A 57,671-nucleotide genomic window follows, 5' to 3' on the forward strand; every position below is an offset into this window, starting at 1 on the left:
AGATTGGCGAAATTCGCCAGCAGGTGCCCGCGATGGAAATCGAAATCTTCGTGCATGGCGCGCTGTGCATGGCCTATTCCGGCCGCTGCCTGCTCTCCGGTTATCTGAACAAACGCGACCCGAATCAGGGGACCTGCACCAATGCCTGTCGCTGGGAGTACAAGGTGGAGGAAGGTCAGCAGGATGACGTGGGCAATATCGTCGGTTTCCATCAGCCGGTGGTGGTGCAGGATAGCGCGCCAACGCTGGGACTCGGCACCCCAACCGACCGCGTCTTCCTGCTGGAAGAGAAGATGAAACCGGGCGAAACCATGAGCGCCTTCGAGGATGAACACGGCACCTACATTATGAACTCGAAAGATCTGCGCGCCGTGGCGCACGTTGAACGTTTAAGTCAGATGGGTGTGCATTCGCTGAAGATCGAAGGTCGTACCAAATCATTTTATTACTGCGCCCGTACCGCGCAGGTCTATCGTCGCGCTATCGATGATGCCGCCGCCGGTAAACCTTTTGATCCGGCACTGCTGGAAACGCTCGAAGGTCTGGCGCACCGCGGCTATACCGAAGGCTTTTTGCGTCGTCATACCCATGACAGCTACCAGAATTATCAGCAGGGCTACTCGGTATCGGAGCGCCAGCAGTTCGTCGGCGAATTTACCGGTGAACGCCGTGGCGACTGGGCGCAGGTGGCGGTGAAAAATAAGTTTATGCGCGGCGATCAGCTGGAGATTATGACGCCCAACGGCAATCTCAACTGCACGCTGGACGCCATGCAGAATGACAAAGGGGTGGCGGTAGAAGTCGCGCCGGGCGATGGTCATCGCGTCTGGCTGCCGGTGCCGCAACATGTCGACCTGACATTTGGTCTGCTGCTGCGTAATTTTACCGATGGCAACAGCACGCGCGACCCACACGCCAAAGACCGCACATAATGAAAAGAAATGGGTGAAGTTAGAACAGGATCACAGACCGCCGTTTCACCCTGGCTTAAACTCCCGCCTGCTGCTAACGAGTAAGAACAAACAGCAGGTAGTACCAGGAACCACCTCATTCACCCGCCCGGCTCCCCCGTGCGGGTTTTCTTTTTTTCGTCGCCCGCCGATAAAGTTCCCACCCCAGCTATGCTATAACCAGTTTTCTGTCTGAAGCCTCAAGGAATGGATTATGCAAAACCAAGCGCTTACGTTATTGATCCTCAATGGCAAAGGGGCCGGGAATGAGGATTTACGCGCCGCCGTGGAGAAACTGCGTGACGAAGGCGTGAATCTGGCGGTTCGCGTGACCTGGGAAAAAGGCGACGGCGACCGTTATGTGCAGGAGGCCGTCAGGTTGCAGGCGGAGACGGTGGTAGCTGGCGGTGGTGACGGCACCATCAACGAGATCGCCACGGCGCTTGCTGCGCTACCCGAGGCACAGCGACCCGCGCTGGGCATTTTACCGCTCGGCACCGCCAATGATTTTGCCACCAGCGTGGGCATTCCTGTGGAGATGGAACCGGCGTTGCGTCTGGCGGTACTGGGTAAAGCCACCGCTATCGATCTGGCGCGGGTGAATGGCGATCGCTACTTTATCAACATGGCGACCGGCGGTTTTGGTACGCGCATCACTACCGAGACGCCGGAAAAGCTGAAATCGGCGCTGGGCGGGGTTTCTTATTTTATTCATGGCCTGATGCGGGTTGATGCGCTGAAGCCAGACCGCTGCGAAATCAATGGGCCTGGCTTTGACTGGCAGGGCGATGCGCTGGTGATTGGCATCGGCAACGGGCGTCAGGCGGGCGGCGGTCAGAAATTGTGCCCGGATGCGCTGATCAACGATGGGCAGCTTAATCTGAGCATCGTAACCGCTCAGGAGTTGTTACCCACGCTGCTGCATTCGCTGACGCGCGATGATGAGAATCCGAATATCGTTTCGGCGCAGTTGCAGTCGCTAAGCATTCATTCTCCCCATCAGATGACGTTTAACCTCGATGGCGAACCCCTTACCGGCAGTGAGTTTCGCATCGAGGTAATGCCCGGCGCGCTGAGTTGTCGCCTGCCGCCGCAGTGCCCGCTGCTGGCATAGTGCCTGCCAGGTCGGCATTAATGCCGACCCTACAACCTAGGGTGCGCATTGATGCGCACCTGGATACCGTCATCAATCCCGCCCCCACAACGTAGGGTGCGCATTTATGCGCACCTGAATACGTCATCAATCCTGCGCCCTGGATAAATGCCCGCCAAATCGCATCACCGCGTGTGACCCTCTTCACAACTCCGCAACGCGGACTTGTATGGTAGTATTAGTGCGCGTATTTTTTCATCATTGATTTCCCGTTAATGCCTGCCACCCCGCACAGGATGGCGTCGGGCAAGGAGCAAATGATGAAAAGTGTCGTGATTGAGCAACCAGGTGAACTGGTACTGGCGGACCGTCCGCTGCCGCAACCCGCTGCCGGTGAAGTCCGCGTTAAAGTGCAGTTCGCCAGCATCTGTGGTTCCGATGTGCATATCTGGCACGGCCACAACCCCTTCGCCAAATATCCACGCGTCATCGGTCATGAATTCTTTGGCCTGATTGATGCCGTCGGCGCGGGCGTCGATACCCGTCGTATCGGCGAGCGCGTGGCGGTCGATCCGGTGGTCAGCTGCGGTCACTGCTATCCCTGCTCCATCGGGCGTCCCAACGTCTGCAAAGAATTGCAGGTGATTGGTGTGCACCGCGATGGTGGCTTCAGCGAGTTTGCGGTAGCACCGGCTAAAAACGCTTTCCGTCTGCCGGAAACCATTCCCGATAAACTGGCCAGCATGGTGGAACCCTTCACCATCGCCGCCAATATCACCGCCTTCCTCAAACCTCAGCCGCAGGATGTGGCGCTGATTTACGGCGCCGGCCCAATGGGGTTGACCGCGATTCAGGTGCTGAAAGGCGTGTACGGCGTTGAGCAGGTACTGGTGGTGGACCGCCTGCCAGAACGCCTGGCGCTGGCGCAACAAAACGGTGCTGACCGCGTATTTAATAACAGCGAAATCCCGCTGGCCGCGCAGCTGGAAGGCGTGCAGCCAACGCTGATTATCGATGCCGCCTGTCATCCCACCATTCTGGCGGAAGCCGCTGCCCTCGCCTCCCCGGCGGGTCGAATTGGCCTGCTTGGCTTCTCCGGCGAACCCTGCAGCATCACGCAGCAGAGCCTGACCAGCAAAGAGCTGTCGCTATTCACTTCCCGCCTCAACAGCAACCGTTTCCCGCAGGTGATTGAGTGGATGGAAAAAGGCCAAATCCAGCCGGAGAAACTGGTGACGCACTACTTCCCGCTGGCGGAGATTGAGCGCGCAATGACGCTGTTCGAAAAAGACCCGCGTACCTGCTGCAAAGTGATTCTGCACATGGGTTGAGTTAATCTTCACACCAGGTGTCCTTCTGCCGGTACGTACCCACCGGCAGCAATACAATAAATAAGATGTCGGAGTTCCTATGATTAAGAACCTGCGCTGGACCCTCGTACTGCTGTTGTTTCTGGTTTATATGATCAATTACCTCGATCGTGTTGCCCTGTCCCTGACCGTACCGCTGGTGGAAAAAGATTTGATGATCAACGCCGAGCAGTTCGGCATGATTTTCGGCAGTTTCTTCTTCGGCTATGCGTTGTTTAACTTTATCGGCGGCCTCGCCACCGACAAATTCGGCCCGACCATTGTACTCGGTACGGCGGTGGGCATGTGGTCGCTGTTCTGCGGCATGACCGCGCTGGCGACCGGCTTCTGGTCGATGATGATCCTGCGCGTGCTGTTCGGCATGGCGGAAGGCCCGATCTGCGCCTCGGCCAACAAGGCCATCAACGGCTGGTTCCCGAAGAAACAGGCAGCTACCGCTATGGGTCTGCTGAGTGCCGGTTCCCCACTGGGCGGCGCGGTCGCCGGACCGATTATCGGTTATCTGGCGCTGTCATTCGGCTGGCGTCCGGCGTTCGTCGCTATCTGCCTCATCGGCCTGGTATGGATGGCGATCTGGTTCTTTATCGCGGCGGATAACCCGGCCAAAAGCAAACGCGTGACGCCGGAAGAACACGCGCTGGTGGATCAACTGAAAGCCGAACAGCCGGGCGAAGAAGCCGATCTGGCCGGTGCCGCGCATGGCATGGGTTACTATCTGCGTCAGCCGATTATCCTGGTCACCGCCTTCGCCTTCTTCTGCTACAACTACATTTTGTTCTTCTTCCTGAGCTGGTTCCCGGCATATCTGGTGCAGGCGCATGGTCTGGATATCAAAGCCATGAGTATCACCACCATGATCCCGTGGATTGTCGGTTTCGTTGGCCTGGCGCTCGGCGGCTGGATCTCCGATAAAATCTTCAACATCACCGGTAAGTTACTGTTGTCGCGTAAAATTGTGCTGGTGGTCTCACTGCTGGCCGCGGCAATTTGTGTCGCGCTGGCAGGTACGATAAAAGAGGTCAACTCGGCGGTGATCATGATGTCGATCTCCATCTTCTTCCTCTACATCACTGGCGCCATTTACTGGGCAATCATTCAGGACGTGGTGCACAAAAGCCGTGTCGGCAGCATCAGCGGCTTTATTCATCTGGTGGGCAGCCTGTCAGGCATCATTGGTCCGATTGTCACTGGCTTTATCGTGCAGCACACCGGCAAGTTCGATAGCGCCTTTGTGCTGGCGGGTGTGGTAGCCGGGGTTGGCGCGCTGCTGGTGCTGTTTGTTATCCGCAGCCCGAAAGCCAATAGCAAACCGGTTTCTGCGTAAAAGATTGACCATTACGGGGCGCTTAGCGCCCCGTTTGCTAAAAGGAATGACTATGTTAGAGATTGACCGCCTTCCCGCCGACGTACAGCGTCCCCGGTACGATCGCAGCAGGCTAAAAACCCGTATGGTACACATCGGGTTTGGTGCGTTTCACCGCGCCCATCAGGCGCTGGCAACGGACAAACTGGCCGCCGACGGCAGCGACTGGGGTTACTGCGAAGTGAACCTGAATAGCGGCGCACTGATCGACGCATTACGTCAGCAGGATTTACTCTACACCCTGACCGAAATGGCCGATGACAGCCTGCATACGCGGGTGATTGGCGTAGTCACTGCCGCGCTGCACGGCAAAAGCGATGGTATTGAGGCGGTGATTGAGGCGATGAGCCAGCCGGACGTGGCGATTGTATCGATGACCGTCACCGAAAAAGGCTACTGCCACCTGCCCGCCAGCGGCAATCTCAATACGGATCATCCCGATATCGTGCACGATCTGGCGCAGCCGCAGGCACCGCGCTCACTGCCGGGGCTGATTCTGGCGGCGATTATCCGTCGTCGTGAACGTGATCTGCCGCCGTTTAGCGTGATGTCTTGCGACAATATGCCGGAGAACGGTCACGTCACGCGTAACGTGATTGTCCAGCTGGCGGAGCGTCATGGCAGCGAGCTGGCGGCCTGGATCAAAACCCATGTAACCTTCCCCTCAACCATGGTGGATCGCATCGTACCGGCAATGACCGATGCGGCGTTCGCTACCCTCGCCGCGCGCCTTGGCAGCCGCGATCCGGTGGCGGTCGAGGCGGAACCCTTTTTCCAGTGGGTGATTGAAGACAACTTTGTCCGTGGTCGTCCGGCCTGGGAAAACGCCGGGGCCGAACTGGTCAGCGACGTGCTGCCGTTCGAAGAGATGAAGCTGCGTATGCTGAATGGCAGTCACTCGTTCCTGGCGTATCTGGGCTTTTTGGCCGGATACGAACATATCAGCGATTGCATGGCCGATCGCCATTTCCGCAGCGCCGCCCGCGCGCTAATGATGACCGATCAGGCGCCAACATTGCGCACCCAGGGCGTTGATCTGGCGGCCTATGCCGACTCCCTGATCGCCCGTTACGAAAACCGCGCCATCAGGCATCGCACCTATCAGATCGCCACTGACGGCACGCAAAAGCTGCCGCAGCGTTGGCTTGACAGCGTGCGCTGGCACCTGCGCAATGGGTCATCCTGCGATTTCCTGTTGCTGGGCGTGGCGGGTTGGATGCGTTATGTCAGCGGCGTCGATGAACACGGCCAGCCGATTGAGATTCGCGATCCGTTAAAAGATCAACTGGCGCAGATTGTGGCGAACAGCGAAGAGGGTGCGCCGCGTGTGCGGGCGTTGCTGGGGCTGAAAACGGTGTTCGGCGACGATCTACTGCAAAATGCTGACTTCGTGGCACGCGTCACCACCTTCTATCAGCAGCTGTGTGACGAAGGCGCGCGCGCCACGGTGCACGCCCTCGCCCGTCAGGGCTGATGGCCTGCAACAAACTTGTAGCGCAGATGCAGCGTGCTGATTAGACTGAACCTTTATACCCTGACGCATTCGGGTTGTAGCATGGCGCGCCGCCAGCGCAGCTGCAATCTGAAGCCATGAAGGGGATTCCATCGCGCTGGCGAATGCCAGCCGTAATACGGATATTGCTGCATGTCGATTGCCTATACCATTACCACCAGCGAACCCGTAAATCAGCAGATTTACCGCTACCTGCGCCGGGATATTGTTACCTGCGCCATTCATCCTGGCTCGCTGCTGTCGGAAAAAGAGGTTTCTGCACGCTTTAACGTCTCACGTCAGCCGGTGCGCGAAGCCTTTATTAAGCTGGCGGAAGCCGGGCTGGTACAGGTATTGCCGCAACGCGGCACTTTTGTGCGCAAGATCTCCGCCCAGCGCGTTGCCGATGGTCGTTTTATCCGTGAAGCGGTGGAAATTGCCGTCGTACGCCGTGCGGCGCAGGAGATCACCCCGGTTGGGCTGATGGCGCTGGAGCATAATTTGCAGCTGCAACGCTTAGCGGCCGAGCGTCATGACAGCCAGGCATTTCTGGCACTCGACGACGAATTCCACCGTCTGATTGCGGAAAGCATTAACTGCCTGCTGGCGTGGGAAACGGTGGAGAACATCAAGGCCACTATGGACCGCGTACGTTTTCTCACCCTGAGCGAAGTCTCCCCACCTGAGAATCTGATTCAGCAGCATGAAGAGATTTATCACGCATTGAAAGTGCATGACGTCGAGGCTGCGGAATCGGCGATGCGGCGCCATTTGCAGGAAATGATCCTGACTATAACGCCGATCGCAGAGCGGAATAGCGAATGGTTTGAGACGCCCTGACGTCGGGGGCGTACTGATGCCCTCACCCGGCCCTCTCCCGCAAGACGGGAGAGGGTTAGGGGGAATTACGCTATCGTCACATCTTTCGCCAGATAGACATCCTGCACCGCATTAATCAGCGCCACGCCCTCTTTCAGCGACTTCTTAAACGCCTTACGGCCCAGAATCAGCCCCATGCCGCCTGCGCGCTTGTTAATTACCGCCGTACGCACCGATTCAGCCACATCTGTCGCGCCTGCTGACGCACCGCCGGAGTTAATCAACCCGGCGCGCCCCATATAGCAATTCGCCAGTTGATAACGCACCAGGTCAATCGGATTTTCCGTGGTCAGCTTGCTGTAGACGCGTTCATCGGTATGACCGAAATTCACTGCGGTGTAGCCGCCGTTATTCTCCGCCATCTTCTGCTTAACGATATCCGCACCAATGGTGGCGGCGAGGTGGTTCGCCTGGCCGGTCAAATCGGCGCTGGCGTGGTAATCCACCCCGTCTTTCTTAAAGTCATTGTTGCGCAGGTAGGCCCACAGCACCGTCACCATACCCAGCTCATGGGCGCGTTCAAACGCGGCGGAGATCTCCTCAATCTGGCGACGTGACTGCTCTGAACCGAAATAGATGGTGGCACCGACCGCAATCGCGCCCATATTGAACGCCTGTTCAACGCTGGCGTAGAGCGTCTGGTCGTACTGCGTGGGATAGCTCAGCGTCTCGTTATGGTTCAGTTTCACCATAAACGGAATTTTGTGTGCGTAGCGGCGCGCCACCGAAGCCAGTACGCCGTAGGTTGAGGCCACGCAGTTGCAGCCCGCTTCAATCGCCAGCTCAACAATGTTTTTCGGATCGAAGTAGTGTGGGTTGGCCGCAAAGGAAGCGCCCGCTGAGTGCTCCACGCCCTGATCGACCGGCAGAATCGACAAATAACCGGTCCCTGCCAGCCGGCCGGTGTTGTAGAGGGTTTGCATATTACGTAAAACCACAGGAGAACGATTGTTGTCGGTCATTACGCGATCAACATAATCCGCGCCCGGTAAATAAAGGCTTTCCGCTGGAATGGTCATGCAGCGATGTTGAAGAAGGCTGTCCGCCTCTTTGCCCAATAACTGAACGATGTCCGTCATGTTAACTCCTGATTAATGGCTGGATTGGAGCCGACACCTGTCGACTCACCCCCAACAGCCTGGACCGAAACCCGCCAGGCTGGCAAATTGCTGACTCCATTTTTCAGACGGATTCGCAGGAAAAAATTGGCAATCCGCGGCGTCCTACCACCAGCGATGAAAATGGTGCACCGGGCCGATGCCTTTCCCTACCTCAAGAGAATCGGCGTGCAGCAACGCCTGTTGCAGCCAGGCTTTGGCCTCCGCCACCGTTGCTGCCCAGTCCTCGTGGCGCGGACGCAGCGCGGCCAGCGCCGCCGAGAGCGTACAACCGGTGCCGTGGGTATGACGGGTGTTTACGCGCGCCGCGGTAAAACGCTGACGTCCGCTGCGGGTGATCAGCCAGTCCGGGCTTTCCGCATCACTCAGATGTCCTCCCTTCATTAGTACCGCTTCACAGCCGAGGTCCAGCAGCGCATCGCCCTGCATCAACATGGTTTTCTCATCCTGCGCCATGCTGCGGCCTAACAACGCGGCAGCCTCCGGCAGATTCGGCGTGATCAGTGAAACCTGGGGCAACAGCAACTCACGAATGCTGGCGACCGCATCCGGCGACAGCAGCGGATCGCCGCTTTTGGCGAGCATCACCGTGTCCAGCACCACGAACGGCAGGCTGGCACGCTTCAGCTTATCGGCCACCACCTCCACCACGGCGGTTTCCGCCAGCATCCCGATTTTGGCACTGTCGATGCGCACATCGTCCAGCACCGAATCCAGTTGCGCGCCAACAAAATCCGGTTCGATGCGATAGACCGACTGCACGCCGCAGGTATTCTGCGCCACCAGCGCGGTGATCACGCTGGTGCCGTAGGCGCTGAGCGCTGAAAACGTTTTGAGGTCGGCCTGAATACCCGCGCCGCCGCTGGGGTCGGTACCGGCAATGGTGAGTGCGTTGATACGTTTCATAGCGCCTCCTCCAGTGTCCAAAGCCCATCAAGGAAAGCGGCGACAAAGCTGCCCGGCCCCTGCGCCTGCTGCGCGGCGCGTTCACCCGCCAGCGACATCACGCGGCAGGCAGCGGCCACATGTTGCAGGCGGTCGCCCGGCAGGCTGGTAAACGCCGCTACCACCGCAGACAGCGCACAGCCGGTACCCACAACCCGTGTCATCAGCGGGCTGCCTCCGGGGATCGCGAAGGTGCGCGAGCCGTCGGTGACGTAATCCACCTCGCCGGTCACCGCCACGATGCTGTGATAGTCACGCGCCAGCTGCTGCGCCGCGCTGAGCGCCGCATCCGCCTGATGCAGGCTGTCGACGCCGCGCCCGCCCGCGGCCTGGTTCGCCAGCGCAAGAATTTCCGAGGCGTTGCCGCGAATGGCTGCGGGTTGCTGACTCAGCAGATGCTGACAGAATTCGGTGCGCAGCGTGAGTGCGCCCACCGCCACCGGATCGAGCGTCCAGGGCGTAGCGGCGTTATTGGCGGCCAGCACGGCAGCCTGCATCGCGTCCCGGCGATCGCGGGTCAGCGTCCCTACGTTGATCAAAAGAGCATCGGCAAAGCCACTGAACTGCGCGGCTTCGTCAGCGTCGATGACCATCGCCGGTGAGGCGCGCAGCGCCAGCAGCACATTGGCGGTAAAGGTTTGCACGACGTCATTGGTCATGCAGTGGACCAGCGGTGCGTCCTGACGGAGTCGTTGCAGAGAGTGCGCGAGCTGCGCGGGGGGAAGAAGGTCAGGCTGTTTCATAAGGCTCCCAACCGGCGATCAAGAAGGCGAATGCGGTCAGGCATCTGACTTCCCTACGCTGGCATTATCCAGTTCAGGTCAACGGGTGTATCTCAGCCTTTTCCTTGCGGAAAGCGGCACCCCGAGTCGTGAGTAACGTTCATTACATCCCGCCAGCATACGGGAAGTCGCGCCAGCCAGGCAATAAAAAAACCCCGTAAAACGGGGTTAGTTAGGTGTGTCTTACCTGAAAGTCATTTGCGCAGATATTGCTTAACTTTTTCCGTGCCATTCCCTACGTTTGCCACTGCGGTGCGAAGTTCTGATGCGGTTACTTCCAGGGTCTTAGTCCAGTATTCGACCTCCCAGGTTTCACTAAGACTAATAAAGCGCGTGTCTTCCGGTTGTCTTCTCTTTAAATCATCAGCCATTTTGCAGCTCCTGAGGTTAATGTTGAAAACATGACGATCGCCAACTTACCTGCTCGCTTTAGCAAAGGAAGTTAGCGGTTTGTTCCTGCATTACGTCCCCCCCTTCAGACCTGGAGCCAGCATCGCGCTGGCTCCAGGCAAAAATCCTAGACAATATACGCACCCAGATCAAGGTGCAGTCATTGAACTTAAGTATAGTAATCGAGCATTTTGACTCTTCTGTGCTGGCCTGATCACCGCCACCTTTGTCTGAATGATACGCGTAAACCTATGCCTTCCCACAAACTGGTTACAAACTCAACATTCACGTAACTATATGATGAAGAAAGATTAAAATCCTTATTTTGCGTGTCGTGTCATAAATTGTAATAAACGTCATTGATAATTCGCGCCGCGAAAAATAGCATCACGCCACTGGTTACATTAAGTAACAGTTACGGAAAATAATCGTCACTAAGGGAATTATCACGGAGGATTCACCATGCGCAGGATTATTCGCACGCCGCTCTCTGCGGCCATTGCCACCACCCTCTTCGCCACAACCTTCATCCCCGCTACGCCAGCTCTGGCACAAGGTTTCATTGATGACTCCTCGCTTAACGGCGCACTCTATTACTGGCAACGCCAGCGCGATCGCAAAGAGATGGACCCGCAGGAAGGTAAGTACGGCCAGTACGACGCCAACCTGCACCACGCCTCTGCCAATGCCAGCCTCGATTTTTCGTCTGGCTATCTGGCGAATTTCATCGGTCTCGATCTCGCCGCTTATGGAGCCCTGGAGCTGACCAACGGTGGCCCGGCGGCACCGAACGAAATTGGCTTCAGCAATGCACGCACCCGCTGGGATGAGCAGTGGACTGGCGATAAAAATGGCGCCAGCCTGTATAAAGCCGCACTAAAAACCCAATGGCAGGACTACTGGTTGCGCGCAGGTTATCTGCAACCGACCGGCCAGACGCTACTGGCATCGCACTGGGGCTTCCTGCCGGGCACCTATCGTGGCGTGGAAACCGGTGCCGCCTTTGATTTTAACGATGCCGGCGCCCTCTCCTTCTCATGGATGTGGACGGATCAGTACAAAGCGCCCTGGTATCAGCATATGTACAACTTCCGCAAAGCCGATGGCGTGACCGATATCCCATGGCTGCAATCGTTCGGTGCGAAATACGACTTTAAGAACCATCTGGTGCTGGAAGGCGCGTATGGCCAGGCGGCGAATTATATGGACCAGTACTTCGCCAAAGCCTCGTGGCAGTTGCCGCTGGCAGGCCAACCGCTGCGCACCAGCTATCAATTCTACGGCGCGCAGGATCGTGAACGCGGCGGTGCCAGCAGCGTCAACGATGTCTACGACGGGTTAGCCTGGTTGCAGGCCATGACGTTTGGCTACACCCTCGGCGCTTTTGATTTCCGCCTCGAAGGTACCTGGGTTAAAGCCGAAGGCAATCAGGGCTTTTTCCTGCAACGCATGACGCCGCCTTATGCCAGCTCGAACGGTCGCCTGGATGTATGGTGGGATTCACGTTCCGACTGGAACGCCAATGGCGAGAAAGCGCTATTTGCGGGGGTGATGGTTGATCTCGCCAACTGGCAATTGCCCGGCTGGCAGGCTGGCGGGTCCTACGCTTACGGCTGGGATGCGAAACCCTCGACCAATCCCCTCTATAACCAGCAGCAACGCCTGACAGAATCCGCCTGGAGCCTCGACCTGGTGTATACGCTGCAGGAAGGCCGCGCCAAAGACACCATGTTCAAACTGCATTACACCCAATATGACAACCACAGCAATCTGCCCAGTTTCAGCGGTGGTTACGGCAATATTTTCCAGGACGAGAAAGACATTAAATTTATGGTCATCGCCCCCTTTACCCTGTTCTGACCCTCAGCTGGCAGGTGCCAGTTCAAGTCATCCGTGCATAAGGATCACAGCATGAAAAAGTTACAATTAAGTCTTCTGGCGCTTAGCGTGATGGGCCTGAGTGCCTGCACCTCGGTGCCGCAAAGTCAGCAGGAGGTGGTCGATCAAATCAGCCAGTTTGGCGTGCAATACCAGGTTACCGATAATCAGGCCGCCAGCCACGGTGTGGACTGCGCCAGTCTGGGCGCAGACTGGGCATCGTGCAATCGGGCCACCATCCGTCTGACCAATAACGGCCCGGCCATCACCAGCAAAAACTGGGCGATTTATATGAGCAACGTGCACGAAACCCTGCGCGTGGATAACGACCAGTTTAAGATGACGCACATCGTCGGCGATTTAACCCGCCTGGAACCCACCGACAAATTCACCGGTTTCGCCGCTGGCGCAACGGTCGAGATCCCCATCGTCAATGAATACTGGCAGCTGTTTATTACCGATGTGATGCCGCGCTGGTACGTTACCGCCGAAGGCGCATCACCGAAAATTATCAGTAGCACCGACACAGAAAATTTAACGGACTTCGTCCAGCCTTTTGGCGATCAGTGGAAACGTACCGCTGACGACAAAAACGTGCTGATGCAGCCAGTCAGCCGCTTCGACAAAAATGCCGATATTCGTTTGCTGCCTGCTGCCGGGTTACGCGGACAAATCACTCCAACGCCGCGCACGGTGAAAATCCATGCGGCGGATGTCGATCTGAGTCAGGGCGTGGCCCTGCATCTTGATGTGCTGGCGTCGGACCAGGCTGATGCAGTGCGGCAACGCGCTGCCCTGCTGGGTATTCAGCCGAACCCACGCGGTTATCGCATCTCAACCCGTGTTACCTCCGGCGGATTCAAAGGTGAGGAAGAGGTATCCGGTGCGTATCAGTTGCGTATTACGCCGCGCGGCACCGATATCATCGGCTATGACTCGGCTGGCGTGTTCTATGGTCTGATGTCGTTGCTGTCGCTGGTGCCTGCCGAAGGGCAACCGATCATCGCGACGCTGGACGCAAAGGATGCGCCACGTTTTGCCTATCGCGGCGCTTTCCTCGATGTCGCACGCAACTTCCATAGCAAGCAAGCGGTGCTCAGGATGCTGGACCAGATGGCTGCCTGGAAGATGAACAAATTCCACTTTCACCTGAGCGATGATGAAGGCTGGCGTCTTGAAATCCCTGGTCTGCCGGAGTTGACCGAGATAGGCAGCAAACGCTGCCATGACCTGAGTGAACAGCAGTGCCTGGTGCCGCAGCTGGGTTCCGGCCCCTTCAGTGATAACAATGGCAGCGGATATTTCAGCCGCGCCGACTACATCGAGATCGTAAAATACGCCCAGGCGCGCAACATTGAAGTGATCCCGGAAATTGATATGCCCGCCCACGCGCGCGCGGCCGTTATCTCGATGGAAGCGCGTTATCAGAACCTGATGAAAGCCGGGAAAGCAGATGCGGCCAGCGAATTCCGTCTGGTGGACCCGACCGATACATCCAACACCACTTCGGTGCAGCTGTACGATCGCACCAGCTATCTCAATCCCTGCCTCGACTCCTCGCAGCGCTTTGTTGACAAGGTGATCGGCGAAGTTCAGCGCATGCATCGCGAAGCGGGTCAGCCGCTGAGCACCTGGCACTTCGGCGGGGATGAAGCGAAGAACATCCGCCTTGGCGCAGGCTATACCGACCTGAAAAAACCGGAAGCAGGCAAAGGCCTACTTGATCAAAGCAGGCAGGACAAGCCGTGGGCCAAATCGCAGGTTTGCCTGGCTCTGGTGAAATCCGGGCAGGTGCAGGATCTTGAGCATCTGCCAAGTCACTTCGCGCTGGAGGTCAGCCAGCTGGTCAAAGCGCATGGCATACCGGTGATGCAGGCGTGGCAGGATGGACTGAAAGACGCCGCCAATGCCCATGCTTTCGCTACCTCGCGCGTCCGCGTCAACTTCTGGGACACCCTCTACTGGGGCGGCTTTGCCAGCGCCAGCGACTGGACGCAAAAAGATTACGACGTGGTGATCTCCAACCCCGATTACGTCTACATGGACTTCCCGTATGAGGTCAATCCGCTGGAGCGCGGTTATTACTGGGGCACACGCTTCAATGACGAGCGCAAGATGTTCGGCTTCGCTCCCGATAACCTGCCGCAAAATGCTGAGACCTCGGTTGACCGCGACGGTAAGTCCTTCGAAGCCACCTCAGACAATCCCTGGCGTGGGGCCTATGGTCTGTCTGCTCAACTGTGGAGCGAAACCGTACGCACCGATGAGCAGATGGATTACATGATCTTCCCGCGTCTGTTGTCAGTGGCTGAACGTAGCTGGCATCGCGCCAGCTGGGAGCTGGATTATCAACAGGGCCGCAGCTACAAAGGCGGCGAAACCTTTCACGTCGACCAGACGCAGCTCACCCGTGACTGGCAACGCTTTGCCAATCTGCTAGGCCAGCGTGAACTGGGCAAGCTGGATAAAGCAGGTATCCACTACCGTCTGCCGGTACCGGGTGCGCGCGTGGTGGCAGGCAAGCTGGAAATGAATGTCGCTCTGCCCGGCCTGCCACTTCAGTACAGCCTGGATAATGGCAACAGCTGGCAGGACTACCACCCGCAGGTGCAGCCGATAATCGGCATTAGCGATAAGGTGATGGTGCGCAGTATCAGCCCGGATGGTAAGCGCATGAGTCGTGCCGAAAGCCTGTAAAACTGAAAAATTGCGCTGGATCAGTTTTGGTCGGAAAGAGTCCTGGAAGACATATCTAATCCAACGCAAATACGTGGTTATATATTGGATATATTAAAAAGGAGGTTAAACAACTTAATTACTTATCAAGGCTATTGTCGTTATAGAAATAAGACAGGGTAAATCAAAATATTTTGCGCGCTGGCATTATTTCCCGCGCGCCTTTTTATTAAAAAAGAATAATTAATGCCAAATTGCGACCGACATCACTGTAGCTTGATTAATATCAAGCCCTGAACGGGCAAAAAACGGCCTAATTTCGTTCCGGACTTGAAGGGTATAAATAAACCATTTCCGGCAGACACAATGAAATTAAAATTATTCAGCTTTATTCCGCACGCACATAAATGGCACAACATTACGATTTCGCGTAAAGGCGCGATTTCTCCCTCCGGCCGACATTACCCCTCCACGCATGTTCATGCGCATTGCAAAGGATGTGGTGAGCGCATCCATCGGATTTATTACCGCGATATTAGTGATGCTGAAGCGCGTCGCTGGTTGGGTTAACGGGTCTGATATCGCCGGACCCCAGATTGCAGGCAGGTTCTGACATGATACCCTGCCAGCACTGGCTTCCTGCCATTGCCACTGCTATGGCCGATTTGCTAAATACATTGAGTCACCCGATTTACCTCTCAACTCCGCTTATTCGTTTTATTCTTCCTGGCTGTCTGACGCGGATGCACAGGGGGCGGCATTAAAATGATCAGGCAAAAAAAAGCCCCGCAACATAAATTGCGGGGCTGCTGCGTGGCTATCGCATAAAAACTTATTCAGCCGGTTTGGTGCGGATCAGATAATCAAAGGCGCTCAGTGAGGCTTTCGCGCCTTCACCGCTGGCAATGATGATCTGCTTGTACGGCACCGTGGTGCAGTCGCCCGCTGCGAACACGCCTTTCAGGCTGGTTTCGCATTTGGCATCAATAATAATTTCACCCATACGGTTGCGCTCAACCGCGCCTTCCAGCCAGGTGGTGTTCGGCAGCAGGCCGATCTGCACGAAGATACCGCTCAGCGCGATTTCGTGGCTGGTCTGGTTGGTACGGTCAATATAGGCGAGGCCGGTCACTTTGCTGCCGTCGCCTTTCACTTCGGTGGTCTGTGCGTTCAGGATCACATCGACGTTTTTCAGGCTGCGCAGTTTGTCCTGTAGTACTTTGTCGGCACGCATTTCGCTGGCAAATTCCAGCAGCGTCACATGTTCAACGAGACCCGCAAGGTCAATAGCCGCTTCCACACCCGAGTTGCCGCCACCGATCACCGCAGTACGTTTGCCTTTAAACAGCGGGCCATCACAGTGCGGGCAGTAAGTTACGCCTTTGGTGCGATAGGCTTCTTCGCCCGGCACACCCATGTTACGCCAGCGCGCGCCGGTCGCCAGGATGATGCTGCGTGATTTCAGCACTGCGCCAGAGGCAGTTTCAATCGCGTGCAGACCACCCTCTTTAGCGGCGGGGATCAGCTTGATTGCGCTCTGGGTATCGATAACATCAACATCGTAATCATCTACGTGTGCGCGCAGTGAACCGGCCAGCTTCGCGCCTTCAGTTTTCGGTACGGAGATGTAGTTTTCGATATCAACGGTGTCGAGCACCTGGCCGCCAAAACGCTCGCCCATCAGGCCGGTACGGATACCTTTACGCGCCGAGTAAATCGCTGCTGCTGCGCCTGCCGGGCCGCTGCCGATGATCAGCACTTCATAGGCATCACGTTTGTTCAGTTCTTCCGCCGCACGTTTATCTGCGTTGGTGTCCACTTTGCCGACGATTTCCGCCAGGCTCATGCGCCCCTGACCGAACTCTTTACCGTTGAGGTAAACCGCCGGCACGCCCATCACGTTGCGTTCGGTAATTTCGTTCTGGAACATGCCACCGTCAATCGCGGTGTGGCTCACACCCGGATTGAGGATCGCCATCAGGTTCAGTGCCTGCACTACGTCCGGGCAGTTGTGGCATGACAGGGAATAATAGGTTTCGAAATGGAACTCACCTTCCAGCGACGCGACCTGATCCAGCAGGCTCTGCGCTTCTTTTGAAGGGTGTCCACCGGTCTGCAACAGTGCCAGCACCAGTGACGTAAATTCGTGGCCCATCGGCGAACCAGCAAAACGCGGGCCGCTATGGCTGCCGGGATTGGTAATCAGGAAAGAGGGTTTACGTACCGGACGATCGTTCTCTTCACGGAAGCTGACTTTATCAGACAGGCTCGCGATATCTGCCAACAGGGTCCGAATCTCTGTGGATTTGGCGCCATCATCCAGTGTGGCAATTAACTCAACCGGTTTCGTTAATTTCTCAAGGTATGCCTTGAGTTGGGTTTTTAAATTGGTGTCGAGCATAGTGAGTTCCTGTTGCTGGTGAAGAAAATCGGGTGCCGTAGCACCCGATTAGAGAAAGATCGAAGGGCTGCGGGTGACTTAGATTTTGCCAACCAGGTCCAGTGACGGAGCCAGAGTCGCGTCGCCTTCTTTCCATTTAGCCGGGCAAACTTCACCTGGGTGAGAAGCAACATACTGAGCCGCTTTCACTTTACGCAGCAGGTCAGATGCGTCACGACCAATGCCTTCAGCAGTGATTTCGATCGCCTGGATAACGCCTTCCGGGTCAACGATGAACGTACCGCGATCTGCCAGACCTTCAGCTTCACGCATGATTTCGAAGTTACGGGTCAGAGCGCCAGTCGGGTCGCCGATCATCGCGTATTTGATTTTCGCGATGGTTTCAGAAGAACCGTGCCAGGCTTTGTGGGTAAAGTGGGTGTCGGTCGAAACAGAGTAGATATCTACGCCCAGTTTCTGGAATTCTTCGTGATGATCAGCCACGTCGCCCAGTTCGGTCGGGCAAACAAACGTGAAGTCAGCTGGGTAGAAGAAGAAAACACTCCATTTACCCTCAACGTCTTTCTCGGTTACGTCGATAAATTCGCCGTTTTTGAAAGCTGCGTTTTTGAACGGTTTAATTTTGGTATTAATGATAGACATCGGGTGACCTCCGTTAAAAGATGTGATGCAGGTTACATAATTTTCGGGCCAACATCTAATATGCAGCCGTTATCAATCAGATAAACAAAAGCTATCAAACGCGACAACGCCCGATTTATGCGGCCTGCCGCGGCATTCTACACAGAAACCACCTTGATTTAACGTGGTTTATCTTTTTGCGGCAGAACTGCTACTTTTGACTAATCCGCCTGCTGGAGTTCATCTGTGTATATTCGACTATTTGAGGAAGCTGACCGCCCTTTTCTGCGCACGCTGTTTCTCGCCGCCCGTCGAACCAACTGGACCTGGATCGACAGCGATGACTGGCAGCTGGAAGATTTCGATCGGGTGATCATTGGCGAAACGGTACTGGTGGCGGAGATTGAAGGCCATCGCGCCGGATTCGCGGGAGTGCTGGACAACGACAACTTCCTGCATAGCCTGTACGTCGCCCCGGATTTTCAGGGCCAGGGCGTAGGGAGTGCGTTGCTGGAAGCGGTGCAGGCGCGCTTCACCTCCACCGGGGCGTTGAAGTGCCTGCTACAAAATCAGCCTGCGCAAACCTTTTATCTGAAACATGGCTGGCAAAAAGTGGCGCAGGGCGAGAGCGATCAGGGGAAATATCTGCTGATGCATTATCCGCTGGCAACCCGCGCCAGCGGATAGTCAGCCGATCAGACCGCGCGGAAGGCGATATCGGCGGGGATCACTTCACCCTGCCAGTAAAGCTGCGCCGCAACACGACCGGCCAGCTGGCGATACAGGGCAGTGAATTCGCTGTCGGGACGGCGGATAACCGTCGGCTCGCCATCATCAAGATCTTCGCGCAGATTAATGTGCAGCGGCAGCTGAGCCAGCAGACGGGTGTTGTAATCCTGCGCCAGTTGCTGCGCGCCGCCGGTGCCGAAAATCGGCTCATGATGGCCGCATTCGCTACAGATATGGATGCTCATATTTTCCACCACGCCGAGCACCGGCACGCTGACTTTCTCGAACATCACAATACCTTTGCGCGCATCAATCAGCGCAATATCCTGCGGCGTGGTGACCACCAGCGCGCCGGTAACCGGAACGTTTTGCGCCAGCGTCAGCTGGATATCGCCGGTGCCTGGCGGCATGTCGAGCACCAGATAATCCAGATCCGGCCACAGGGTTTCATTCAGCAACTGCATCAGCGCTTTGCTGGCCATTGGTCCGCGCCATACCATCGCGTTATCGTCGGTCACCAGATAACCGATGGAGTTGGTTGCCAGTCCGTGCGCCATAATCGGCGCCATATGGGTGCCGTCCGGCGACGTAGGCCGCTGGTTTTCCGTGCCGAGCATATTGGGCACCGACGGGCCATAGATATCCGCATCGAGGATGCCGACGCGCGCCCCTTCCGCCGCCAGCGCCAGCGCCATATTCACCGCGGTGCTGGATTTGCCGACGCCCCCTTTGCCGGAACTGACGGCAATGATGTTTTTCACCCCGGTGGTGCCCGGATGATTTTTCACCCGCTTCAGGGTGGCGATATCGTGGCGCAGCCGCCAGTCAATGGCGCGGGTCTGGGTCAGACGCAGTAATTCGGCGCTGGTTTGCGCTTTCATTTCTTCAAACGCACTCGCCCAGGCGAAAGGCATCACCAGCTCGATATGCAGTTTGTCATCCAGCAACGCCACATGGCGCAGGGCTTTCAGTGTCGTGAGATTGTGTTTCAGTGTCGGGTGTTCAAAGCCACTCAGCACGCCCATCACCACGGCGCGCAGGGCTTCAGGTGAATGCTGTTCCCGGGATTGTAGGGTCATCCCCGCTCCTTACTTTTTTTCTGTCGCTAAATGTCAGCGGTGTAACATCAATAATATCAGATAGGGGCTAAAAGTGACGGCGCTGTCCGGTTGTGTTTACGCCAGAGAGTGCTTCGGTTAACATCTTAAGCCCGATTTTTCATTTATAGAAAGCTACGCAAACTATGACTCAAGTCGCTAAAAAAATTCTGGTAACGTGCGCGCTGCCTTACGCGAACGGTTCAATCCATCTCGGCCACATGCTCGAGCATATCCAGGCAGACATTTGGGTGCGTTACCAGCGAATGCGTGGCAATCAGGTTTACTTCATCTGCGCCGATGACGCGCATGGCACGCCGATCATGCTGAAAGCCCAGCAGCTCGGCATTGCGCCAGAGCAGATGATTGCTGAGATGAAGCAGGAGCACGAAACTGACTTCGCAGGCTTCGACATCAGCTATGACAACTATCACTCGACGCACGGCGACGAAAACCGCCAGCTGTCGGAGCTGATTTATGGCCGTCTGAAAGAGAACGGCTTTATCAAAAATCGCACCATTTCGCAGCTGTACGATCCGGAAAAAGGCATGTTTCTGCCGGACCGTTTCGTCAAAGGTACCTGCCCGAAATGCAAATCGCCGGATCAGTATGGCGACAACTGTGAAGTGTGCGGCGCGACCTACAGCCCGACCGAGTTGATTGAGCCGAAATCCGTGGTTTCTGGTGCGACGCCGGTGATGCGTGATTCCGAGCACTTCTTCTTTGATCTGCCCTCCTTTAGCGCCATGTTGCAGGCGTGGACCCGTTCTGGCGCATTGCAGGAGCAGGTGGCGAACAAGATGCAGGAGTGGTTCGAATCTGGCCTGCAGCAGTGGGACATCTCCCGTGATGCGCCCTATTTTGGCTTCGAAATTCCTGACGCGCCGGGTAAATATTTCTACGTCTGGCTGGATGCGCCGATTGGCTACATGGGGTCATTCAAAAACCTGTGTGACAAGCGCGGCAACATCGATTTCGACGAGTTCTGGAAGAAGGATTCCACTACCGAGCTGTATCACTTTATCGGTAAAGACATCGTCTATTTCCACAGCCTGTTCTGGCCGGCCATGCTGGAAGGCAGCCAGTTCCGTAAACCGACCAACCTGTTTGTTCACGGTTATGTGACGGTCAACGGTGCGAAGATGTCAAAATCACGCGGCACCTTTATCAAGGCCAGCACCTGGTTACAGCATCTCGATGCAGACAGCCTGCGCTATTACTACGCGGCGAAACTGTCATCACGTATCGACGATATCGACCTCAACCTGGAAGATTTCGTGCAGCGCGTAAATGCTGACATCGTTAACAAAGTGGTGAACCTGGCGTCACGCAACGCAGGCTTCCTGACCAAACGCTTTGGCGGCAAGCTTTCGGCTGAGCTGGCCGATCCGGCGCTGTATAAAACCTTTACCGATGCGTCTGAGAAGATTGGTGAAGCCTGGGCCAGCCGTGAATATAACCGTGCAATCCGCGAGATCATGGCGCTGGCGGACCTCGCCAACCGTTATGTCGATGAGCAGGCACCCTGGGTGGTGGCGAAAGAGGAAGGCCGTGACGCCGACCTGCAAGCCATCTGCTCCATGGGTATTAACCTGTTCCGCGTGCTGATGACCTGGCTGAAACCGGTGCTGCCATCGCTGAGCGCGCGTGCTGAAGCCTTCCTGCAAAGCGAACTGAGCTGGGATGCCATTCAGCAGCCGCTGCTGGATCACAACGTGGCCCCGTTCAAAGCGCTGTATGGCCGTATTGAAATGACCAAAGTTGATGCGCTGGTTGAGGCATCGAAAGAAGATGCGGCGGTGGCTAACAAGCCTGCTGCTACCGGCCCGCTGGCCGATGCGCCAATTGGCGAGACCATCACTATTGATGATTTTGCCAAAGTCGATATGCGTGTCGCGCTGATTGAGAAAGCGGAACTCGTAGAGGGTTCGGACAAGCTGCTGCGTCTGGAGCTGGATCTGGGCGGCGAGAAGCGCCAGATTTTCTCCGGCATTCGTGCGGCTTACCCGGATCCGTCGGTACTGGTCGGCAAAATGACCATTATTGTGGCTAACCTGGCACCGCGTAAGATGCGTTTCGGGGTATCGGAAGGCATGGTGCTGTCAGCCGGACCGGGCGGGAAAGACCTGTTTGTTCTGTCCGTGGATAGCGGTGCTCAGCCGGGAATGCCGGTTAAGTAAGGTATCGCGGCCGCCCTCTCCCGCCTGCGGGAGAGGGCCAGCTACGCAGTCATCCTTAACTGCTGATAAATCGCCTCCATCACCGCATCAAACGCCATAAACACCGGATGATTCCAGAAACGGATCACCCGCCATCCCGCTCAATAATCAACAGACGTTCAATGCAGGCGAAATCAACCCTGTAACGCCCAACCGGATGCTGGCGACGAAACCTATATCCACACAAATGGCGATTGCGTAAAAAATGCCATAACCGCAGTTCGGCCTCCGGCATTTTCTGACGCCGCTCTCGCGGGGTTAGCGTTGTTCCTTTCTTCGTGACCTCCTTATCCAGCGCCGCCAACCTATCCATTTTTATCGCCGTTGTCAGAATGCGTTGCATAAGCTGGAATCCAGCCCGCAATGTGATCTCTGGCACGCTAAGCGCTTAATGCGTATGATGAAGCCCTATGAAAACAGGAGCCTGTCATGCTCACCGTGCTATCTGTCTGCTGGCGCTATTTTCGTGCCTTTGTCATCATTTATGCCGCACTTTATGCCGGGATTGGCATTGCTGCTCTGCTTCCTATCACCATTCCTGGTAGCATCATCGGAATGCTGCTGCTGTTTACCCTGCTGGCGCTGCAAATCCTGCCGGTGCACTGGGTTAAACCCGGCTGCCATTTATTTATCCGCTATATGGCGCTGCTGTTTGTACCGATAAGCGTGGGGGTGATGAGTTATACCGACATCCTCACCGCCCAGTTCGGTCCGATTGTCGTCTCCTGCCTGATCAGCACCTTCCTGGTGCTGGTGATCGTCGGCCTGAGCGCCGAACGTATGCAACGCCCGAACACGCTGAAGGAGCCAGAGGATGAGTGATATCTGGTGGTCATTGCCGCTCACGTTGCTGGCCTATTTTCTGGCGCGCAGGCTGGCGGCAAAAATCAATATCTCGATCATTAATCCGCTGCTGGTCGCGATGGCAATCGTCATCCCGATTTTGCTGCTGACGCATATGCCCTACGCCCGCTACTTCGCTGGCAGCGCCGTGCTGAATCAGTTCCTGCAACCGGCGGTGGTGGCGCTGGCGCTGCCGCTGTATGAGCAGATGCATCAGATCCGCGCTCGCTGGAAAACCATTATCAGCGTCTGTTTTATTGGCAGCATGACGGCGATGATTTCCGGCACCGCCATTGCCTTATGGCTGGGAGCGACGCCAGAGATCGCCGCCACCATTATGCCAAAATCCGTCACCACCCCGATTGCGATGGCGGTTTCCGGTTCACTGCACGGCATTCCCGCCATCAGCGCCATTTGCGTGCTGATCGCCGGGGTGCTCGGCGCGGTGTTCGGTCATATGCTGCTGAACCTGATGGGGGTGAAAAGCAAGGCGTCACGCGGGCTGGCGATAGGCAACGCCTCACACGCACTCGGCACCGCGCGCGCCGCAGAGATAGACTATCAGGAAGGGGCGTTCAGCTCTCTGGCGCTGGTGATTTGCGGCATCATTACTTCGCTGCTGGCCCCTTTTTTGTTCCCGCTCCTGATGCACTGGCTGGGGTAAAACTTGCGAGAGATCTCGCAAAGTTGAAACAAGCAAGAAAGCTTGCATTGTCAGGGCGATACAGATCACATATAACCCTTCAGGCGGCGCGCCGCCGCTGACGAGTTTACGAGGTCCATCATGCATCCAAGATTCACCACTGCTTTCTCTGCCCTGCCGATCAATCTGCAACAGGCGCTGCAACCGCTGCTCGCCAGCGCCGATTTTCATGGCGTGTTACTGGCCAGTGAAGTGACGCAGTTACAGCAGGCAACCGGCCTGGATGCCGATGCGCTGGCACTGGCGTTGCTGCCGATTGCCGCCTCCTGCGCGGTGGCCACGGTTTCAAACTTCAATGTGGGAGCGATTGCACGCGGCGTCAGCGGCAACTGGTATTTCGGCGCCAATATGGAGTTTCAGGGCGCGCCCCTGCAACAAACGGTACATGCTGAGCAGAGCGCCATCACCCACGCGTGGCTGCGCGGTGAAGAACAACTCGACGCCATCACCGTCAACTACACGCCATGCGGCCACTGCCGCCAGTTTATGAACGAGCTGAACAGCGGCACCGCCATCCGTATCAGCCTGCCCGGCCGAGCCATCAGCACGCTGGGTGATTATCTGCCAGATGCCTTCGGCCCGGCGGATTTGAATATCAGCGAACGCCTGCTTACCCCGATTGATCACGGTTTTGTTTTACAGGGCGACACCCTGCAACAGGCGGCGATTGAAGCCGCGAACCAAAGCCATGCGCCCTACAGCCAGAGCTACAGCGGTGTGGCGCTGCGTAGCCGTAGCGGGCAGATTTTTAGCGGACGTTATGCGGAAAACGCGGCATTCAATCCCAGCCTGCCACCGTTGCAGGCGGCGTTGATTCTGATGAATATGCACAACGAGCCGCTGGACAGCGTGCAGCAGGCGGCGCTGGCCGAGTGTCGTTCCGGCACGCTCAGCCAGCTGGATGCCACCCGCGCCACCCTGACAACGCTGGGATGTCGCGACCTGGCCGTAGTGGATTTGTCAGCCATCGCAGTTAAGTGATCCTTTCACCGCTTTTGTGACCTTTTATTAACAAACGCTGTACATCTGCAGGAAATTTCATAGGATCGGGCGCCAGAAATCACTTCACAATAAGAAAGGCTGGCGTTACCTTTCCCGGCGACACGCCAGAAAACACTGCAACCGGAGCAAACACTGCATGGAACTCGAGTACGAAAGTAAACGTCCGCTGTATATCCCTTACGCGGGTCCGATCCTGCTGGAATTTCCGCTGTTGAACAAAGGCAGCGCCTTCTCCCTCGAAGAACGTAACGAATTCAATCTCAATGGCCTGCTACCCGAAGCCGTAGAGTCCATTGAAGAACAAGCCGAGCGCGCATGGCGTCAGTTCCAGGATTTCAAAAACAATAACGACAAGCACGTCTATCTGCGTAATATCCAGGACACCAACGAAACCCTGTTCTACCGCCTGCTCGACAATCATCTGGAAGAGATGATGCCGATTATCTATACCCCTACCGTCGGCGCGGCCTGTGAACACTTCTCAGAAATTTATCGTCGTGCGCGCGGCGTGTTTATCTCCTATAACAACCGCGATCGCATCGAAGACATGTTGCAGAACGCCACCAAGCAGAATGTGAAGGTGATTGTGGTCACCGATGGCGAACGTATTCTCGGCCTTGGCGACCTCGGCATCGGCGGTATGGGCATCCCGATCGGCAAACTGTCGCTGTATACCGCCTGTGGCGGCATCAGCCCGGCCTACACCCTGCCGGTGGTGCTGGATGTCGGCACCAACAATCAGCAGTTGCTGAACGATCCGCTGTATATGGGCTGGCGTCACCCACGTATTTCCGGTGAAGAGTACGAATCCTTCGTTAACGAATTTATCCAGGCCGTTAAGCGCCGCTGGCCGAACGTGCTGTTGCAGTTTGAAGATTTTGCGCAGAAGAACGCCATGCCGCTGCTGGAGCGTTATCGCGATGAAATCTGCTGCTTTAACGATGATATCCAGGGCACCGCGGCGGTGACCGTCGGTACGCTGATTGCCGCCAGCCGCGCTGCGGGTAGTCGCCTGTGTGAGCAAAAAGTGGTGTTCCTCGGTGCCGGCTCCGCCGGTTGTGGTATCGCCGAACAGATTATCGCGCAGATGAAATCGGAAGGTCTTAGCGATGACGAAGCGCGCGCCCGCGTGCTGATGGTGGACCGTTTTGGCCTGCTGACCGACAAACTGCCGAACCTGCTCGATTTCCAGAGCCGTCTGGTGCAGAAGAGTGACAACCTGAAAAGCTGGGATACCACTTCCGATTCGATTTCCCTGCTCGACGTGGTACGCAACGCGAAACCGGATATCATGATCGGCGTGTCTGGTCAGCCAGGCCTGTTCACCGAAGAGATCATCCGTGAGATGCATAAGCACTGCAAACGTCCGATTGTGATGCCACTGTCGAACCCAACCTCACGCGTTGAAGCCACGCCGGCGGATATCATCGCCTGGACCGATGGCGCCGCGCTGGTTGCCACCGGCAGCCCGTTTGCACCGGTGAACTGGAAAGGTAAAACCTACCCGATTGCCCAGTGCAACAACTCTTATATCTTCCCAGGTATTGGTTTAGGGGTTATCGCCGCAGGTGCAACCCGCGTCACCGATTCGATGCTGATGACCGCCAGCCGCGCACTGGCTGATTGTTCACCGCTAGTGAATGACGGCGAAGGCCCGGTACTGCCGGAGATTAAAGACATTCAGGGCGTGTCCAAAGTGATCGCCATGGAAGTGGGTAAAGCCGCGCAGCTGGCGGGTGTTGCCGTAGTGACCTCGGAAGATGTGCTGTCGAAAGCCGTGAATAACAACTTCTGGCTGCCGCAGTATCGTCATTACCGTCGTACCTCCATCTGATGTCACCTCCCTGCCGGGTCTTTGCAGGCCCGGCAATGCTTAAAAAAACGCCAGCCAACCGGCGTTAACTTGCTTCCCGCAGGCACCTCAAGTAGCCTTGATCCATTCCGATTTCCGCCAACCGAGTGCCTGCGCGCATGATTAAACGCGTTTTCTTTGGTCTGCTTTTCATCATCTTATTGGTGGTGGCGACCGCACTTGGCCTCGACCGCTGGATAAGCTGGAAAACCGCTCCCTTTATCTACGAAGATGTCGCCTCGCTGCCGCATCGCCAGGTTGGCGTGGTGCTGGGCACCGCCAAATATTATCGTACCGGCGTGATCAATCAGTATTACCTGTACCGTATTCAGGGCGCGCTTAACGCCTACAACAGCGGCAAGGTGAACTATCTGCTGCTGAGTGGCGATAATGCGCTGCAAAGTTATAACGAGCCGATGACCATGCGTCGCGATCTGATCAAAGCTGGCGTCGATCCGGCGGACATCGTGCTGGATTATGCGGGTTTCCGCACGCTGGATTCGATTGTGCGCACCCGCAAAGTCTTCGATACCAATGATTTCATTATCATCACCCAGCGTTTCCACTGCGAACGCGCGCTGTATATCGCTCAGCATCTGGGGATTCAGGCGCAGTGCTATGCGGTGCCGTCACCCAAAAATATGCTGACGGTGCGTCTGCGTGAGGTGGGCGCTCGCTTAGGGGCGCTGGCGGATCTCTATCTGATGAAACGCGAACCGCGCTTTTTAGGCCCGCTGGTGCCGATTCCTGCGGTGCATGAAGTGCCGGAAGATGCGCAGAGCTATCCAGCCGTAACGCCGGAGCAGCTGCTGGAAATGGAACAAAAGCTAAACAAATAACGAGGATTCGTAGCGGCGCAATTTATCGCGCATGTCTTTCTGGTGCATAAAAGCAAAAGGCGCGCGATAAATCACGCCGCTACAGGTGAAAAGAAAAGGGCCGCTATAGAGCGGCCCTTGTTCGTACTCAGTAATATTATTTCTTACGCGCGTATTTCAGTGAGTCCAGCGCTACGGCGAAGATGATGATGCCGCCCTTGATGATGTACTGCCAGTAAGGGTTGACGCCGATATAGGTCAGACCGTAGTTGATCACCGTAAAGATGATTACACCGGTTACCACACCCGCTACCGTACCCACGCCACCGGCGAAAGAGACGCCGCCGACCACACAGGCTGCAATCGCATCCAGCTCGTACATAAAGCCAAGGTTGTTGGTGGCACTGCCGATACGGCCCGCTTCCAGCATCCCGCCGAAGGCATAGAACACGCCGGACAGCGCATAAACCAGAATCAGGTTCAGCGGCACGTTGACACCTGAAACCTTCGCCGCTTCCGGGTTACCGCCGATTGCGAAGATGTTTTTACCGAAACGGGTTTTGTTCCACAGGACCCACACGAATGCGATCGCGATAATGGCGTAGAACGTGATGTACGACAGCTTGAAATCGCCAAAGCGGAAGAAGCCCTGCGCAAAGGTCGAGAAGCCCGGATCAAAACCGGCAATCGGTGATGCACCGACAAAGTCGTAGTACAGCGAGTTGATGCCGTAAACGATAATCATGGTGCCCAGGGTGGTGATAAAAGGCGTCACTTTGAGATAAGCGATGATCAGGCCGTTGACCAGACCGATGATGCCGCCAATCACACACACAGTCAGGATCACCAGCGGAATCGGCACGGTTTCCAGATGCGGGAACACCTTGTTGGCGTTGTCCATGGCCTGCAACAAGGTTGCCGCCACTACCGCCGCCAGACCAACCTGACGACCCGCCGACAGGTCAGTACCCTGGGTAACGATCAGCCCGGCGACGCCCAGCGCGATAATAATACGCACCGACGATTGGGTCAGAATATTACTCAGGTTCATTAAACTTAAAAATGTCGGATCCTGGAAAATAATAATAGCCAGCAGTACCAACAGGACAACGTAAATGCCGCCCTCTTTTAACCAGGTTAGCGCATTCTTTTTAGTAGTCGCTTTCATGTTAAAGCCCTTGCTTCATTAAAGGTGTAATGACGCTAAACGCAGGATTTCATTCTGCGAGGTCGTTTTGGTATCAACAATGCCCGCTACCTGTCCATTACTCATCACCAGAATGCGATCGGTAATGCCCAACAGTTCCGGCATTTCAGAAGAAATAATAATGATGCCCTTTTCTTTTTTCGCCAGCTCAGCGATCAGCTGGTAAATTTCGAACTTCGCGCCCACGTCAATACCACGCGTGGGTTCATCAAGCATCAGAATTTCCGGCTGAGTTAATAACCAGCGACCAATAATCACTTTTTGCTGGTTACCACCAGACAGCGATCCGATCTGGGTTTGATGTCCCGGCGTTTTTACCCGCATGGAATCAATCACCCATTGGGTATCGCTTTTCATGCGTTTATTGTCCAGCAAACCCATATTGTTTTTATACTTTCTGATGTTGGAAATAAGCGAGTTAAATCCAATATCAAGGTAAGCATAAATACCAGTGGAGCGACGTTCTTCCGTTACCAGGGCAAAGCCGTGGTTAATCGCTTCGTTGGCGCTGTGGTTGTTAATCGTTTTGCCGTGCAGCTTAATGGTGCCGCCCGATTTTTCGCGAATACCAAACAGGGTCTCCACGATATCAGTACGTTTGGCCCCCACCAGCCCGGCAATACCCAGAATTTCACCTTTATGCAGATCGAATGAAATATCGCGAATCGACGGCTGGCGCAGTGACGTCAAATGACGGACTTCCAGAATCACTTCGCCGGGTACGTTAATTTTGTCCGGGAAGCGCTGGTTCAGCGAACGGCCAACCATCATGGCGATGATCTTATCCATATCCAGCCCTTCCAGCGGCTGGGTGGCAATCCATTGTCCGTCACGCAGAATGGTGATTTCATCGCACAGCTGGAAAATCTCTTCCATCTTATGCGAGATATAGACAATGCCGCAGCCACGATCTTTTAACTTACGGATAATGGTAAAAAGATGATTAACTTCTTTTTCCGTCAGCGATGAAGTTGGCTCATCCATAATAACGATTTTGGCGTCATAGGAGAAAGCCTTGGCAATTTCAATCATCTGCATTTGCGATACAGAAAGATTGGCCACTTTGTCGCGTGGATCAATATCAATATCCAGTTCTTCAAAGATCGCTTTGGTATCGCGATACATTTTATCCTGATCGACAAAGACACCTTTGCGTGGATAACGGCCAAGCCACATGTTATCCATCACGCTGCGTTGCAATACCAGATTTAATTCCTGGTGCACCATCGATACGCCATTTTCCAGCGCTTCTTTGGAGCTTTTGTAATCAATTTCTTCACCCTGAAACAGGATGCTCCCCGTATCCTTTTTATAAATCCCAAACAGACATTTTAATAAAGTGGATTTACCGGCGCCGTTTTCACCCATTAATGCGTGAACCGAGTGTGGCCGCACTTTTAAATTCACATTATCTAAGGCTTTAACCCCTGGAAATGATTTCGAGACATTCGTCATCTCCAGCAGATATTCACGCTGTGTGGTCGGATTATCACTGGCCATAATTTACCTGGCTAAAAAAAGCGTTGGTCAGATGCAATCAGGCGCGGCACCAGGCCGCGCCCGGGACGGATTACTTCACGAACTGAGACAGATTATCTTTATCTACCGGTACATAAGGAACGCGGACGATCTTATCAACCATCTTGAAGCTGGTACCGTCGGTGGCGGGTTTACCGTCAGCCAGGTTTTTCGCCATATCCAGGGTCGCTTTCGCCTGGTTTTCTGCGTCGTTCAGTACAGTACCGGCCAGCGCGCCAGATTTGATCAGCGCCAGAGCTTCCGGCAGGGCGTCAACGCCGAACACCGGGATGGAACTCATGTTGTGCGCTTTCAGCGCTTCAACCGCACCCATCGCCATCGCATCGTTGTTGGCAATCACTACTTCAATTTTCTTCGAGTTCGGGCCGGACAACCAGGCATCCATCTTGTCTTTTGCCTGAGCGGTGTCCCACATCGCGGTATCCATCGCTAACTGCTGCGTTTTGATACCGTCTTTGTTCAGGGTATCGATCACGTACTTGGTACGGGCTTCAGCATCCGGGTGACCCGGCTCGCCTTTCAGCAGCACGTATTGAATAACGCCATCTTTGTTCAGATCCCAGGCCGGGGTCGCTTTCCAGTGCTTCTCAATCAGCTGGCCCTGGATAACGCCGGACTCTTTAGAGTCGGTCCCTACGTAGTAGGCTTTGTCATAGCTGGCCAGCACTTTGGCGTTCGGCTCTTTGTTGAAGAACACCACCGGCACATCATTGGCTTTTGCTTTATCAATCACCACTGCCGCAGCAGCTGGGTCTACCAGGTTGATCGCCAGCGCTTTCACGCCTTTGGCCATCAGCACGTCAATCTGATCGTTCTGCTTGGACTGGTCGTTCTGCGAGTCATTCATCAGCAGCTGCACGCCACCCACTTTCTTACCTTCGCTCTCAATGTCCTTACGCACCATGGACATAAAGTTGTCGTCATATTTGTAAATGGTGACGCCAATGCGGGTATCGGCGGCGTGAGCCGTCGCACCAAACATCATGCTGGCAACCAGTGCTGTGAGCGTGAAAACCTTCTTATTCATGGTATCTCCGGTTTTTTTATGCAGGGTATTTCATCGCGCCGTGCTGCTCTGCGGCAGACAACGCAGTCGGTTGAAACTCTCTGATGGGGCGGACGCATTTCGCAAAGCCGAACCACCACCGCTATCCTGACTTCCCTGTGCGTAACCGCTTCCTGAAGAATGTTGTGAACCATTTCAATCGGCTGCTGAAACCAAACCAGGGAAGGAAAACCCGGCGTTACATAATGTTTCAGTCCGGTAAGACGCTGCCATCATAGTGACCGTCATGTTAATTAACTGTGAATACAATCACAGATTGAAAACGGTTACACAGCACCATCGCCTGAATTAGTGACAGACTCCACATTTTGCCGCTGGGCCACCGAATGGCGGCGTACCAGCGTCGGCATAAAGCAATGCGTGGCATGCAGATCCAGCTCACCGGCCGCCCCTTTCAGCGCCAGCTCAGTTGCCAGTTTAGCCATAGAAACAATGGGATAACGCACGGTGGTTAATTGCGGGTCGGTATAACGTGAGATGGGAATGTCATCAAAGCCGATGACGGAAAAGTGTTGCGGCACCTGAATGCCATTGTCTTTCAATGCGGTCAACGCACCGGCCGCCATGCCGTCGTTGTAGGAGAAGACCGCGGTCAAATGCTGGTTACGTCCCAGCAGCTCCACCATCGCCGCTTCCCCGCCCTGCATATCAGGCTCCGCCTGGGCAACCCAGCTCTCTGGCGGGCGAATCCCCTGCTCTGCCAGCGCCTGCAACCAGCCTTCGCGCCGCTGCGCCACATCTTCAATCGGATGGCTGGAGCTGAGAAAACCAATGCGTTGATGGCCCTGCTGTAACAGCATACGCGTTGCCACCAGCGCGCCTGTCACATTATCAAGACAGACGCAGCGATGCTCGTAACCGGAAATTGTCCTGTTTATCAGCACCATGCCGGGAACCTGTTCAAGAAATTGCGCCAGTTCCGCGTCTGAAAGCGTTTTCGCGTGCACCACCAGCGCGTTGCAGCGCTGGCGGATTAACACCTCAATCGCATGACGTTCTTTCTCTTCCTGATGCCAGGAATTGCTGATCAGTACATGTTTATGCATACGCTGGGCGACGGTATCCACCGATTTTACCAGCGCACCAAAAAAGGGGTCGGAGACATCCATGACCACCACGCCGATGGTATCGCTCACCTGTGTCGCCAGCGCCTGCGCGTTGGCATTGGGCCGGTAGCCCAGGGTTTCCACCGCCTGGAGCACGGCTTCGCGGGTATCCGGTGTAACGGCACTGCTGTTATTGAGCACACGCGAGACGGTGGCCACCGACACGCCGGCCTGACGGGCGACATCACGAATCGTTATCATGCAGCTGTTCCACAGAGGAGAAAATGCGCCTGAAGCGCGTAACGGCGCTATTCTGTCAGGGCCTCGGGGGATGCAGCGTGAATTACGTCACACGGATGAAAACGGTTACATACAATTATGCAACCTTTGTGATGGCCGTCATTATCTTGATGCGGTGGAATTGCGGGATTTTCCGGCGGCAAGCGCCGTCAGTTTACGCCAGAGCCACTCCAGCGGTCCCTGCGGAAATACCCGCAGCCAGAGTACGGAAAACAGGATATTAACCAGCCAGATAGCGGGAACGAAAGCCAGCAGATGCAGGCGATCAAACTTCATAAACAGATCGAAACGATAGAATAGCGTGGTGCAAATCAGCGTCTGTAACAGGTAGTTGCTCAACGCCATGCGGCCGACGCATTGAATGGCAAAGCTGATGCGCGTGCGGGCGATTTGCGGCCAGAAGCCGAGGCAGAGTGCGGCATAGCCGAGGCTGATAAACGGGCTGGCAATGTCGCGCGGCAGTTGCAGGTAAAATCCGCTCCAGCGAAACTCCCAGCCCACCAGCCACTGCGCGACAATACCGGGAATGGCGATCAGCCAGCCGAGGGTCAGCAGCAGCGCCGCCGCCCGTCGATAGTGCTGCACGCTGAACTGCCCGGTCAGCCAGCCACTGCGTATCAGCGCCGCGCCAATCAGCATCAGACCTGCCAGCTGCCAGCCATACTGCGAGGCCAGCGCCATCAGGCTGGAAGAGAGATGATCGAGGCGATTTTGCACCGTCTCCCAGCCACCGAGCAGTTTCCAGTAGCGTTCATATTGCACATCTGCTGCGCCCGGCAGCCAGGAGCGGCTCGGCTCAGGCGTGGAGATGCTGCCAAACACCAGCAGTACGCCACATCCCACCAGATACAGCAGCACGCCGGTGTGCAACAGGGCGCGGTCTGACGGCACTTCGCGCAGCATACGCCAGACAATCAGTCCGATCAGACCGTAATCCAGCAGGATATCCCCTTCCCAGAAAAACACCGCATGGATGAAACCGAGCAGCACCAGCAGCGATAAGCGCGCCTGGATCCAGCGCCCGCCACGGGGGATCTGCATATGCAACCCGGCACCAAACAGCAGGGCAAACAGGGTGAGGAATTTGAGCTGAGCCAGCCCGTCCATGATCGCCCACGTCCAGGCATCGGAAGTTGAGGCGTCGCCCTGCCAGGCTGGATTGAGGTAAGCCGCCGACGGCAAAGCAAAACCGACAATGTTTAACAGCAGAATGCCGAGAATGGCGCAACCACGAATGAAATCCAGCGCGAGATAGCGTTGCATCGGGTGTCCTGAGGAAAAATGAATACGGGCGGCAGTGCCGCCCAAAATGACTTAGCTGTGACGCACCGCGCGCAGGAACTCCTGGCGGGTATTCTGGCTGGATTTGAACAGACCACCGAGCGAGGTTGTCGTGGTGGCGCTGGTCGCATCTTTCACGCCACGCGCTTTCACACAGTAATGCACCGCATCAATCGACACCGCCACATTGTTGGTGCCGAGCAGGGTTTGCAGCGCCACCAGCACCTGCTGGGTCAGACGCTCCTGCACCTGCGGACGCTGGGCAAAGAACTGCACGATACGGTTGATTTTCGACAGGCCAATCACTTTATCTTTCGGAATGTAAGCCACGGTGGCTTTACCATCGATAATGACAAAGTGATGTTCGCAGGTGCTGGTCAGCGTGATATCACGCACCGTGACCATCTCATCCACCTTCATCTTGTTTTCGATAACGGTGATTTTCGGGAAATTGGCGTAGTCGAGGCCTGAGAAAATTTCATCTACATACATCTTGGCGATGCGATGAGGCGTTTCCATCAGGCTGTCATCTTCCAGGTCGAGATTCAGCAGCTGCATGATTTCGGTCATGTGGCTGGCGATCTGGCGTTTGCGGGTTTCATCGTCCATGTCGCGCACCGGGGCGCGTAACGGCGTTTCCAGGCCACGCGCCATCAGCGCTTCATGAACCAGGGCGGCTTCCTGACTTAAGGTGCTCATCGTACTCTTCTCCGGCAGGTGATGCGCCCGCAGGTCATCGCCTGCGGGGGAAATTCTGAGCGCGTATTGTGAAACACTCCGCGCCCTTAATCCAGCAATCAATCTGATTGGAGATGAAAGCTTTTCATGGTGCCGCGCGGCGCATCACCAGCGCACCGGCCAGCAGTAAACCGGCTCCGGCCACCCATAGCGCGGGTTCCAGCTGGTGCCACAGCAGCGAGGAGATCCACGACAGCAGCGGCCCGCCCAACTGGCCGACGGCATAGCCGGTGGTCAGCAGCCCGGCCAGATAGCGCGTGTGCTGCGGCGCCAGTTCACGGCCATACTGCAACGCCAGCTGCACCACGCACAGAAAGCCGCCGCCGATCAGCGCGGCGCCAATCATCAGGCCATTCAATCCTGGCATCACGATGGCGGCAATCACCCCCAGCGCCTGCGCCCACAGCACCAGCGCCAGACGGAAATGGCTGCTGCCCCAGCGACGGGTAAGAATGCCCAGCACGATACCTATCACCGCCGCGCCGCCAAATACCGGCCAGACAAACTGCGCAAAGGCGCTGGCCGGGAAGCGCGCTGCCGCCATTTGCGACAGGAAGGTGGCGGGCAGGATATAACCGAATCCGGCGAGGCTATAGCTCAGCACCAGCCGTTTCAGGTTGCCATCCAGCACCAGCGGAGCGGGAGCCTGATCGGGCCGATGCAGCTGCCCGGTTCGCGGCAGAAAGCGGGCAATCGCCACAATCAGCAGCAGCGCCAGCAGACCATAAGCGCCCCACGCCAGCGCTGCGCTGGCCCCGGTGGTGTGCAGCAGCACCGCCAGCATCCCGCTGAGGAAAATTCCGGTGCCCGGCCCGGCAAACACCGCCGCCGACAAGCCCGGACGCCCATGATGCAGCAGCTGCTCATTACTCCACGCGGCAATCAGCACCATCGCCCAGCCGCTGGCGCAGCCAATCAGGAAGCGAACCAGGCCATGTAACCACGGACCGCTGATACAGGCGGAGAGCAGCGTCAGCAGCACTGCGCCCCACACGCCCAGTTGCAGGCGCCACTCTACATGCTTACGCGCGCGCATCGCATCAAAGGAGCCGCACAGATAGCCGAGGTAGTTAAGCGCCGCCACCAGACTGGCGCTGGTTAACGTCAGCTGATGATCCTGAATCATCAACGGCACCTGCGGCGTGAAAGCAAATCGCCCAATCCCCATAGCAACCACTAAACTTAAGAACGCGCTGAGCGCGACACGAAACGCCATAACCAACCCCTGAGATTGTTTTATCACTTGCCTCAATCATGCGTGAAGTTTAAACTCACGAAAAGTGAATAATATTAACCAAGTTGTTTACGAGAAGAGAATATGGATTTAGTCCAGTTACGAATGTTCTGTTCTGTGGCCGAAACCGGCTCGCTGGTTCGCGCGGCGGAACAACTGCACCGGGTGCCCTCGAACCTCACCACTCGCCTGCGTCAGCTGGAAGAAGAGTTGGGTGTGGATCTGTTTATCCGCGAGAAGCAGCGCATACGCCTGTCGCCGATGGGGCATAACTTCCTCAATTACGCCCAGCGTATTCTGGCCCTGAGCGATGAAGCGCTGAGTATGGCACGCGCCGGTGAACCTGGGGGCAATTTTGCGCTGGGTTCGATGGAAAGCACCGCAGCGACGCGTCTGCCCGGCCTGCTGGCGGCTTATCATCAGCGTTTTCCTGCGGTTGCGCTGTCGCTGATCACCGGCACATCGGGTGAAGTGATCGATAAAGTACGCGAAGGCACGCTGGCGGCGGCGCTGGTCGATGGACCGGTATCCCATGATGATTTAAACGGCTGTATCGCCTTTCGCGAACAGATGGTGCTGATCACCAGCCTCGATCACAAACCGATTAACAACGCGCGCGATGCCCAGGGCGATACCCTGTTTGCGTTTCGCAACAGTTGCTCCTATCGCGTCAAACTTGAATCCTGGTATCGCGACAGCCACACCGCGCCGGATAGCGTGATGGAGATTCAGTCCTATCACGCGATGATGGCCTGTGTGGCTGGCGGCGCCGGCGTGGCGATGATCCCTGAGTCGGTGCTGAGCCAGATGCCGGGGCGCGCACGGGTGCAGGAACACGCGTTGCCACCCGCGTATCGCGACACCGCGACCTGGCTGATGTGGCGACGCGATGCGTTCACCCCCAACGTGGAAGCGTTGAAGTATTTGATTATTGAACAATTTGACGACCGGCCGCTCAATGATGAGTTGATGCATCCATTACATGCTGCCGAGTAATTTTACCCGTTATCACGACCATCGGGCCACCCGGTCCGTATCTCTACAGGAAGAGGAATTGCATGAACATGATCAAAACCCGTGCCGCCGTTGCCTGGGCAGCTGGCGAACCACTGAAAATCGAAGAAGTGGATCTGATGCCACCGCAAAAGGGCGAAGTGCTGGTGCGCATCGTGGCGACCGGCGTATGCCATACCGATGCTTACACCCTGTCGGGTAAAGATCCGGAAGGCGTGTTCCCGGCGATTCTTGGTCATGAAGGCGGCGGCGTGGTGGAAGCGGTCGGCGAAGGCGTGACCAGCGTCGCGGTCGGCGACCATGTGATTCCGTTGTACACCCCGGAATGTGGCAAATGTAAATTCTGTCTGTCAGGCAAAACCAACCTGTGCCAGGCGATCCGCGCCACGCAGGGCAAAGGGCTGATGCCGGATGGCACCACGCGCTTCTTTAAAGACGGCCAGCCGATTTTCCACTATATGGGCACCTCCACATTCTCGGAGTACACCGTAGTCCCGGAAATTTCACTGGCGAAGATCAGTAAAGAAGCGCCGCTGGAAGAAGTCTGCCTGCTGGGTTGCGGCGTCACCACCGGTATGGGCGCGGTCATGAACACCGCCAAAGTGAAAGAAGGCGATACCGTCGCGATCTTTGGTCTCGGCGGCATTGGCCTGTCCGCGATTATCGGTGCGAAAATGGCGAAGGCCGGTCGCATTATCGGTATCGACATCAACACCAGCAAATTCGATCTGGCCCGCAAGCTGGGTGCCACCGATCTGATTAACCCGAAAGATTATGAGAAGCCAATCCAGGAAGTCATCGTCGAGCTGACTGACGGCGGCGTGGATTATTCCTTCGAATGTATCGGCAACGTCAATGTGATGCGTTCCGCGCTGGAGTGCTGCCACAAAGGCTGGGGCGAGTCGGTGATTATCGGCGTTGCGGGTGCCGGGGAAGAGATTTCTACCCGTCCGTTCCAGCTGGTGACCGGTCGCGTGTGGCGTGGTTCCGCGTTTGGCGGCGTAAAAGGCCGTTCACAGCTGCCGGGCATCGTGCAGGATTACCTCGACGGTAAATTTGCCCTTAATGACTTCATCACCCATACCATGCCGCTGGAAGAGATCAACGACGCCTTTGAGTTGATGCATGAAGGGAAATCCATCCGTTCCGTGGTGCATTTCAACAAATAAGCAGGAGGCGTTATGGCATCCACTCTGGAATTGCTGGAAGAACATCGCATCTTTGGCGGCTGGCAGCAGCGCTGGCGCCATGATTCGGCGGTGCTGAACTGCCCGATGACCTTCAGCATTTTTCTGCCACCGCCACAGGATGACACGCCGCCGCCGGTGGTGTGGTTCCTTGCCGGGCTGACCTGTAGCGACGAGAACTTCACCACCAAAGCGGGCGCACAGCGCGTGGCGGCGGAGCTGGGTCTGGTGCTGATTATGCCGGATACCAGTCCGCGCGGTGCGGGCGTGGCGAACGACAGCGGCTACGATCTGGGTCAGGGAGCGGGATTCTATCTCAACGCCACCCAGCAACCCTGGGCGGCGCATTATCGCATGTTCGATTACCTCAGCGAGGAGCTACCGGCGCTGGTTGCCGATAACTTTAAGCTGAGCGATCGTCAGTCGGTGATGGGGCATTCGATGGGCGGCCACGGCGCGTTGCTGCTGGCACTGCGCCTCGGCGGTCGATTTGCTTCGGCGTCGGCCTTTGCGCCTATCGTCAATCCGACGGAAGTGCCGTGGGGACAGAAGGCGTTCAGCGCCTATCTGGGTGACGATCGTGCCGCCTGGCAGGCCTGGGATAGCTGCCTGCTGATGCGTGAGGTGGAACATCGCCTGCCGATCCTGATCGATCAGGGCGACAGCGATCAGTTCCTCGCCGACCAGCTACGCCCGGAACGGCTGGAAGAAGTGGCGCGTGAACAAGGTTTTCCGCTGGAGCTACGTATTCAGCCGGGCTACGACCACAGCTACTTCTTTATCGCCAGCTTTGTTGAAGACCATCTGCGTTTTCACGCGAAGCATTTGCTGGTTTGATTAAAGGACCTGGTGCGCATCAATGCGCACCCTACGCCTGCTGGCTCGGCATTTATTGATGTCCTAATGACCTGGTGCGCTTTAATGCGCACCCTACATCCGTAGGGTCGGCATTTATGCCGACCAGGTCATTCCACGGTTAAACAATTGATTCGGCTACCAGCCCATCAATCATCACCTGCGGCATACCGCGCGAACAACATTCGATACGACCACGCACACCGTAAACCTGCGCCAGCGTCTCCGGGGTAATCACCTGTACCGGCTCTCCGTCGGCCAGCAGCGTACCGTTCTTCAGCATCAACGCATGGTCAGCATGACGCAGCGCGATGTTGATATCATGCACCACCACCACGGTCACGATATTGCGCAGCTGAGTTTCGCGCCGCACCAGATCCATCACATGGAACTGGTAGTTAAGATCCAGCGCGCTCAGCGGTTCATCCAGCAGCAGCAGTTCCGGGCGACGGATCAACGACTGCGCCAGCCCCACCAACTGTTTTTGTCCGCCGGAAAGCTGATCAAGATAACGCATCGCCAGATGGGCAATGCCGAGCTGCTCCAGCAGATGCATGATCTCGGTCTCGCTGGCCGCGCTGTGCAAGCCGCCCGAGGCGCGCTGCGCCACGATGATCGACTCCAGCACATGCAGATGCACCCCGGCAGGCAGGGTTTGCGGCAGATACACCACGCGCTGCGCACGGCGGGCAAACGGCTGGCTCATCAGCTCCTCGCCGTTCAGCCACAGCTCGCCCTGCCCTTTGCTCAGCCCGGCCAGCGCGCGCAGCAGCGTCGATTTACCGCAGCCGTTCGGTCCGAGCAGCACGGTGATCTTGCCGCGCGGCAACTGCGGCACGTTAAGATCTTCAATAACTTTGCGCTTTGGGTAGCCCGCGTAAAAGTGGCTGAGATGTAATCCCTGATCCATCACACATTCCCCCGGTGACGCAGAATAATACTGAGGAAGAACGGCACCCCCACCAGCGAGGTGACGATCCCGACCGGAATAATCACGCCGGGGATCAGGTTTTTCGATGCCACTGACGCCAGCGACAGCACCAGCGCGCCGGTCAGCGCACTGGCTGGCAGGTAGTAGCGATGATCTTCACCAAAGATCATGCGGGAGATATGCGGTGCGACCAGGCCGATAAATCCAATCGGCCCGACAAAGGCCACCGCCAGCGCCGAGAGAATACTGATGCGCAGCAGCGTGGCGAGGCGCAAACGGCGTACGTCGATACCAAAACTGATGGCACGATCTTCGCCCAGACGCAGCGCCGTCAGCTTCCAGCTGCTCAGCATCGAGAACGGCAGCAGAATGGCGAACGCGGCGGTCAGCACGCCGAGCTTTTCCCACGAGGCACGCGCCAGGCTGCCCATGGTCCAGAACACCAGCCCCTGCAAGGTATCTTCGCTGGCGATAAACTGCATCATCGATACCAGCGCATTAAAGGTGAACACCAGCGCGATACCAAACAACACCACGCCCGAGGTGGAGACGCGCGTCCAGCGCGTGATGCCATCCAGCATCAGCGCCGCAAACAGCGCGAAGATAAAGGCGTTAGCCGAGATAAACCACTGATCCGGCACGCCGGGAATACCGATTCCCAGAATGATCGCCAGCGCGGCGCCAAAGGCCGCCGCAGAAGAGACGCCAAGGGTGAAAGGGCTGGCCAGCGGGTTGTTGAGGATGGTTTGCATCTCCGCACCGGCCAGACCGAGCGAGAAGCCCACCACCACCGCCATCAGCGCATACGGCAGGCGGATATCCCAGACGATCACCCGCGTGCCCGCATCAACGCTGTCGGGCTGCATCAGGGTCTGCCACAGGGTATGCAGAGATAGCCCGGCCGGGCCGAGCGTGAAATCGAGAATTACCGATGCCAGTATCGCCAGCACCAGCACGCCAATCAGCAACATACGCTGACGCAGCACCTGGCGATAGCGCGTCATGGTATCGATATCGTTGCCGTTTTCCGCCACCAGCGCGGCTTCCGTGATACGCATTGATTTACCTGTTTCTAGTCGCAATCATAACGGCTGCCACAATAGAGCAGATGATAATAATTATCAATTCTCGCGCTGTAACAAAGTGGCAAAAACGATGCAACCATTGACGGCAAAGTCACCCTTCTCACTTTTGCCATCTCGGCTTTTTGTTTGGTTTGGCTTTTTTAACCGGTATAGAACTTTTCGGTCTTTTCAGCGGGGGCTTACCCTCGATCTTACGTTGCATATTTTCCCGCCACCATGCCACATCTTTAAAGTCATATTCGGCACCATATGGCAAAGCAAGCTGCGTTCCCTGGGGAATATCTTTAACCGAGACGTAAATAATTAAATTCTTATGCGCCACGCTGGAAACCACATTTTCTTCCAGCTGGACACCCACCGGTAGGTCAGAGGAATTAACCAGACATAACCAGTTCCCGCCATCGACCGGGCTAAGATTATAATCATCATTGGTGTCAAACAGATAAGATTGCACTCTGATATGATCTTCCAGAGTGCCACCTTTTGCGACGCCCTGCTGATAGAGCTGCATATCCGTCAGTTTCTCGCCGCGATAAAAACCGATAACTTCATTGGCTTTAATATCGACTTTCGCATATACCCCCCAGCCTGACTGCGCGTTGTAGTCTAATGTCAGCAGTCTTTCGATACGCTCGCCGACTAATTGCTCATTTGCCAGCATCTCTCTGACCGTCTTTGTCATACGCGCCACGATTTCTTTTCTGATTCTCAGCGGTTGTTTTCTCTCAATAAGTTTTCGCGTCTCGGACTCCCTGATGATTGATTCTTCCATTTTATGGGTGATGCCAATCTCAACTTCATTTATCTGCTCAGCAACCGTCTTACCGTTGTTTCCTTCGATTATGCCTTCGGATTCTAATGTCTTACTGACATTGGGTTCACCGTCCGCCCAGATAATCGGGCCATAATTATTCAATTTGGGAAAAACCGGCGGACGGCTATCCAGACGTTGTAATTTCACGTTGGGTAAAAGATTGACCCGATCAATATCAATATTCGGGCTGGCGCCGACTTCAGGATGCTCTGCCGCTCTGATGGTTGCCGGACTTACGCGCTTAATTTTCAGGCTGGGATTGTATTGCTCCACTTTCTGCACAAAATCCCTGATATGGAAACGGTGGGTATACGCCCAGAATGTCACATCCGAGTAATCAATGGCTTTATCTGACTTGTGTTGCAGATAATTATGGACGTCAACATCATCTGCATTGTTGATCTCATTAAATTCCTGCTCATTAACCTGATGCCCCTCAAGCGTCAGCTCGCCAGTTTCCGCATCAATAAAGCGCTGTAATTCTAATTCAGAGTGGCGGTCAATAAATCCATTGATATCGAATCGCCGTTTTTTGCCTGCTTTTTCTGTCGCAAACTGTTGTAGCTTTTGTTTTATATTTTGCCATTGCAGCCGTCGTACCGGATCGTCCGCCCCACCCGGCAGTGAAATCAACTCACCATTGGCATCAATCACTTTCCCGGTCGCTTTGAAACCGCCATTGCCAATATAGCGATAGGTATTTCTGCCGTTCTGCGCGCCTGCGCTGTCACTGCTGACGACCCGCTCGTACGCCACCGTCCGTGTACGATCACGTTCAATCACATAGACCTTCTGATAATGCCCGTTCAGCTGTTCGGCTCGGGGCAGCTTGCTCTCGCGCGTCAGGTACTCAGCGGGGGTCAGCATTCGCAGCTGGCCGTTTTCTGTTGTAAACACCTCATCAGAACCCGGCACTTCATAATATTCGCCATTGCGCGCCACCGCCTTGTGGCCTGTGCGGATACCCGCTTCATCGGTCAGGCGCACATATTGCCAGCCGGTGCGCGGGTCCTGATACAGATTCGAAGGCGCCTCTTCACCCGCCTGCGGTTGCAGGAAGGCGCTCAGGTCAGCTTCCTCTTTGCTCATCAGACGCAGTTCGCCGCTGACGCTGAGATAGAATTCCGGCTTAGCGTCCGTGATTTCTCCAGGCATCTTCCATGCATATAAATCCCCGCGACGCGTCAGCTGCACCGGATAATCGGGCTGACCCGCCACCGCCTCGGCATTGTGCAACCACGCCGTTCCCGTGAGTTTATGCCGGTACAGGTTGCGATAAACGGGGTCAGGTGTCTGTTCCAGCTTCTCTTCAATGAAAGCCTTTTCAAGCAGCTGCAACCCAGGAAGAATATCTTTTCTTTTCATTCCGTTATAAATACCCCTGCCACTCACGGTAGGGATTTTCATATTTGCCCGCATGATAACCACGGTGGCCATCAAGGGGGCGGCTTCTTCCCGCGAAATCGGCTCATCATTCAAAATTTTGGCTATTCCAGTCAGAATCCCCTGCATCAGGGTGGTGGTCAGGTAATAGCCAACATTAGAAGAGAAACCGGAATTCCAGGCAAAATCCAACAATGAAGTGACTGCGGTGCTGACCTCATTATCTTCCTGCCAGCCGTTGTTATCGATGGCCTGCAACACTTTCCTGCGCGAGGTCACATCGCCCATCGCGTCCCGATAAAGTTCATAGACGCTACGTAAAGGGCTGCTCAGCGCCAGGCCTAAAAATTTGAAGACCATCGCCGCCTTTTGCCTGCGCGACCTGTTATCGAGCGTCAACGGCGACCGGATGGCATTCACATCCTGCTCAGAGGCGTGCACGGCGTAGAAACCGGTTTCGCCGCCAAAACCCGCGGAAAGATGCCAGTCAACCGGAACCGGCGGGCGGACTCCCGTCGCATCCGTCATCGCTGGCAGCGTGACGTAACCGGCGATGGTAGGGACATTTTCTTCATATGGGATAATGACGTTGCCATAGCGAAAACCGTGGGCGGAAGGGATGCCGCTGGCGGTGGTGATGCCGAATAGCCCGGTCGGCACCACAAACGCCATAAAGGAGGCACGGTTAGCATCGGTGGGTTTCATCGTCCAGCCCGTGGGGGTGTTTGCCACCTCAATCGGCTGGAGATTGAGTTCATCAAAGCGCCTTCTTGCCGCAGCCGGGTCGCTATCTCCGCGAACCAGATAATCGATGGACGGGACTGGAATAAAATATTGCCCCTTTTCCCCCTCCCTGACCGGGAAGGGTTTGCCATTGATCTGACACCACATGTTGTTTCCCTGCCCGCGGATCAGCCCGTCGCCGCCTAACGTGATCGACCCCTTCATCGGCCCGCGGGCAACATAAAATTGCGCGAGAAATTGCAGCAGCTGCGGGTCTTGTGGGGCGACGCTGAACCTGGCGGGCTTTCCCGGCGCCACCGGGACCCTGACCAGCTCCACCGGGTCTACGCCCGGCCCGGTCATCGCGAAAGGTAGCGTTTTGCCGACCCGGAACGGTTGTCGGGTAACGTTGTAAACCTTACTGCCCGCCGCGCCGGGGGTTTTGATGTTGTAACAGGCGCTGCGTTGATCTGCCCGCAGCGGCGTGCTCTGCGTGCCGTTTAACGGGATCGCCCGCAGGGCATAATCATCAAGATTCAGCTCGCCGTGATGATCAAAGGCGATGGAGCCGTTGGGGTGCTGGGTAAAGGTAAAAGGATCAAAAAGAATCTCAGGTTGCGCCAGCGCGGCGGTGGTGCTTTCCGTCTCATCGGTATAGCCCTGCGCCCGCCAGGCGGCCTCCATTTCTTTTATGATCTGGTCAGCGTCGGGGACATCGCTCAGGGTGGTTTCTGCCGCGACGCCGCGCGTGAGGTAGCGGAGTAGTGTATCTGACAGGATTTTATCCGCCGCCATCACTTTCGACACCAGCCATGACAGGGGGGTTTCTGGCGCAGGCAGGCGATGATCAGCGGCTATTTTCCCCAGCGGGATGGCATCCGCCGGGAGTGGGTCCGCAGGCGATGCCGATCGCATCATGGCCTGCGTATCCTGGCGGGCGGTGGATGGCAGCACCGCCATGCGATCGCCAGGCTCCAGCAGATTATTGATGATCTTCATCCCGCCCGGCACTGCGGAATCCACCCCGATAAACAGCAGTGGCTCACGATCTGCCGTCACCTGAGTCTCAAAATAGTGGTTGCCCTGCGCATCCACGCCAAAATGGGTGCTGGCTGAACCGCCGCCGGGATAGCTTTCGGCGGCCGTTCCGTTCTGTGGCTGCGCCTGGGGCACACACTGTGGGATATCGTTGTGCGTCGCCGATCGGATAAATGACCTACTGCTGCCAGCCGCGACCACCACCGCCTTCGCCACCGCATTCCCTCCCCCGCCAGTGGTGGGGGCATTCAGTACCGCCCCTTTTAGCCCGGTGTAGCCATGCACATAAAACTCCGGGTCCGGGAAACCCACCTCTTTCGTCGCGGATGGCATAAATTGGGGGGGCGCAGCGGCGGCCTCAGGCATGTCACTTCCCTGCCGCTCTGCCGGTTCCGCGGGCGGAAGCGGCGCAGGATCAGCGGCTCGAACCGCCAGGCACTGCTCCGGTGTTTTTCCGGCAAAGAGCGGCGCCAGCAGATTGGTGTGGCTGGAAACCTGCTGCGCCAGCGTGGCAGACAGCAAATGCGTCAGGCCAGCGGTACCTGGCACCAGGTCGAGCAGCCAGGCCCGGCAGGCGGCGCGAAAGGCGTTTTCATCAGGATTCGCGGCAATGGCCGCGGGACGGATCATCGCCAGCAGGCTGGATAGCACTTCTTCATCAACCTCAAGGTGTAGCGGCAGATCCTTAGCGCTCGTCCGCGCAATGGCGCCGCAGGTAGCACTATAGCGGGCGAAAAATTCTGCCAGACGGACGTTAAATTTATCGCCCGGCGCGCTGACCGGCTTAAGCAATTTTCCCAGCAGCCCCTGCGCCTGATCGTTGTTAAGACAGTTGAGCGCGACAGGGATAACCAGATAATCCGCAATGTCGTCTGCGGTCGGGACACCGACCAGCCAGTCAGCCCAGTGACGCACTTTTTCGCGAAAAGCGGGCAGCGGAGGAACGCAGGCGCGCAGGCAGGTAATGGCGGTGTTAAGCGTCTGCGCGCTCCCCTCGCCCAGTTTGGCGGAGAGCTGGCTGGAACCCAGCACGATGATGGCGCCGACATTGTCAGCCCGCCGGAGTGCGCGGATCAGCAAACTTTTCGCGCGTTCCACTGGCAACGGGTTAGCTGAATGATGGCCACTTATTTTTTCAACACTCATGTGAAATTTCCCTATGCCCGCGTTGATACGGAAAAATGTGCGCAAATAATGACCGCAACAAAAACATGCCAGGAATAGCAGAAAGTAAATATTTCACTGATAAATCAATGAATTCATGAGAATCAGAGCGGGCGTAGTAGCCGTTGAGGGACGTGCAGCGGGGAGGAAAAAGGGAGAAAACGGGCATGGCTGCCCGTTTCCTGCTGTGGCTATTACTCTTTAAACGTCGGGAATTCCATTTCGCTGTATTTCACGAAGCGTGTGCCGCGTGCCAGCTTGTAACCCCACCAAATCACCAGGAACAGCGGGATACCGATGTAGGTAGCCGCAACGCCGTACCAGTCGATGCGATCCTGAAGGAACGCCTGATAATTCTGGCCAAGGGTGATGATCAGACACAGCACAAAGGCAAAGATCGGTCCGACCGGGAAGAAACCTGAGCGATACGGTAAATCCGCCAGATCGCGGCCCTGCGCCACATAGCCGCGACGGAAGCGGTAATGGCTGATGGCAATGCCGAGCCAGGCGATAAAGCCGGTCATCCCTGAGGTATTCAGCAGCCACAGATAGACATCCTGGTTGCCAAATTTCGAGGTCAGGAAGCACAGCCCGGCCACCACGGTGGTGGCGATCAGCGCGTTACGCGGTACGCCGCCCGCCGACAGTTTGGCAAAAATACGCGGGGCTTTGCCTTCCTGCGCCAGATTAAACAGCATACGGGTGGAGGCGTACATGCCGGAGTTACCGGCTGACAGCACCGCCGTCAGGATCACCGCGTTCATTACCGCCGCCGCCGACAGCAGACCGGCATTCTGGAACACCAGGGTGAACGGGCTGACGCTGATATCTTTAATATCGTTGTGCAGCAGCTTCGGATCGGTATACGGCAAAATCAGGCTGATAATCAGGATGGCGAAGATATAGAACAGCAGGATACGCCAGAACACCTGGCGCACCGCGCGCGGAATGTTCTTCGCCGGATCTTCCGATTCACCGGCTGCGATGCCGATCAGCTCGGTGCCCTGGAACGAGAAGCCGACAATCATCGCCACGCCTATCATGGCGGCAAAGCCCCCGGCAAAGGGCGCATCGCCCACCGTCCAGTTATGCCAGCCCGCGTGGTCTGCACCGCGCATAATGCCCACAATCATCAGCACGCCAACGATGATAAAGATGATCACGGTGGCGACTTTGATCAGCGAGAACCAGTATTCCGCTTCGCCGAAGCCTTTAACCGAGATGTAGTTCAGCAGGAACATCAGGCACAGGAACAATGCGCTCCAGATCCAGCCTGGCGCGTCCGGGAACCAGTAACTCATCACCAGCTGCGAGGCGACGAGATCGACAGCGATGGTCACCGCCCAGTTGTACCAGTAGTTCCAGCCGAGGGCGAAGCCGAAGCCTTCCTCAACATATTTAGCGCCGTAGGTGGCGAAGGAGCCGGATACCGGCATAAACGCCGCCAGTTCACCGAGGCTGGTCATCAGGAAGTACACCATCAGACCGATCAGCGCATAGGAGAGCAGCGCGCCGCCAGGGCCTGCCTGAGAGATGGTGGCACCAGAAGCGACAAAAAGGCCGGTCCCGATCGATCCGCCGATGGCGATCATCGTCAGGTGACGCGCCTTTAACTCGCGTCGTAACGCAGGTTGTTGTGTTGTATTTGAGTCGTTATGCATGTGTAAACGCTACGTCGGGTAAAAATGAGGCGCGATTGTAGCAGCTCACCCTGCTCTGTATAGCATTCACCACCTGTTATTAGTTACCTTCATAATCGTTAGCAAATTATTAGCATCGCCATGCCAGGATTATTCGCGACAGTAGGTAAGGAAGCGATTGAGCGCTTTGGACAGATGCTTCTGACGGTGATGGATACGGTACAGGGTGCGCGTCAGACGCGGCAGCGGCACCGCAACCTCCACCAGCGTTCCCGCTTCCAGCAGATCGGCGATCACCCGCCGCGACAGACAGCTGATCCCCATACCGTGGCGCACCGCATGTTTGATCGCTTCCGAGTTGCCCAGCTCCATGCCAAGCTGAAACTGCGGCAGATGCGACAGCAGCAGATAATCGACGATTTCACGCGTACCGGAACCGCGCTCACGCAGGATCCAGGGCGCGGCGGCTAACGACGCCAGCGTGACCGGCTGTTGCAGGATGGCGGCATCCGGCGCGGCGAACACCACCAGCTCATCCTCCAGCCAGGGTTCGCTGATCAGCTCCGGTACATGGCATGGCCCTTCAATCAGGCCGATATCCACGCGGAAATCCGCTACCGCATTGATAACATCCTGGCTATTGCCGACGCTCAGCTCCAGCGGCAGCGCAGGGAAATCACGCCGATAAGCGGCGATCATTCCCGGCAGCAGGTAATTGCCGATGGTCGAACTGGCATACAGGCGGATAGCACCATTATCTTCTTTAAACAGCTGCTGGATTTCCCCGGCCTGCTCCAGCAACCCCACCGCGCGCGGGTAGAGCAAACGACCATGCTCGTTCAGCACCAGTCGTTTGCCCACGCGGTCAAACAGTTGTACCCCAAGCTGGCTTTCGAGATCGGCCAGCGCGGCGCTCACCGCCGACTGCGACAGCGCCAGCACCTGTGACGCCTGGGTGGTGGAACCACTTTTCAGCACTTCGGTAAAGACTTCGATCTGACGCAGCGTAATGTGCATGCGTCCTCCTCACATTGCGGATCGCTAAAAACGACTTATCACTTATTCTGGTTAATTATAAATATATTATCAATTTCACTTTTAAGCCAGCGACGGGCACGCTAGAGCCAGACTTAAGGAGATAGATATGGCCGAGATAAGCGTTAGCAAAACCCCGTTTCCCTTTCACCACTGGCTACCCGGCCTGTTGCTGACTGCGGCCATTGCCGCTTGCGCTGCGTTGCTGGCGCAACAGCCGTGGCTGGCGGGCGCTGGCTTTGGCGCACTAACGCTGGCCATTATATTGGGAATTTTGCTGGGGAATAGCCTTTATCCCCGACTGGCAACCCAGTGCGACGGCGGCGTGCTGCTGGCGAAACAGCGCCTGTTGCGCCTCGGCATCGTGCTGTATGGCTTTCGCATTACCGTGCAACAAATTGCCGATGTCGGCCTGAGCGGCGTAGTGATTGATGTGCTGGTGCTGAGTTCGACCTTCCTGCTGACCTGTTTTATCGGTATCCGTTTGCTGAAAATGGATCGTGAAACCGTGTGGCTAATCGGTGCGGGCAGCAGCATCTGCGGCGCGGCGGCGGTACTGGCAACTGAACCCGTGGTCAAAGCCGCACCGTCGAAAGTGGCGGTAGCGGTGGCAACCGTGGTGCTGTACGGCACCGTGGGGATTGTGTTGTATCCGTTGATCCGAACGCTGCTGCCGCAGGTCAGCGAGGCGCACTTCGGCGTGTTTACCGGTTCCACCCTGCATGAAGTGGCGCAGGTCGTGGCGGCAGGCCATGCCATCAGCGCCGACACGGAAAACAACGCGGTCATCGCCAAAATGCTGCGCGTCATGATGCTGGCGCCTTTCCTGCTGGTGCTGGGCAGCTGGCTCAAACGTCAGCGCAGCCATAGCGCCACCCGGACGCAGCCGGTCAGCTTCCCCTGGTTCGCGCTGCTGTTTATTGGGGTGGCGCTGTTTAACTCACTGCATCTGCTGCCCGCCAGCGTGGTCGGCGGGCTGAATCAGCTGGCGAATTTGTTACTGGCGATGGCGATGGCGGCACTGGGTCTGACCACCCGTTTCAGCGCCCTGAAGCAGGCAGGCATTAAACCGCTGCTGCTGGGATTGGTGATGTTTATCTGGCTGATGGCCGGTGGCGGCGCACTGAATGTGCTGGTGCAACATTTCATGGCGTAGCCGCATCCGTTATGATGGGCGTTTTGTAACAACCCCAGCCCATTCAGGAGAGCGGCATGAAATATATCGGCGCACACGTCAGTGCAGCAGGCGGCGTAGACCAGGCAGTGATCCGTGCCCATGAACTGGAAGCAACCGCCTTCGCGCTGTTCACCAAAAATCAGCGCCAGTGGCGTGCCGCACCCCTCTCCGGTGAGGTGATTGACGCGTTCAAAACCGCCTGTGAGACCTATAAATTCACCCCCGGCCAGATTTTGCCGCACGACAGTTACCTGATTAACCTCGGCCATCCGGTGATGGATGCGCTGGAGAAATCCCGTGATGCGTTTATTGATGAAATGCAGCGTGCCGAACAACTTGGCCTGACACTGCTGAATTTCCATCCCGGCAGCCATTTGCAGCAAATTGAGGAGGAGGCCTGCCTGAAACGCATCGCCGAATCGATCAATATCGCGCTGGATAAAACGCACAACGTCACCGCCGTGATTGAAAACACCGCCGGTCAGGGCAGCAACCTCGGCTTCCGCTTTGAGCATCTCGCCACCATCATTGCCCATGTGGAAGATAAATCGCGCGTTGGCGTGTGTATCGATACCTGTCACGCGTTTGCTGGCGGTTACGATCTGCGGAGCGAAGAAGCCTGCGTTGACACCTTTAACGAGTTTGAACGCATCGTTGGTTTTCAGTATCTGCGCGGTATGCATCTGAATGACGCGAAGAGTACGCTGGGCAGCCGCGTTGACCGTCACCATAGCCTCGGTGAAGGCAATATCGGCAAGACCGTGTTTAGCTGGCTGATGAAAGATGCGCGTTTTGATGGCATCCCGATGATTCTCGAGACCATCAACCCGGATATCTGGAAAGACGAGATTGCGTGGCTGAAGTCGGAACAGCAGGGATAAAAAAAGGGGCGACCTCAGGAGTCGCCCCTTTGTTATGCCTGATGCTGGACTGAAATCAGGCTGCTTTCGCCAGTTCTTCTTCCGGGCGTTTCAGGATAGCGTAGCCGAGGCCCGCCACCGCCGTACCGATGATGATAGAAATCAGGTAACCCAGCACCGGGGTAATCGCACCCGGAATCAGCAGCACGAACAGACCACCATGCGGAGCCATCAGTTTGGCACCAATCGCCATCGAGATCGCACCGGTTACGGCGCCGCCGATGATACAGCACGGCAGTACACGCATCGGGTCACGGGCTGCAAACGGGATGGCGCCTTCAGAGATAAAGCACAGTCCCAGCACCAGCGCCGCCTTGCCACCTTCCTGCTGACCTTTGTTGAACTTGCGGCGAGCAACGAGAGTCGCCAGACCCATCGCCAGCGGTGGCACCATACCGGCCGCCATAATGGCCGCCATCGGCGCGTAGGTCTGTGAACTCAGCAGACCGACACCAAACGCATAAGCCACTTTGTTCACCGGACCGCCCATATCGGTACACATCATACCGCCGAGGATCGCACCCAGCAGCACCGCGTTCGCTGTGCCCATGTTCGCCAGCCAGTGAGTCAGGCCGCTCATGATGCCCGCCACCGGTTTGCCTACCACGTAAATCATCAGCAGGCCGGTAATCAGACTCGCAACCAGCGGAATGATCAGTATCGGCTTCAACGCCTCCATACTTTGCGGCAGCTTCACTTTGCTGCTGAGCATCTTCGCGGCGTAACCGGCAATAAAACCGGCGATGATACCGCCAAGGAAACCGGCGTTAATGCTGGTGGCGATCATACCGCCAATCAGACCTGGGGTCAGACCCGGACGGTCGGCGATGGAGAAGGCAATAAAGCCCGCCAGCACCGGCACCATCAGGGCGAACGCACTGCCGCCGCCAATCTGCATCAGCGCCGCAGGCAGCGTGCCCGGCTCTTTAAACGCGGTAATGCCGAAGGCGAAGGAGAGCGCGATGCTCAGACCACCGGCCACCACCATTGGCAGCATGTAGGAGACGCCGGTCAGCAGGTGACGATAGGCACCGGCTTTCTCCTGCTTCTCTTCCTGGCCGCCAGAGGCGCGAGCGCCGCTCGGCTGGTAGGTTTTGGCTTCCGCCTGGGCTTTATCCAGCTCCTGCGCGGTTTTCTTCAGCGCCAGGCTGGTTGAAGTGCGATACATCGGTTTACCGGCAAACTTCGCCAGATCAACATCGATGTCCGCCGCGACGATCACCAGATCGGCTGCCGCCACTTCTTCCGGGGTGATGGCGTTGCCGGCACCCACAGAACCGCGGGTTTCGACTTTCACCCACCAGCCACGTTTTTTGGCTTCAGCGTCAATGGCTTCGGCAGCCATAAAGGTATGCGCCACGCCGGTCGGACAGGCGGTCACCGCGACAATACGCTTCTGCCCGCTGCTCTGGGCCGCAGCCGGTGCAGCAACGGCGGCAACCTGCACCGTCTGAGCATTGGCTTTCGCCTGATTGATCGTCGCGACCGGATCGCGCAGCAGCTGCTGCACATCAACCAGCGCCAGAGATTTGCCTGCCAGCTGGGCATCGCTCGGGGCATTGTGCCCCGCTACCAGCACCAGATCGGCGTCAGCCGCGTTATCGGTAAGGGTAAGACCAGCCTGCGCTGCCACAGCACGCAGGCTTTCCATCGCTAAATGACCTGAGGCGAGGCCCAGGGAAGAATCTTTAATCAGCAGCGTTTTCATTATACCTCTCCTGCTGTTAGTTAACGGGTTGTAAGTCAACGCGCGCCATCATCGCGGCCAACTGGGTACGATCGGTAACCCCGACGTTGCTCTGGCTGACGGCCATAGCCGCCACTGCCGTTGCAAGGCGCAGGGTGTGTTCACTGGACTCACGCATCAGCAGACCGTAAATCAATCCGCCAACCATCGAATCCCCTGCCCCTACGGTGCTGACTACTTCACACGCAGGAGGTTTGGCAATCCATTCGCCTGAAGCATTCACCCACAGCGCCCCTTCTGCTCCGAGTGAAATCACTACGTGGGCAATGCCCTGCTCGCGCAGCTGATGCGCGGCGTCAATCACTTCCTGCAACGTTGGCAGCTTACGGCCCGCCCAAATCTCCAGCTCGCGGCGATTGGGTTTGACCAGCCAGGGCGCCGCTTTCAGCCCCGCCACCAGCGCTTCACGGCTGCTGTCGAAAATAATGCATGGACATTGGGCACGCAGATCGCTCATCCACTGCGTGAAGGCTTCCGGTGCGACGCCAGCCGGCAGACTGCCGCTGACACACACCATGTCGAACTGACCGAGCCAGGTGAGGGAATCAGCGGTGAAGCGTTCCCAGTCCTGCGCGGTGACGTCGAAGCCAGAGAAATTCAGGTCGGTGACGTCGCCATCTTTCTCGGTCAGTTTGACGTTGATACGGGTACGGCCCTGCACCACCTGAAAACGGTTGGCGATGCCCAGCTCGCTGAACAGCTGCTGAAAGCCATCCTGGTTCTCTTTACCGAGGAAACCGCCCACGGTGACATCAATGCCTAAGTCCTTCAGAACCTTGGCGACGTTGATACCTTTGCCTGCGGCATGCAGACCGGTGGTTTTGACCAGGTTGACTTCCCCGCGCTCGATCTCTGGCGTAAAGCCGACCAGATCGTACGCCGGGTTCAGGGTGATTGTGGCTACGCGACGACTCATGCTACCCCCTCGCCGAGACCGCTATTGATGGCCTCTTCAATGGCATTCAGTGCCTGCTGCGCATCTTCGCCGCTGGCGGTAAAGCGCAGGCGATGGCCTTTCTTCACGCCAAGCGCGACGACTTTCATCAGGCTGCGACCGTTCGCCGGTTTACCGCTGCCGTCGAGGTTGGTGACGGTGATATCGCTGTTGAACTGTTTGATGACGCTGACCAGCGCGGTGCCCGGACGCGCATGAAGACCGTGCTCGTTGCGGATGGTGTATTCAGCGGTCAGCACGTCAGCCTGCTCATCCACTTCGCTGGTCAGCAGCGCGAGGATACCGGCAGCGTCGGCTTTCAGCAGACGTTCAGCTTTGTTGCTGTGCAGCAGATTGCTGAGATAGCCCAGCACTTCCAGCGGACGTTCGTCGCTGGCCGCTACCGTTACCAGCAGCGCGACGCTTTCACCTGCGTGGTCAAAGGCGCTAGCCGCACGGCTCACCGCCACGGCGCTGTTCAAGTTGCCGGTGGCGCTGTCGCTCAGCCAGATGCCCTGGCCGAGGCTCAGCGGCGTGTTCGACACCACGTTCGCCACAAAGCTGGCATCGACGGCGCCTGCCGCCTGCAAACGACCGGCGTTCAGCGCCTGCAACATCATCAGATCGCTGGCGGCCACATCAACGGCAATCAGCGAGGTATCAAATTTGAATTCCGCCGCCTGTTTTTCGCCCATCAGCAGCGCGCGCAGATCTTCCGCTGAGGCGGTTTTCAGCTGCTCAGCAATGCTGTCATCGCTGAGGACGTGCGTGAGCTGACGCAGCAGCGCGAGGTGTTCGTCAGATTTCGCGGCGATACCGATAGCCACATACGCCGTCTGACCGTCGCCCCAATCCACACCCTGCGGGAACTGATAAACCTGCACGCCGGTTTTCAGCACCAGGTCGCGGGTATCGGTGGTGCCATGCGGAATGGCGATCCCATTGCCGAGGAAAGTGGTGGTTTGCTGTTCGCGCGCCAGCATGCCGTTAACGTAGCCTTCAGCCACATTGCCCGCTGCGGTTAACGCCGCTGCAACCTGACGGATGGCCTCTTCTTTGTTTTGTGCATTCGCACCGGTATGGATGGCCTGAACTTCGAGCTGGAACATATCTCTCCTCGCTTGCTGAATTGAATCGTTTCAGCTTGATGGCGAAAAAATACGCTGTACGACATCGGCTTAGCCGCGACGACAACGCTGAAACGTTTCAGGGAATATGGTACAGCAGCGTCAGGCAGGCAAGAAAATGCGTAAACGGCGTAGCAGATTTTTGACGTTACGCACACTTCAGATCGGATTTAGGATTTTTTCCAGACGCAGAGCTGACGTTTTTGCTGTAACGCCAGCACGACTTAAGACAAATATTTCAGCAAAACATCAGCAACCGATTATGGCGCGGTGTCAGCTTCCAGTTTCAGCAGGTAAATCAACGCGGCGGCACGGCTGTTGCCGCACATGTCAGCACTGGGTTGCAGCCCCGCGCATACCGCCGGACGCAACGGCGAGCCAAAGATTTTGCAGCGCTGCTGCGCATCAAGCTGAATACAGGGGGTGTTCGCCGGTTTGCCCTCAGGCATACCAGGAATGGGGGAAGAGATGGAGGGGGCTGTGCAACAGGCACCGCACTGGTCACGACACAACATCGCAGGCTCCTCCTGCTGCGGGATTTCGCCGCGACAATAGCAGTCTGCCCGCAGGAATGCCATGCTACTTAAATAATATTTGCGCTGCCCGTCTTGCCTGTTTTTATCGGCGCGAGTAACGTGGCGCGCATCAATTCTATCTGAGCGAGTAACACGACAATGCCAAAGGCAAACGAAATCAAAAAAGGGATGGCTGTCACCTGGAACGGCAAACTGTTGCTGGTGAAAGACATCGATATTCAAAGCCCCAGCGCACGCGGCGCATCCACCCTGTACAAAATGCGTTTCACCGACGTACGCACCGGGATGAAGGTGGAAGAACGCTTTAAAGGCGATGACATCCTCGAAGCGATCTCTCTCAGCCGTCGTTTCGTCTCCTTCTCTTATATAGATGGCGATGAATACGTATTTATGGATGACGAAGATTACACCCCGTACACCTTCAAAAAAGATCAGATCGAAGACGAGCTGCTGTTCATTCCTGAAGGCGGTATGCCGGGTATGCAGGTGCTGACGATGGATGGCCAGCTGCTGGCGCTGGAACTGCCGCAAACGGTGGATCTGGATATTGTTGACACCTCACCGGGCATTAAAGGGGCGTCCGCCAGCGCACGTACCAAACCGGCAGGCATGAGCACCGGTTTAGTGGTGCAGGTGCCGGAATATCTCAGCAATGGCGATCGTATCCGCATTCATATTGCTGAACGTCGTTATATGGGACGCGCTGACTAAGCACGCTTCACTGTCCGGCCCACGGCAATTGTTATACTATAACAACCTGCTGTGCGCGCCGGATCGACCTCTCCGCCGCGCGTTGTTCTCTTTATTATCAGGAGCATGATTGTGACGCGGGTAAACCTTATCACTGGATTTCTCGGCAGCGGCAAAACCACTACCCTGCTGCATCTGTTAGCCAGTAAGCCTGCCGGTGAAAACTGGGCGGTGCTGGTGAATGAGTTTGGCGAAATTGGCATTGATGGCGCGCTGCTCGCCGATCGTGGTGCCACGCTGAAAGAGATCCCAGGGGGCTGCATGTGCTGCGTTAACGGTCTGCCGTTGCAGGTTGGCCTGAATATGCTGCTGAAACAGACCAAACCCGACCGCCTGTTGATCGAACCCACCGGCCTTGGCCATCCGAAACAGCTGCTGGCGATGCTGCGCGCGGCGGTGTATCAGCCGTGGATACAGGTCGATGCGACCCTGACGCTGCTCGATCCCCACCATCTGGCGGATGCACGTATCGCCAGCAATGAAAACTTCCGCGATCAGCTCACTGCGGCGGATATCGTGATTGCCACTAAACGCGATCGCTGGAATGAGGACGATCGTCAGCTGTTGGCGGAATGGCGAGCGCAACATCTTGGCGAGCGCCAGTGGGCAGAAGTGGCCTGGGGCCAGGTCGATCCCGCGTTACTCAGCCAGCCGGGCTTGGCGGATCGTGCGGTACCGGATGCCCGGCATCATCACGCTGAATCACGTCCACAGGGACTGGCGGCGCTAAAACTTGATGGTCAGGCGCGCTGGCGGCGTGCGGTAAATGAAGGCCAGGGCTATGTATCCTGCGGCTGGATTTTTGATGGCGATACGGTGTTCGATACCATCGGCATCCTAGAGTGGGCGCGGCTTGCGCCGGTGGATCGCGTCAAGGGTGTGCTGCGTACCCCCGACGGTTTAGTCAATATTAATCGTCAGGGTGAGGACCTGTTTATTGAAACGCGTCCCACCACGCCGCCGGATAGTCGTATCGAATTGATCCATCATCAGCCGGTGGACTGGAACAGTTTGCAGTCCGGCTTGTTGAAGTTTCGTTTAAAATAGGTGCGGTAGGTTCTGCCGTTATTTTTCTTTTCCGGGTTTAACTATGCGCGTTTCTCGTCTGATCACCATCCTGCTGCTGAATCTGCTGGGTGTGGTGATTTTCTTTTCCTGGTATCTGCCGCCCGATCATGGCTTCTGGTTCGGCCTCGACAAAGCTATTTTCTTTGGCTTCAACGATCAGATGGTGGTGCACCACGGCTTTGCTCTGCTGGTGGCGATCACCAACTTCCGCGGCTTTGACGTGGTTTCACTGCTGGCGATGGGTTTACTTTATCTGTGGTTCTGGCGTCGCGAAACGCCGCAGGGCCGCCGCCGTATGCTGGCGATTGGTGTGACCATGCTGCTGACCGCCGTCATCCTGAATCAGCTGGGCCATTTGCTGCCGGTGAAACACGCCAGCCCGACCCTGTTCTTTGAACATGTCCATCGCGTCAGCGAACTGACCGGCATTCCGGCAAAAGATGCATCAAGCGACAGTTTCCCTGGCGACCACGGCATGATGCTGATTATTTTCGCCTGCTTTATGTGGCGCTATTTTGGCTTCCGCCCGTTCCTGGTGGGGCTGGTGATTGTGGTGCTGTTCGGTCTGCCGCGCGTCATGGCCGGTGCGCACTGGTTTACCGATATCGCCGTCGGCTCGCTCTCCGTGGTGCTGGTGGGCCTGAGCTGGTGGTTATTAACCCCGGCAAGCGACAAACTGGTTAACTGGTTATATCGCTCGCTGCCTGGCAAACATAAGCCACAGCAGTAATTGTTTAGCGCGAGTGATCAAAGATAAAAATAGCGATCGCTCGCGCTTAATGGAACCTTAAATAGATTATTAGCAAGCTAATCAGTTTCTGTGAAAAGAAAAGATTATGATGAAAATGGCAGGACAATAGCCTTTTTCCTAAGCTGTCCAGTCGGAACCCTCTTAAAATCGGCCTTAACGC

47 protein-coding genes, 1 pseudogene and 1 riboswitch (1 of these 49 running past the window's edge) are annotated in these 57,671 nt (G+C 56.5%); of the genes and pseudogenes, 24 read left to right on the top strand and 24 right to left on the bottom strand.

What is annotated here, in order from left to right; translation table 11 throughout:
• From trhP to AC6I8V_RS13435, 6 genes are all read left to right on the top strand, one after another.
• Positions 1-932, top strand: the 3' portion of a protein-coding gene (gene trhP / locus AC6I8V_RS13410; RefSeq protein WP_497842736.1) for a prephenate-dependent tRNA uridine(34) hydroxylase TrhP. 442 nt of this gene lie to the left of the window's left edge; only the last 932 of its 1,374 coding nucleotides appear in the window; the start codon falls outside the window, past its left edge; the stop codon is at positions 930-932.
• 232 nt (positions 933-1,164) lie between these two features.
• Positions 1,165-2,064, top strand: a complete 900-nt coding sequence (gene yegS / locus AC6I8V_RS13415; protein WP_497842737.1) for a lipid kinase YegS — start codon at positions 1,165-1,167, stop codon at positions 2,062-2,064.
• Between the two features lie 299 nt (positions 2,065-2,363).
• A complete protein-coding gene (locus AC6I8V_RS13420) occupies positions 2,364-3,374 on the top strand; it encodes a Zn-dependent oxidoreductase (RefSeq protein ID WP_497845842.1) in 1,011 nt (336 codons plus the stop codon).
• Between the two features lie 79 nt (positions 3,375-3,453).
• Positions 3,454-4,737, top strand: a complete 1,284-nt coding sequence (locus tag AC6I8V_RS13425) for an MFS transporter (RefSeq protein ID WP_497842738.1) — start codon at positions 3,454-3,456, stop codon at positions 4,735-4,737.
• A gap of 52 nt (positions 4,738-4,789) precedes the next feature.
• The gene (locus tag AC6I8V_RS13430) at positions 4,790-6,250 is read left to right on the top strand and encodes a mannitol dehydrogenase family protein (protein ID WP_497842739.1); all 1,461 of its coding nucleotides are present in this window, start codon (positions 4,790-4,792) and stop codon (positions 6,248-6,250) included.
• 171 nt (positions 6,251-6,421) lie between these two features.
• On the top strand, positions 6,422-7,108 hold the full coding sequence (locus AC6I8V_RS13435; RefSeq protein WP_497842740.1) for a GntR family transcriptional regulator: 687 nt from the start codon (positions 6,422-6,424) through the stop codon (positions 7,106-7,108).
• A gap of 65 nt (positions 7,109-7,173) precedes the next feature.
• Here AC6I8V_RS13435 and fbaB read toward each other — a convergent pair whose 3' ends face one another.
• From fbaB to AC6I8V_RS13455, 4 genes are all read right to left on the bottom strand, one after another.
• Positions 7,174-8,226, bottom strand: coding sequence for a class I fructose-bisphosphate aldolase (gene fbaB / locus AC6I8V_RS13440; protein WP_497842742.1), 1,053 nt, complete (start codon positions 8,224-8,226; stop codon positions 7,174-7,176).
• A 144-nt stretch (positions 8,227-8,370) separates the two neighbouring features.
• Entirely contained in the window at positions 8,371-9,171 is an 801-nt protein-coding gene (gene thiD / locus AC6I8V_RS13445; protein WP_497842743.1) for a bifunctional hydroxymethylpyrimidine kinase/phosphomethylpyrimidine kinase, read from the bottom strand.
• Positions 9,168-9,953 (bottom strand): hydroxyethylthiazole kinase, encoded by a 786-nt coding sequence (gene thiM / locus AC6I8V_RS13450; RefSeq protein ID WP_497842744.1) that lies wholly within the window; start codon positions 9,951-9,953, stop codon positions 9,168-9,170. The genes thiD and thiM overlap by 4 nt, the downstream gene beginning before the upstream one ends.
• A 33-nt stretch (positions 9,954-9,986) precedes the next feature.
• A riboswitch (TPP riboswitch) is annotated at positions 9,987-10,087 on the bottom strand.
• Positions 10,088-10,186: 99 nt separating this feature from the next.
• Positions 10,187-10,363 carry a DUF3606 domain-containing protein gene (locus AC6I8V_RS13455; protein ID WP_497842745.1) on the bottom strand — a complete coding sequence of 59 codons (177 nt, stop codon included), beginning with the start codon at positions 10,361-10,363 and terminating at the stop codon, positions 10,187-10,189.
• Between the two features lie 481 nt (positions 10,364-10,844).
• Here AC6I8V_RS13455 and chiP point away from each other — a divergent pair, with 481 nt between their 5' ends.
• The 3 genes from chiP to AC6I8V_RS13470 all read left to right on the top strand — a co-directional run bounded on the left by chiP (position 10,845) and on the right by AC6I8V_RS13470 (position 15,506).
• Positions 10,845-12,242: a chitoporin ChiP gene (chiP, locus tag AC6I8V_RS13460; protein WP_497842746.1), complete on the top strand. Its 1,398-nt coding sequence runs from the start codon at positions 10,845-10,847 to the stop codon at positions 12,240-12,242.
• A 51-nt stretch (positions 12,243-12,293) separates the two neighbouring features.
• Positions 12,294-14,957 (top strand): beta-N-acetylhexosaminidase, encoded by a 2,664-nt coding sequence (locus AC6I8V_RS13465; protein ID WP_497842747.1) that lies wholly within the window; start codon positions 12,294-12,296, stop codon positions 14,955-14,957.
• Positions 14,958-15,302: 345 nt separating this feature from the next.
• Positions 15,303-15,506 carry a hypothetical protein gene (locus AC6I8V_RS13470; protein ID WP_497842748.1) on the top strand — a complete coding sequence of 68 codons (204 nt, stop codon included), beginning with the start codon at positions 15,303-15,305 and terminating at the stop codon, positions 15,504-15,506.
• A gap of 262 nt (positions 15,507-15,768) precedes the next feature.
• Here the strand turns inward: AC6I8V_RS13470 and ahpF are convergent, their stop codons facing one another.
• Together ahpF and ahpC are read right to left on the bottom strand one after the other, a co-directional pair.
• Positions 15,769-17,337 carry an alkyl hydroperoxide reductase subunit F gene (ahpF, locus tag AC6I8V_RS13475; protein ID WP_497842749.1) on the bottom strand — a complete coding sequence of 523 codons (1,569 nt, stop codon included), beginning with the start codon at positions 17,335-17,337 and terminating at the stop codon, positions 15,769-15,771.
• A 78-nt stretch (positions 17,338-17,415) separates the two neighbouring features.
• Entirely contained in the window at positions 17,416-17,979 is a 564-nt protein-coding gene (gene ahpC, locus AC6I8V_RS13480; protein WP_497842750.1) for an alkyl hydroperoxide reductase subunit C, read from the bottom strand.
• A 225-nt stretch (positions 17,980-18,204) separates the two neighbouring features.
• Here ahpC and AC6I8V_RS13485 point away from each other — a divergent pair, with 225 nt between their 5' ends.
• A complete protein-coding gene (locus tag AC6I8V_RS13485; protein WP_497842751.1) occupies positions 18,205-18,645 on the top strand; it encodes a GNAT family N-acetyltransferase in 441 nt (146 codons plus the stop codon).
• 8 nt (positions 18,646-18,653) lie between these two features.
• Here the strand turns inward: AC6I8V_RS13485 and apbC are convergent, their stop codons facing one another.
• Positions 18,654-19,766: an iron-sulfur cluster carrier protein ApbC gene (gene apbC, locus AC6I8V_RS13490; RefSeq protein ID WP_497842752.1), complete on the bottom strand. Its 1,113-nt coding sequence runs from the start codon at positions 19,764-19,766 to the stop codon at positions 18,654-18,656.
• 164 nt (positions 19,767-19,930) lie between these two features.
• Here apbC and metG point away from each other — a divergent pair, with 164 nt between their 5' ends.
• A complete protein-coding gene (gene metG, locus AC6I8V_RS13495; RefSeq protein WP_497842754.1) occupies positions 19,931-21,964 on the top strand; it encodes a methionine--tRNA ligase in 2,034 nt (677 codons plus the stop codon).
• Positions 21,965-22,005: 41 nt separating this feature from the next.
• On the opposite strand, the pseudogene AC6I8V_RS13500 reads toward metG, so the two are convergent.
• Positions 22,006-22,346: pseudogene (locus tag AC6I8V_RS13500) on the bottom strand (endonuclease domain-containing protein).
• A gap of 86 nt (positions 22,347-22,432) precedes the next feature.
• Here AC6I8V_RS13500 and AC6I8V_RS13505 point away from each other — a divergent pair.
• The 5 genes from AC6I8V_RS13505 to sanA all read left to right on the top strand — a co-directional run bounded on the left by AC6I8V_RS13505 (position 22,433) and on the right by sanA (position 27,242).
• Entirely contained in the window at positions 22,433-22,825 is a 393-nt protein-coding gene (locus AC6I8V_RS13505; protein ID WP_497842756.1) for a CidA/LrgA family protein, read from the top strand.
• Positions 22,818-23,510: a CidB/LrgB family autolysis modulator gene (locus AC6I8V_RS13510; RefSeq protein WP_497842757.1), complete on the top strand. Its 693-nt coding sequence runs from the start codon at positions 22,818-22,820 to the stop codon at positions 23,508-23,510. Before AC6I8V_RS13505 ends, AC6I8V_RS13510 begins: the two co-directional genes overlap by 8 nt.
• Positions 23,511-23,630: 120 nt before the next feature.
• Positions 23,631-24,530, top strand: coding sequence for a cytidine deaminase (cdd, locus tag AC6I8V_RS13515; RefSeq protein WP_497842758.1), 900 nt, complete (start codon positions 23,631-23,633; stop codon positions 24,528-24,530).
• A gap of 157 nt (positions 24,531-24,687) precedes the next feature.
• Positions 24,688-26,385: an NAD-dependent malic enzyme gene (locus AC6I8V_RS13520; RefSeq protein WP_497842759.1), complete on the top strand. Its 1,698-nt coding sequence runs from the start codon at positions 24,688-24,690 to the stop codon at positions 26,383-26,385.
• A gap of 137 nt (positions 26,386-26,522) precedes the next feature.
• Entirely contained in the window at positions 26,523-27,242 is a 720-nt protein-coding gene (sanA, locus tag AC6I8V_RS13525) for an outer membrane permeability protein SanA (RefSeq protein ID WP_497842760.1), read from the top strand.
• A 136-nt stretch (positions 27,243-27,378) separates the two neighbouring features.
• Here sanA and mglC read toward each other — a convergent pair whose 3' ends face one another.
• From mglC to AC6I8V_RS13560, 7 genes are all read right to left on the bottom strand, one after another.
• Positions 27,379-28,389, bottom strand: coding sequence for a galactose/methyl galactoside ABC transporter permease MglC (gene mglC / locus AC6I8V_RS13530; RefSeq protein ID WP_497842761.1), 1,011 nt, complete (start codon positions 28,387-28,389; stop codon positions 27,379-27,381).
• An 18-nt stretch (positions 28,390-28,407) separates the two neighbouring features.
• The gene (mglA, locus tag AC6I8V_RS13535) at positions 28,408-29,928 is read right to left on the bottom strand and encodes a galactose/methyl galactoside ABC transporter ATP-binding protein MglA (protein ID WP_497842763.1); all 1,521 of its coding nucleotides are present in this window, start codon (positions 29,926-29,928) and stop codon (positions 28,408-28,410) included.
• Positions 29,929-29,998: 70 nt separating this feature from the next.
• Positions 29,999-30,994, bottom strand: a complete 996-nt coding sequence (gene mglB, locus AC6I8V_RS13540) for a galactose/glucose ABC transporter substrate-binding protein MglB (RefSeq protein ID WP_497842765.1) — start codon at positions 30,992-30,994, stop codon at positions 29,999-30,001.
• 305 nt (positions 30,995-31,299) lie between these two features.
• Entirely contained in the window at positions 31,300-32,340 is a 1,041-nt protein-coding gene (gene galS, locus AC6I8V_RS13545; RefSeq protein WP_497842766.1) for an HTH-type transcriptional regulator GalS, read from the bottom strand.
• Positions 32,341-32,481: 141 nt separating this feature from the next.
• Positions 32,482-33,642, bottom strand: coding sequence for a DUF418 domain-containing protein YeiB (gene yeiB, locus AC6I8V_RS13550; protein ID WP_497842768.1), 1,161 nt, complete (start codon positions 33,640-33,642; stop codon positions 32,482-32,484).
• A gap of 51 nt (positions 33,643-33,693) precedes the next feature.
• A complete protein-coding gene (gene folE / locus AC6I8V_RS13555; protein WP_497842769.1) occupies positions 33,694-34,359 on the bottom strand; it encodes a GTP cyclohydrolase I FolE in 666 nt (221 codons plus the stop codon).
• 124 nt (positions 34,360-34,483) lie between these two features.
• Entirely contained in the window at positions 34,484-35,614 is a 1,131-nt protein-coding gene (locus tag AC6I8V_RS13560) for a YbfB/YjiJ family MFS transporter (protein WP_497842770.1), read from the bottom strand.
• Between the two features lie 102 nt (positions 35,615-35,716).
• On the opposite strand from AC6I8V_RS13560, the gene ptrR reads away from it, so the two are divergent.
• The 3 genes from ptrR (at position 35,717) to fghA (ending at position 38,670) form a co-directional block, all read left to right on the top strand.
• On the top strand, positions 35,717-36,628 hold the full coding sequence (gene ptrR, locus AC6I8V_RS13565; protein WP_497842771.1) for a putrescine utilization regulator PtrR: 912 nt from the start codon (positions 35,717-35,719) through the stop codon (positions 36,626-36,628).
• Between the two features lie 62 nt (positions 36,629-36,690).
• Positions 36,691-37,815, top strand: coding sequence for an S-(hydroxymethyl)glutathione dehydrogenase/class III alcohol dehydrogenase (locus tag AC6I8V_RS13570; RefSeq protein ID WP_497842772.1), 1,125 nt, complete (start codon positions 36,691-36,693; stop codon positions 37,813-37,815).
• 12 nt (positions 37,816-37,827) lie between these two features.
• Entirely contained in the window at positions 37,828-38,670 is an 843-nt protein-coding gene (gene fghA / locus AC6I8V_RS13575; RefSeq protein WP_497842773.1) for an S-formylglutathione hydrolase, read from the top strand.
• 139 nt (positions 38,671-38,809) lie between these two features.
• Here fghA and AC6I8V_RS13580 read toward each other — a convergent pair whose 3' ends face one another.
• The 5 genes from AC6I8V_RS13580 to yieE all read right to left on the bottom strand — a co-directional run bounded on the left by AC6I8V_RS13580 (position 38,810) and on the right by yieE (position 48,483).
• Complete coding sequence (locus tag AC6I8V_RS13580) at positions 38,810-39,598, bottom strand: ABC transporter ATP-binding protein (RefSeq protein WP_497842775.1); 789 nt, start codon at positions 39,596-39,598, stop codon at positions 38,810-38,812.
• Positions 39,598-40,677: a FecCD family ABC transporter permease gene (locus tag AC6I8V_RS13585; protein WP_497842776.1), complete on the bottom strand. Its 1,080-nt coding sequence runs from the start codon at positions 40,675-40,677 to the stop codon at positions 39,598-39,600. The genes AC6I8V_RS13580 and AC6I8V_RS13585 overlap by 1 nt, the downstream gene beginning before the upstream one ends.
• 127 nt (positions 40,678-40,804) lie before the next feature.
• Positions 40,805-45,808: an SET domain-containing protein gene (locus tag AC6I8V_RS13590; RefSeq protein ID WP_497842778.1), complete on the bottom strand. Its 5,004-nt coding sequence runs from the start codon at positions 45,806-45,808 to the stop codon at positions 40,805-40,807.
• Positions 45,809-46,020: 212 nt separating this feature from the next.
• Complete coding sequence (locus AC6I8V_RS13595) at positions 46,021-47,487, bottom strand: amino acid permease (protein WP_497842780.1); 1,467 nt, start codon at positions 47,485-47,487, stop codon at positions 46,021-46,023.
• A 129-nt stretch (positions 47,488-47,616) separates the two neighbouring features.
• On the bottom strand, positions 47,617-48,483 hold the full coding sequence (gene yieE / locus AC6I8V_RS13600; protein ID WP_497842781.1) for a DNA-binding transcriptional regulator YeiE: 867 nt from the start codon (positions 48,481-48,483) through the stop codon (positions 47,617-47,619).
• A 127-nt stretch (positions 48,484-48,610) separates the two neighbouring features.
• Here yieE and AC6I8V_RS13605 point away from each other — a divergent pair, with 127 nt between their 5' ends.
• Both AC6I8V_RS13605 and nfo read left to right on the top strand, forming a co-directional pair.
• Positions 48,611-49,657 (top strand): YeiH family putative sulfate export transporter, encoded by a 1,047-nt coding sequence (locus tag AC6I8V_RS13605; protein WP_497842782.1) that lies wholly within the window; start codon positions 48,611-48,613, stop codon positions 49,655-49,657.
• A 56-nt stretch (positions 49,658-49,713) separates the two neighbouring features.
• Positions 49,714-50,559 (top strand): deoxyribonuclease IV, encoded by an 846-nt coding sequence (gene nfo, locus AC6I8V_RS13610; RefSeq protein ID WP_497842784.1) that lies wholly within the window; start codon positions 49,714-49,716, stop codon positions 50,557-50,559.
• Between the two features lie 55 nt (positions 50,560-50,614).
• Here nfo and fruA read toward each other — a convergent pair whose 3' ends face one another.
• The 4 genes from fruA to AC6I8V_RS13630 all read right to left on the bottom strand — a co-directional run bounded on the left by fruA (position 50,615) and on the right by AC6I8V_RS13630 (position 54,921).
• A complete protein-coding gene (gene fruA, locus AC6I8V_RS13615) occupies positions 50,615-52,306 on the bottom strand; it encodes a PTS fructose transporter subunit IIBC (RefSeq protein WP_497842785.1) in 1,692 nt (563 codons plus the stop codon).
• A gap of 16 nt (positions 52,307-52,322) precedes the next feature.
• The gene (fruK, locus tag AC6I8V_RS13620; protein ID WP_497842786.1) at positions 52,323-53,261 is read right to left on the bottom strand and encodes a 1-phosphofructokinase; all 939 of its coding nucleotides are present in this window, start codon (positions 53,259-53,261) and stop codon (positions 52,323-52,325) included.
• On the bottom strand, positions 53,258-54,388 hold the full coding sequence (gene fruB, locus AC6I8V_RS13625; RefSeq protein WP_497842788.1) for a fused PTS fructose transporter subunit IIA/HPr protein: 1,131 nt from the start codon (positions 54,386-54,388) through the stop codon (positions 53,258-53,260). Before fruB ends, fruK begins: the two co-directional genes overlap by 4 nt.
• Before the next feature lie 278 nt (positions 54,389-54,666).
• On the bottom strand, positions 54,667-54,921 hold the full coding sequence (locus AC6I8V_RS13630) for a YkgJ family cysteine cluster protein (RefSeq protein WP_497842789.1): 255 nt from the start codon (positions 54,919-54,921) through the stop codon (positions 54,667-54,669).
• 159 nt (positions 54,922-55,080) lie between these two features.
• Between AC6I8V_RS13630 and yeiP the strand changes: the two genes are divergently transcribed.
• The 3 genes from yeiP (at position 55,081) to AC6I8V_RS13645 (ending at position 57,490) form a co-directional block, all read left to right on the top strand.
• Entirely contained in the window at positions 55,081-55,653 is a 573-nt protein-coding gene (gene yeiP, locus AC6I8V_RS13635) for an elongation factor P-like protein YeiP (RefSeq protein WP_497842790.1), read from the top strand.
• A 111-nt stretch (positions 55,654-55,764) separates the two neighbouring features.
• A complete protein-coding gene (locus AC6I8V_RS13640; RefSeq protein WP_497842791.1) occupies positions 55,765-56,739 on the top strand; it encodes a CobW family GTP-binding protein in 975 nt (324 codons plus the stop codon).
• A 43-nt stretch (positions 56,740-56,782) separates the two neighbouring features.
• Positions 56,783-57,490, top strand: coding sequence for a phosphatase PAP2 family protein (locus AC6I8V_RS13645; protein WP_497842792.1), 708 nt, complete (start codon positions 56,783-56,785; stop codon positions 57,488-57,490).
• Positions 57,491-57,671 lie beyond the last annotated feature (181 nt).

The sequence above is a fragment of the Pantoea sp. X-Soil-TKNS-1207 genome (assembly GCF_059730485.1).

Excerpts from the sequence above, each read along its gene's own strand:
- yegS (WP_497842737.1), top strand. The coding sequence starts at position 1,165 with ATGCAAAACCAAGCGCTTACGTTATTGATCCTCAATGGCAAAGGGGCC.
- AC6I8V_RS13420 (WP_497845842.1), top strand. The coding sequence starts at position 2,364 with ATGAAAAGTGTCGTGATTGAGCAACCAGGTGAACTGGTACTGGCGGAC.
- AC6I8V_RS13425 (WP_497842738.1), top strand. The coding sequence starts at position 3,454 with ATGATTAAGAACCTGCGCTGGACCCTCGTACTGCTGTTGTTTCTGGTT.
- AC6I8V_RS13430 (WP_497842739.1), top strand. The coding sequence starts at position 4,790 with ATGTTAGAGATTGACCGCCTTCCCGCCGACGTACAGCGTCCCCGGTAC.
- AC6I8V_RS13435 (WP_497842740.1), top strand. The coding sequence starts at position 6,422 with ATGTCGATTGCCTATACCATTACCACCAGCGAACCCGTAAATCAGCAG.
- fbaB (WP_497842742.1), bottom strand. The coding sequence starts at position 8,226 with ATGACGGACATCGTTCAGTTATTGGGCAAAGAGGCGGACAGCCTTCTT.
- thiD (WP_497842743.1), bottom strand. The coding sequence starts at position 9,171 with ATGAAACGTATCAACGCACTCACCATTGCCGGTACCGACCCCAGCGGC.
- thiM (WP_497842744.1), bottom strand. The coding sequence starts at position 9,953 with ATGAAACAGCCTGACCTTCTTCCCCCCGCGCAGCTCGCGCACTCTCTG.
- AC6I8V_RS13455 (WP_497842745.1), bottom strand. The coding sequence starts at position 10,363 with ATGGCTGATGATTTAAAGAGAAGACAACCGGAAGACACGCGCTTTATT.
- chiP (WP_497842746.1), top strand. The coding sequence starts at position 10,845 with ATGCGCAGGATTATTCGCACGCCGCTCTCTGCGGCCATTGCCACCACC.
- AC6I8V_RS13465 (WP_497842747.1), top strand. The coding sequence starts at position 12,294 with ATGAAAAAGTTACAATTAAGTCTTCTGGCGCTTAGCGTGATGGGCCTG.
- AC6I8V_RS13470 (WP_497842748.1), top strand. The coding sequence starts at position 15,303 with ATGAAATTAAAATTATTCAGCTTTATTCCGCACGCACATAAATGGCAC.
- ahpF (WP_497842749.1), bottom strand. The coding sequence starts at position 17,337 with ATGCTCGACACCAATTTAAAAACCCAACTCAAGGCATACCTTGAGAAA.
- ahpC (WP_497842750.1), bottom strand. The coding sequence starts at position 17,979 with ATGTCTATCATTAATACCAAAATTAAACCGTTCAAAAACGCAGCTTTC.
- apbC (WP_497842752.1), bottom strand. The coding sequence starts at position 19,766 with ATGACCCTACAATCCCGGGAACAGCATTCACCTGAAGCCCTGCGCGCC.
- metG (WP_497842754.1), top strand. The coding sequence starts at position 19,931 with ATGACTCAAGTCGCTAAAAAAATTCTGGTAACGTGCGCGCTGCCTTAC.
- AC6I8V_RS13505 (WP_497842756.1), top strand. The coding sequence starts at position 22,433 with ATGCTCACCGTGCTATCTGTCTGCTGGCGCTATTTTCGTGCCTTTGTC.
- AC6I8V_RS13510 (WP_497842757.1), top strand. The coding sequence starts at position 22,818 with ATGAGTGATATCTGGTGGTCATTGCCGCTCACGTTGCTGGCCTATTTT.
- cdd (WP_497842758.1), top strand. The coding sequence starts at position 23,631 with ATGCATCCAAGATTCACCACTGCTTTCTCTGCCCTGCCGATCAATCTG.
- AC6I8V_RS13520 (WP_497842759.1), top strand. The coding sequence starts at position 24,688 with ATGGAACTCGAGTACGAAAGTAAACGTCCGCTGTATATCCCTTACGCG.
- sanA (WP_497842760.1), top strand. The coding sequence starts at position 26,523 with ATGATTAAACGCGTTTTCTTTGGTCTGCTTTTCATCATCTTATTGGTG.
- mglC (WP_497842761.1), bottom strand. The coding sequence starts at position 28,389 with ATGAAAGCGACTACTAAAAAGAATGCGCTAACCTGGTTAAAAGAGGGC.
- mglA (WP_497842763.1), bottom strand. The coding sequence starts at position 29,928 with ATGGCCAGTGATAATCCGACCACACAGCGTGAATATCTGCTGGAGATG.
- mglB (WP_497842765.1), bottom strand. The coding sequence starts at position 30,994 with ATGAATAAGAAGGTTTTCACGCTCACAGCACTGGTTGCCAGCATGATG.
- galS (WP_497842766.1), bottom strand. The coding sequence starts at position 32,340 with ATGATAACGATTCGTGATGTCGCCCGTCAGGCCGGCGTGTCGGTGGCC.
- yeiB (WP_497842768.1), bottom strand. The coding sequence starts at position 33,642 with ATGCAACGCTATCTCGCGCTGGATTTCATTCGTGGTTGCGCCATTCTC.
- folE (WP_497842769.1), bottom strand. The coding sequence starts at position 34,359 with ATGAGCACCTTAAGTCAGGAAGCCGCCCTGGTTCATGAAGCGCTGATG.
- AC6I8V_RS13560 (WP_497842770.1), bottom strand. The coding sequence starts at position 35,614 with ATGGCGTTTCGTGTCGCGCTCAGCGCGTTCTTAAGTTTAGTGGTTGCT.
- ptrR (WP_497842771.1), top strand. The coding sequence starts at position 35,717 with ATGGATTTAGTCCAGTTACGAATGTTCTGTTCTGTGGCCGAAACCGGC.
- AC6I8V_RS13570 (WP_497842772.1), top strand. The coding sequence starts at position 36,691 with ATGAACATGATCAAAACCCGTGCCGCCGTTGCCTGGGCAGCTGGCGAA.
- fghA (WP_497842773.1), top strand. The coding sequence starts at position 37,828 with ATGGCATCCACTCTGGAATTGCTGGAAGAACATCGCATCTTTGGCGGC.
- AC6I8V_RS13580 (WP_497842775.1), bottom strand. The coding sequence starts at position 39,598 with ATGGATCAGGGATTACATCTCAGCCACTTTTACGCGGGCTACCCAAAG.
- AC6I8V_RS13585 (WP_497842776.1), bottom strand. The coding sequence starts at position 40,677 with ATGCGTATCACGGAAGCCGCGCTGGTGGCGGAAAACGGCAACGATATC.
- AC6I8V_RS13590 (WP_497842778.1), bottom strand. The coding sequence starts at position 45,808 with ATGAGTGTTGAAAAAATAAGTGGCCATCATTCAGCTAACCCGTTGCCA.
- AC6I8V_RS13595 (WP_497842780.1), bottom strand. The coding sequence starts at position 47,487 with ATGCATAACGACTCAAATACAACACAACAACCTGCGTTACGACGCGAG.
- yieE (WP_497842781.1), bottom strand. The coding sequence starts at position 48,483 with ATGCACATTACGCTGCGTCAGATCGAAGTCTTTACCGAAGTGCTGAAA.
- AC6I8V_RS13605 (WP_497842782.1), top strand. The coding sequence starts at position 48,611 with ATGGCCGAGATAAGCGTTAGCAAAACCCCGTTTCCCTTTCACCACTGG.
- nfo (WP_497842784.1), top strand. The coding sequence starts at position 49,714 with ATGAAATATATCGGCGCACACGTCAGTGCAGCAGGCGGCGTAGACCAG.
- fruA (WP_497842785.1), bottom strand. The coding sequence starts at position 52,306 with ATGAAAACGCTGCTGATTAAAGATTCTTCCCTGGGCCTCGCCTCAGGT.
- fruK (WP_497842786.1), bottom strand. The coding sequence starts at position 53,261 with ATGAGTCGTCGCGTAGCCACAATCACCCTGAACCCGGCGTACGATCTG.
- fruB (WP_497842788.1), bottom strand. The coding sequence starts at position 54,388 with ATGTTCCAGCTCGAAGTTCAGGCCATCCATACCGGTGCGAATGCACAA.
- AC6I8V_RS13630 (WP_497842789.1), bottom strand. The coding sequence starts at position 54,921 with ATGTTGTGTCGTGACCAGTGCGGTGCCTGTTGCACAGCCCCCTCCATC.
- yeiP (WP_497842790.1), top strand. The coding sequence starts at position 55,081 with ATGCCAAAGGCAAACGAAATCAAAAAAGGGATGGCTGTCACCTGGAAC.
- AC6I8V_RS13645 (WP_497842792.1), top strand. The coding sequence starts at position 56,783 with ATGCGCGTTTCTCGTCTGATCACCATCCTGCTGCTGAATCTGCTGGGT.